General features: G+C 70.5%; 49 protein-coding genes and 2 riboswitches (2 of these 51 running past the window's edge). Of the genes, 14 read left to right on the top strand and 35 right to left on the bottom strand.

The window, feature by feature from the left end:
* Positions 1-711, bottom strand: the 5' portion of a protein-coding gene (locus tag AC068B_RS28995; protein ID WP_478674574.1) for a 2-hydroxyacid dehydrogenase. 243 nt of this gene lie to the left of the window's left edge; only the first 711 of its 954 coding nucleotides appear in the window; it begins with the start codon at positions 709-711; its stop codon lies beyond the left edge, outside the window.
* Between the two features lie 118 nt (positions 712-829).
* Here AC068B_RS28995 and AC068B_RS28990 point away from each other — a divergent pair, with 118 nt between their 5' ends.
* Together AC068B_RS28990 and AC068B_RS28985 are read left to right on the top strand one after the other, a co-directional pair.
* Positions 830-1,855, top strand: a complete 1,026-nt coding sequence (locus AC068B_RS28990) for an aldo/keto reductase (RefSeq protein ID WP_478674748.1) — start codon at positions 830-832, stop codon at positions 1,853-1,855.
* 98 nt (positions 1,856-1,953) lie between these two features.
* The gene (locus AC068B_RS28985) at positions 1,954-3,087 is read left to right on the top strand and encodes a PQQ-dependent sugar dehydrogenase (protein WP_478674573.1); all 1,134 of its coding nucleotides are present in this window, start codon (positions 1,954-1,956) and stop codon (positions 3,085-3,087) included.
* Between the two features lies 1 nt (position 3,088).
* On the opposite strand, the gene AC068B_RS28980 is transcribed toward AC068B_RS28985, so the two are convergent.
* The 7 genes from AC068B_RS28980 to AC068B_RS28950 form a co-directional block, all read right to left on the bottom strand.
* Positions 3,089-3,322 carry a DUF6191 domain-containing protein gene (locus AC068B_RS28980; RefSeq protein ID WP_478674572.1) on the bottom strand — a complete coding sequence of 78 codons (234 nt, stop codon included), beginning with the start codon at positions 3,320-3,322 and terminating at the stop codon, positions 3,089-3,091.
* Positions 3,323-3,415: 93 nt separating this feature from the next.
* Positions 3,416-6,532: a helix-turn-helix transcriptional regulator gene (locus AC068B_RS28975; RefSeq protein ID WP_478674571.1), complete on the bottom strand. Its 3,117-nt coding sequence runs from the start codon at positions 6,530-6,532 to the stop codon at positions 3,416-3,418.
* 67 nt (positions 6,533-6,599) lie between these two features.
* Entirely contained in the window at positions 6,600-6,779 is a 180-nt protein-coding gene (locus AC068B_RS28970) for a hypothetical protein (protein ID WP_478674570.1), read from the bottom strand.
* Between the two features lie 215 nt (positions 6,780-6,994).
* Positions 6,995-7,657, bottom strand: a complete 663-nt coding sequence (locus AC068B_RS28965; RefSeq protein ID WP_478674569.1) for a hypothetical protein — start codon at positions 7,655-7,657, stop codon at positions 6,995-6,997.
* A 35-nt stretch (positions 7,658-7,692) separates the two neighbouring features.
* A complete protein-coding gene (locus tag AC068B_RS28960) occupies positions 7,693-8,250 on the bottom strand; it encodes a GNAT family N-acetyltransferase (protein WP_478674568.1) in 558 nt (185 codons plus the stop codon).
* Positions 8,219-10,480, bottom strand: coding sequence for an MMPL family transporter (locus tag AC068B_RS28955; RefSeq protein ID WP_478674567.1), 2,262 nt, complete (start codon positions 10,478-10,480; stop codon positions 8,219-8,221). Before AC068B_RS28955 ends, AC068B_RS28960 begins: the two co-directional genes overlap by 32 nt.
* Positions 10,481-10,693: 213 nt before the next feature.
* On the bottom strand, positions 10,694-12,814 hold the full coding sequence (locus AC068B_RS28950) for a phosphocholine-specific phospholipase C (protein ID WP_478674566.1): 2,121 nt from the start codon (positions 12,812-12,814) through the stop codon (positions 10,694-10,696).
* Positions 12,815-13,006: 192 nt separating this feature from the next.
* Here AC068B_RS28950 and AC068B_RS28945 point away from each other — a divergent pair, with 192 nt between their 5' ends.
* Complete coding sequence (locus tag AC068B_RS28945; RefSeq protein ID WP_478674565.1) at positions 13,007-14,179, top strand: SMI1/KNR4 family protein; 1,173 nt, start codon at positions 13,007-13,009, stop codon at positions 14,177-14,179.
* Between the two features lie 80 nt (positions 14,180-14,259).
* Here AC068B_RS28945 and gatB read toward each other — a convergent pair whose 3' ends face one another.
* The 9 genes from gatB to AC068B_RS28900 all read right to left on the bottom strand — a co-directional run bounded on the left by gatB (position 14,260) and on the right by AC068B_RS28900 (position 25,261).
* Complete coding sequence (gene gatB / locus AC068B_RS28940) at positions 14,260-15,774, bottom strand: Asp-tRNA(Asn)/Glu-tRNA(Gln) amidotransferase subunit GatB (RefSeq protein ID WP_478674564.1); 1,515 nt, start codon at positions 15,772-15,774, stop codon at positions 14,260-14,262.
* 16 nt (positions 15,775-15,790) lie between these two features.
* Positions 15,791-16,030: a hypothetical protein gene (locus AC068B_RS28935; protein WP_478674563.1), complete on the bottom strand. Its 240-nt coding sequence runs from the start codon at positions 16,028-16,030 to the stop codon at positions 15,791-15,793.
* On the bottom strand, positions 16,027-17,520 hold the full coding sequence (gene gatA, locus AC068B_RS28930) for an Asp-tRNA(Asn)/Glu-tRNA(Gln) amidotransferase subunit GatA (protein WP_478674562.1): 1,494 nt from the start codon (positions 17,518-17,520) through the stop codon (positions 16,027-16,029). Before gatA ends, AC068B_RS28935 begins: the two co-directional genes overlap by 4 nt.
* Before the next feature lie 2 nt (positions 17,521-17,522).
* Positions 17,523-17,819, bottom strand: coding sequence for an Asp-tRNA(Asn)/Glu-tRNA(Gln) amidotransferase subunit GatC (gatC, locus tag AC068B_RS28925; RefSeq protein ID WP_010984178.1), 297 nt, complete (start codon positions 17,817-17,819; stop codon positions 17,523-17,525).
* A gap of 294 nt (positions 17,820-18,113) precedes the next feature.
* Entirely contained in the window at positions 18,114-20,471 is a 2,358-nt protein-coding gene (locus tag AC068B_RS28920) for a putative bifunctional diguanylate cyclase/phosphodiesterase (protein WP_478674561.1), read from the bottom strand.
* A gap of 314 nt (positions 20,472-20,785) precedes the next feature.
* Positions 20,786-22,969 (bottom strand): NAD-dependent DNA ligase LigA, encoded by a 2,184-nt coding sequence (gene ligA / locus AC068B_RS28915; RefSeq protein ID WP_478674560.1) that lies wholly within the window; start codon positions 22,967-22,969, stop codon positions 20,786-20,788.
* Between the two features lie 30 nt (positions 22,970-22,999).
* Complete coding sequence (locus tag AC068B_RS28910) at positions 23,000-24,013, bottom strand: methionine synthase (protein WP_478674559.1); 1,014 nt, start codon at positions 24,011-24,013, stop codon at positions 23,000-23,002.
* Positions 24,010-24,708: an SDR family oxidoreductase gene (locus AC068B_RS28905; RefSeq protein ID WP_478674558.1), complete on the bottom strand. Its 699-nt coding sequence runs from the start codon at positions 24,706-24,708 to the stop codon at positions 24,010-24,012. Before AC068B_RS28905 ends, AC068B_RS28910 begins: the two co-directional genes overlap by 4 nt.
* 7 nt (positions 24,709-24,715) lie before the next feature.
* Positions 24,716-25,261, bottom strand: coding sequence for an LOG family protein (locus tag AC068B_RS28900; RefSeq protein ID WP_478674557.1), 546 nt, complete (start codon positions 25,259-25,261; stop codon positions 24,716-24,718).
* Between the two features lie 62 nt (positions 25,262-25,323).
* On the opposite strand from AC068B_RS28900, the gene AC068B_RS28895 reads away from it, so the two are divergent.
* On the top strand, positions 25,324-25,653 hold the full coding sequence (locus AC068B_RS28895) for a DUF427 domain-containing protein (RefSeq protein ID WP_478674556.1): 330 nt from the start codon (positions 25,324-25,326) through the stop codon (positions 25,651-25,653).
* 6 nt (positions 25,654-25,659) lie between these two features.
* On the opposite strand, the gene AC068B_RS28890 is transcribed toward AC068B_RS28895, so the two are convergent.
* Positions 25,660-26,652 carry a GlxA family transcriptional regulator gene (locus tag AC068B_RS28890; RefSeq protein ID WP_478674555.1) on the bottom strand — a complete coding sequence of 331 codons (993 nt, stop codon included), beginning with the start codon at positions 26,650-26,652 and terminating at the stop codon, positions 25,660-25,662.
* A 109-nt stretch (positions 26,653-26,761) separates the two neighbouring features.
* Between AC068B_RS28890 and AC068B_RS28885 the strand changes: the two genes are divergently transcribed.
* Positions 26,762-27,697 carry an NADP-dependent oxidoreductase gene (locus tag AC068B_RS28885; protein ID WP_478674747.1) on the top strand — a complete coding sequence of 312 codons (936 nt, stop codon included), beginning with the start codon at positions 26,762-26,764 and terminating at the stop codon, positions 27,695-27,697.
* Between the two features lie 23 nt (positions 27,698-27,720).
* Here the strand turns inward: AC068B_RS28885 and mnmA are convergent, their stop codons facing one another.
* Positions 27,721-28,851, bottom strand: coding sequence for a tRNA 2-thiouridine(34) synthase MnmA (mnmA, locus tag AC068B_RS28880; protein ID WP_478674746.1), 1,131 nt, complete (start codon positions 28,849-28,851; stop codon positions 27,721-27,723).
* Between the two features lie 67 nt (positions 28,852-28,918).
* Between mnmA and AC068B_RS28875 the strand changes: the two genes are divergently transcribed.
* On the top strand, positions 28,919-29,656 hold the full coding sequence (locus AC068B_RS28875; protein WP_478674554.1) for an N-acetylmuramoyl-L-alanine amidase: 738 nt from the start codon (positions 28,919-28,921) through the stop codon (positions 29,654-29,656).
* A 32-nt stretch (positions 29,657-29,688) separates the two neighbouring features.
* On the opposite strand, the gene AC068B_RS28870 is transcribed toward AC068B_RS28875, so the two are convergent.
* From AC068B_RS28870 to AC068B_RS28860, 3 genes are all read right to left on the bottom strand, one after another.
* Positions 29,689-30,858: a cysteine desulfurase family protein gene (locus AC068B_RS28870; RefSeq protein WP_356256912.1), complete on the bottom strand. Its 1,170-nt coding sequence runs from the start codon at positions 30,856-30,858 to the stop codon at positions 29,689-29,691.
* A gap of 48 nt (positions 30,859-30,906) precedes the next feature.
* Positions 30,907-31,125 (bottom strand): DUF4190 domain-containing protein, encoded by a 219-nt coding sequence (locus AC068B_RS28865; protein WP_356257643.1) that lies wholly within the window; start codon positions 31,123-31,125, stop codon positions 30,907-30,909.
* Between the two features lie 155 nt (positions 31,126-31,280).
* Positions 31,281-31,433 carry a hypothetical protein gene (locus AC068B_RS28860; protein ID WP_359348620.1) on the bottom strand — a complete coding sequence of 51 codons (153 nt, stop codon included), beginning with the start codon at positions 31,431-31,433 and terminating at the stop codon, positions 31,281-31,283.
* Between the two features lie 110 nt (positions 31,434-31,543).
* Here AC068B_RS28860 and AC068B_RS28855 point away from each other — a divergent pair, with 110 nt between their 5' ends.
* A complete protein-coding gene (locus tag AC068B_RS28855) occupies positions 31,544-32,176 on the top strand; it encodes a TetR family transcriptional regulator (protein WP_478674553.1) in 633 nt (210 codons plus the stop codon).
* A 43-nt stretch (positions 32,177-32,219) separates the two neighbouring features.
* The gene (locus AC068B_RS28850; RefSeq protein ID WP_478674552.1) at positions 32,220-33,059 is read left to right on the top strand and encodes an alpha/beta fold hydrolase; all 840 of its coding nucleotides are present in this window, start codon (positions 32,220-32,222) and stop codon (positions 33,057-33,059) included.
* On the opposite strand, the gene AC068B_RS28845 is transcribed toward AC068B_RS28850, so the two are convergent.
* On the bottom strand, positions 33,060-33,947 hold the full coding sequence (locus AC068B_RS28845; protein WP_478674551.1) for a thioesterase family protein: 888 nt from the start codon (positions 33,945-33,947) through the stop codon (positions 33,060-33,062).
* A gap of 95 nt (positions 33,948-34,042) precedes the next feature.
* Positions 34,043-34,717 carry a trimeric intracellular cation channel family protein gene (locus AC068B_RS28840; protein ID WP_478674550.1) on the bottom strand — a complete coding sequence of 225 codons (675 nt, stop codon included), beginning with the start codon at positions 34,715-34,717 and terminating at the stop codon, positions 34,043-34,045.
* Positions 34,718-34,856: 139 nt separating this feature from the next.
* Here AC068B_RS28840 and AC068B_RS28835 point away from each other — a divergent pair, with 139 nt between their 5' ends.
* Positions 34,857-35,066, top strand: a complete 210-nt coding sequence (locus AC068B_RS28835) for a hypothetical protein (RefSeq protein ID WP_478674549.1) — start codon at positions 34,857-34,859, stop codon at positions 35,064-35,066.
* Here AC068B_RS28835 and AC068B_RS28830 read toward each other — a convergent pair.
* The 9 genes from AC068B_RS28830 to AC068B_RS28790 all read right to left on the bottom strand — a co-directional run bounded on the left by AC068B_RS28830 (position 35,032) and on the right by AC068B_RS28790 (position 45,570).
* Entirely contained in the window at positions 35,032-36,432 is a 1,401-nt protein-coding gene (locus AC068B_RS28830; RefSeq protein ID WP_478674548.1) for a M1 family metallopeptidase, read from the bottom strand. The genes AC068B_RS28835 and AC068B_RS28830 overlap by 35 nt on opposite strands.
* A 121-nt stretch (positions 36,433-36,553) precedes the next feature.
* Positions 36,554-37,774, bottom strand: coding sequence for an ABC transporter ATP-binding protein (locus AC068B_RS28825; protein ID WP_478674745.1), 1,221 nt, complete (start codon positions 37,772-37,774; stop codon positions 36,554-36,556).
* Between the two features lie 23 nt (positions 37,775-37,797).
* Positions 37,798-38,895 carry an ABC transporter ATP-binding protein gene (locus AC068B_RS28820; protein WP_478674547.1) on the bottom strand — a complete coding sequence of 366 codons (1,098 nt, stop codon included), beginning with the start codon at positions 38,893-38,895 and terminating at the stop codon, positions 37,798-37,800.
* Positions 38,892-39,893, bottom strand: a complete 1,002-nt coding sequence (locus AC068B_RS28815; RefSeq protein WP_478674744.1) for an ABC transporter permease — start codon at positions 39,891-39,893, stop codon at positions 38,892-38,894. Before AC068B_RS28815 ends, AC068B_RS28820 begins: the two co-directional genes overlap by 4 nt.
* A gap of 151 nt (positions 39,894-40,044) precedes the next feature.
* Complete coding sequence (locus tag AC068B_RS28810; protein WP_478674546.1) at positions 40,045-41,799, bottom strand: ABC transporter substrate-binding protein; 1,755 nt, start codon at positions 41,797-41,799, stop codon at positions 40,045-40,047.
* Positions 41,800-41,900: 101 nt separating this feature from the next.
* Entirely contained in the window at positions 41,901-42,905 is a 1,005-nt protein-coding gene (locus AC068B_RS28805; RefSeq protein WP_478674545.1) for an ABC transporter permease, read from the bottom strand.
* Between the two features lie 297 nt (positions 42,906-43,202).
* Positions 43,203-43,976, bottom strand: a complete 774-nt coding sequence (locus tag AC068B_RS28800; RefSeq protein ID WP_356256881.1) for an enhanced serine sensitivity protein SseB C-terminal domain-containing protein — start codon at positions 43,974-43,976, stop codon at positions 43,203-43,205.
* Between the two features lie 62 nt (positions 43,977-44,038).
* Positions 44,039-44,821 (bottom strand): enhanced serine sensitivity protein SseB, encoded by a 783-nt coding sequence (locus AC068B_RS28795; protein WP_478674544.1) that lies wholly within the window; start codon positions 44,819-44,821, stop codon positions 44,039-44,041.
* A gap of 59 nt (positions 44,822-44,880) precedes the next feature.
* Entirely contained in the window at positions 44,881-45,570 is a 690-nt protein-coding gene (locus AC068B_RS28790; protein ID WP_478674743.1) for an AAA family ATPase, read from the bottom strand.
* A 149-nt stretch (positions 45,571-45,719) separates the two neighbouring features.
* Positions 45,720-45,828: riboswitch (glycine riboswitch) on the top strand.
* Positions 45,829-45,941: riboswitch (glycine riboswitch) on the top strand. It begins immediately after the preceding riboswitch.
* A gap of 35 nt (positions 45,942-45,976) precedes the next feature.
* On the opposite strand from AC068B_RS28790, the gene gcvT reads away from it, so the two are divergent.
* The 4 genes from gcvT to AC068B_RS28770 all read left to right on the top strand — a co-directional run bounded on the left by gcvT (position 45,977) and on the right by AC068B_RS28770 (position 50,378).
* Positions 45,977-47,110 carry a glycine cleavage system aminomethyltransferase GcvT gene (gene gcvT, locus AC068B_RS28785; protein ID WP_478674543.1) on the top strand — a complete coding sequence of 378 codons (1,134 nt, stop codon included), beginning with the start codon at positions 45,977-45,979 and terminating at the stop codon, positions 47,108-47,110.
* A 58-nt stretch (positions 47,111-47,168) separates the two neighbouring features.
* Positions 47,169-47,546 carry a glycine cleavage system protein GcvH gene (gcvH, locus tag AC068B_RS28780; RefSeq protein WP_478674542.1) on the top strand — a complete coding sequence of 126 codons (378 nt, stop codon included), beginning with the start codon at positions 47,169-47,171 and terminating at the stop codon, positions 47,544-47,546.
* Between the two features lie 23 nt (positions 47,547-47,569).
* The gene (gene glyA, locus AC068B_RS28775) at positions 47,570-48,832 is read left to right on the top strand and encodes a serine hydroxymethyltransferase (protein ID WP_478674541.1); all 1,263 of its coding nucleotides are present in this window, start codon (positions 47,570-47,572) and stop codon (positions 48,830-48,832) included.
* A gap of 175 nt (positions 48,833-49,007) precedes the next feature.
* Complete coding sequence (locus AC068B_RS28770) at positions 49,008-50,378, top strand: L-serine ammonia-lyase (protein WP_478674540.1); 1,371 nt, start codon at positions 49,008-49,010, stop codon at positions 50,376-50,378.
* Here AC068B_RS28770 and AC068B_RS28765 read toward each other — a convergent pair.
* Together AC068B_RS28765 and AC068B_RS28760 are read right to left on the bottom strand one after the other, a co-directional pair.
* A complete protein-coding gene (locus tag AC068B_RS28765; protein ID WP_478674539.1) occupies positions 50,365-51,378 on the bottom strand; it encodes a LacI family DNA-binding transcriptional regulator in 1,014 nt (337 codons plus the stop codon). The genes AC068B_RS28770 and AC068B_RS28765 overlap by 14 nt on opposite strands.
* Positions 51,379-51,481: 103 nt before the next feature.
* Complete coding sequence (locus AC068B_RS28760) at positions 51,482-55,765, bottom strand: discoidin domain-containing protein (protein WP_478674538.1); 4,284 nt, start codon at positions 55,763-55,765, stop codon at positions 51,482-51,484.
* A gap of 336 nt (positions 55,766-56,101) precedes the next feature.
* Between AC068B_RS28760 and AC068B_RS28755 the strand changes: the two genes are divergently transcribed.
* Positions 56,102-56,655, top strand: partial view of an ABC transporter substrate-binding protein gene (locus AC068B_RS28755; RefSeq protein WP_478674537.1) — the 5' portion only. It continues 814 nt past the right edge of the window; the window shows 554 of its 1,368 coding nt (coding positions 1-554); its start codon is at positions 56,102-56,104; its stop codon lies beyond the right edge, outside the window.

The following is a 56,655-nucleotide window of genomic DNA, read 5'->3' as shown; positions in this document are numbered from 1 at the left end:
GTCGACCACGGGCCCGCGGGCCACGTTCACGAGCAGTGCGCCGTCCTTCATGCGGGCCAGGAAGTCGGCGCCCGCCAGTCCGCGGGTGGCCTCGGTGAGCGGTGTCGAGAGGATGACGACGTCCGCCTGGGGCAGCAGGGAGGGCAGGTCGACGAGCGGGTGCACGGGGCCGCGCTCCGTGGCACGGGCAGAGCGCGCGACGCGCGCCACCCGCGCGCATTCGAAGGGGGTGAGCCGGTCCTCGATGGCGGAACCGATCGATCCGTATCCCACGATGAGCACGGACTTGTCGGCCAGCGCCGGATAGAAACCGGACCTCCACTCCTCCTGCCGCTGCCCCTCGACGAAGCGCGGGACACCCCGCAGCGAGGCGAGGACGAGGGTGAGCGCGAGCTCGGCGGTGCTGGCCTCGTGGACACCGCGGGCGTTGCACAACTGCACACCGGGTGCGAGGAACTTGATGCCTGGCTCCACGTGGTCGATGCCCGCGGTCAGTGTCTGTACGACGCGTACGGACGCCATCGCGGACAAGGGACGTACCGCGATCTCCGTGGCTTTCATATAGGGCACCACATAGAAGGCACAGTCGGCCGGGTCGGCGGGGAACTCCGGTCCGCCGTCCCAGAAACGGTAGGTGAGACCGGCCTCGGCGGCATCGGGCAGCCCCGGGATGTCGTGTGCTTCAAACGGAAGCCATACGTCAGTCGTCATGGCCTGGAGGCTAATGCGCACCGGCGTGCGCCGCCCTCGGGAGGGCAACGGTCGAGGCCACTGTGGCAAGCGGTTAGTTTGGATGATCTCCGAACGAGGAGCGGGAGGGCACGACCAGGTGGAGCGCAGGACGATCGGCGCGGGGGCGCTCGAAGTGGGCGCCGTCGGACTCGGCTGCATGCCGATGAGCTGGGCGTACACCGGCTCGCGGCAGCGTGGCGACGCGTCGGTGCGCACCCTGCACGCGGCGCTGGACGCGGTGGGGGGCGGCGACGGCGGGGGGATGCTGCTCGACACGGCGGACATGTACGGGCCCTTCACCAACGAGCTGTTGATCGGCAGGGTCTTGAAGCAGCGGCGCTCCGACGCGTTCGTGTCGACGAAGTGCGGGCTGCTGGTGGGCGAGCAGCACATCGTCGCCAACGGCCGCCCCGGCTATGTGAAGCGGGCCTGCGACGCGTCGCTGCGACGGCTCCAGACGGAGACCATCGATCTCTACCAACTGCACCGCGCCGACCCCGAGATCCCCATCGAGGAGACCTGGGGCGCCATGGCCGAACTCGTGGCCGCGGGAAAGGTGAGGGCCCTGGGGTTGTGCGCGGTGGGGGCGCGCGCTCAGCGGCGTCCTGCGCCGGGGCGCACAGGACCGGGGCGTTATGACGCGACCATCCGGCAGCTGGAACGGGTGCAGCAGGTGTTTCCGGTGAGCGCGGTGCAGGCCGAGCTGTCGGTGTGGTCGCCGGAGGCGCTGGACACGCTGCTGCCGTGGTGCGTGGCGCGCGGTGTCGGACTGCTCGCGGCGATGCCGTTGGGAAATGGTTTCCTCACGGGGACGCTGAAGCCGGGCCAGGGTTTCGAACCCGACGACCTGCGGGCCCGCCATCCGCGCTTCACCGCCGAGATGATGGCCGCCAACCAGCCGCTGGTGGTGGGGTTGCGCAGGGTGGCGGAACGGCACGGGGCGACACCGGCGCAGGCCGCGCTGGCCTGGGTCCTGGCGCAGGGGCGGCATGTGGTGCCGGTTCCCGGGGCCAAGCGGGAGCGGTGGGCGGTAGAGAACGCCGGGGCCTCGGCGATCCGGCTCACCGAGAGGGACCTGGCGGAGATCGCGGCGCTGCCGCCCGCGCTGGGGTCGTGGGACTGAGCGGATCGGGAACCTGCGGGGCGCGAGCGGTGTATGAACAGTGGAAGCGCTGCGTCGAAGGGATCCTGATCGTGCAACGACCTGCTGTTACAGCCGTGATGGCCGCTGCCGCCCTCGTGTTCGCGGCCGGGTGCTCGTCCGGCGGCGGCGATGAGCCGGACCGCGCCGGGAGCCCGCCGACGCGGGACGAGCCGAGCCGGTCCGCCACCGGGAAGGCGGGTGCCGAGGCCCCGCCGGAGAAGGGCTCGGCGAAGGTCACCCGCACCCTCACCACGGGCCTCAAATCCCCCTGGGGCCTCGCGCCGCTGCCCGGGGGCGATCTGCTGGTGTCCTCGCGCGACGAGGGGACGATCATCCGGGTCGACGGGAAGACGGGCAAGAAGACGGAGCTCGGCTCGGTGCCGGGCGTCTCCCCCGGCGGCGAGGGCGGCCTGCTGGGCCTCGCCCTCTCCCCGTCGTACGCCTCGGACCACTTCGTGTACGCGTACTTCACCACGGAGTCCGACAACCGCATCGCCCGGATGCTGTACGACGAGAAGAAGCCCTCGGGCGAGCAGCTGGGCGCACCCGACACGGTCTTCAAGGGCATCCCGAAGGGCATGATCCACAACGGCGGCCGGATCGCCTTCGGCCCGGACAAGATGCTGTACGCGGGCGCGGGGGAAACAGGGGACACGGACCTCGCACAGGACAAGGACTCCCTGGGCGGCAAGATCCTCCGCCTCACCCCGGACGGCGAGCCCGCCCCCGGCAATCCCTTCGGCGACTCCCCCGTCTATTCGTACGGGCACCGGAATGTGCAGGGCCTGGCCTGGGACGAGCAGAAGCGGCTGTGGGCGTCGGAGTTCGGCCAGGACACCTGGGACGAGCTGAACGAAATCAAGCCCGGTGGGAATTACGGCTGGCCGGAGGTCGAGGGCAAGGAAGGCAAGGAGGGCTTCCGGGATCCGGTCGCCCAGTGGAAGACCTCCGAGGCCTCACCGAGCGGTGTCGCCTATGCCGAGGGCTCGGTCTGGATGGCGGGTCTGCGCGGCGAGCGGCTGTGGCGCGTCCCGGTGCGGGGTGTGGAGGGCGATCCGGAGCCGCAGGCATTCCTGGAGGGCGAGCACGGCCGCCTGCGCACGGTGCTCGCGGCGGGCGGCGACAAGCTGTGGCTGGTCACCAATGAGACGGACTCACGGGGCACGCCGGAGAAGGGGGACGACAAGATCCTGGAGGTGCGGGTGAAGTAGGTCAGCTGTCCGGCTCACCGGGGCGGGATGTCTCCTCCGAGGACGAGTTCGGGGACTCGTCGGCGCGCGGCGACGGCACGGGCGGGCGTACGACCACCTTGCCGGAGGTCAGGTCTATCGGCCCGCGCCCCGGGTCGCCGTCGGCGAGGTCGACGCGGGTCAGCTCCAGCCGCTTCTGTTCGTCGTCGGTGTGCTTGCGCCCCGGCGCGAACAGGGCCTCGATCGCGTTGAACACTGCGCCTCCCAGGAGCCGAGATATCGCAGTCCAGCGTAATCGAGGCCGCCAAAGTCCTGCTGGGGCACGGAAGCGCACGCGCAAACGTGCAGGTCAGCGCACCGCCTGCGCGCTGCCCTTCGCCTGTTCGCTGCCCTTCGTCGGGAACAGCCGAAGCCGGTGGGCGAGTGCGGCGGCCTCGCCGCGGCCGGTGACGGACAGCTTGGCGAGGATGTTGGAGACGTGGACGCTCGCCGTCTTCGGGGAGATGAAGAGCTCCTCGGCGATCTGCCGGTTGCTGCGGCCCACGGCGACCAGCCGCAGGACGTCCCGCTCCCGGCTGGTGAGCCCCAGCGCCTCGGCGGGGTCGGCCGGGGCCGCGGGGGCGCGGGTCGCCTCGGCGGGGTTCAGGGTGAGGCGGGCGCGCTGGGCGAGTCCGGTGATCGCGTCGGAGAGCGGCCGGGCGCCGAGCCGGTCGGCGACCTCCGCCGCCTGGCGCAGGAGGTGGGCGGCGCGCTCGCGGTCGGTGGTGTCCGGGCCGAGCAGGGACTCGGCCAGGCGCAGTCGGGCGCGGGCGAGATCGAAGGGGCGGTCGAGCGGTTCGAGGGCGGTGACCACGGTCGACCACTGGGCGGGGGTGTCGCGGCCCTCAGAGCGCAGGAGTTCGGCGCGGGTCCACTCGTCGTAGGCCCGCCAGAGCGGGATGGGGGTGTTGAGGGATCTGGCGGCGGAGCGGATCCGTGCGAGGGCGGCGGGGCGGCCGGGCTCGGCGGCGGGCAGGCCGCGGGCGTCGGCCTCCATCTCGGCGGCGGCGAGCAGCAGGGGCCAGCCGTACTTGTAGGTGCCGAGGGGGAGGCCGGTGTCGAGGCTGCGTTCGAGTTCGGCGCGGCCGTCCAGGATGCGGCCCTCGGCGGCGGCGACGCCCAGGGCGATGCGGAGGAGGACGAGGAGGTACTGGGGCTGGGGGTCGTGGGTGCCGAGGTGGTGGTGGGCGCTCTGCATGTGCCGGGTGGCGGCGGCGTGGTCGCCGCGGAAGAGGGCCATGCGGGCCAGGCGTTCGGCGGCCGAGACGCGGGGCTTTGAACTCTGGACGCAGCGCTGGGTGTGCGCGACGGCTTCGGCCGCCTCGTCCCAGCGGCCCAGGGAGATGAGTGACTCGGCGGCGTTGGCCCAGACCCAGCCCTCGGTGTCGACGAGGCCGTACTTCCGGCAGAACTCGATGCCCTCCATGGCGACCTGCACGGCCTCGGCGGAGCGGCCGACGCCTTCGAGCGAGGAAGGGAGGTTGATGTGGGCCCGGCTCAGGTCGGTGACCAGGGCGTCGCGGACGACGCGGTCCCTGACTTCGTACATCTCGGCGAGACCGGCCTCGGGGTCGCCCGCCTCGACGAGGAGGGCGCCGCGGGTGAGGCGGGCGTTGAGCTCGATGGTGTCGGCCTTGAGCATGCGGGCGTACTCGACGGCGCGTTCGGCGGCGGCCAGGGTCTCCGGGCCCGGGTCGTGGAGCATGCCCCAGGAGGCGCGGTAGACGAGGACGTCGGCGTGCACCTCGGAGGGCGGCAGGCCGCGCATCAGTTCCTGGGCCTTGGATATCTCGGCCCAGCCGTCGCCGCGGCCGAGGGTCGAGATGAGGCGGGAGCGCGCGATCCAGAACCAGGCGGAGCGGTGCGGGTCGTTCTCCTCGTCGAGGATACGCAGGGCGCGTTTGGTGATTTTCAGGGCGCGGTCGCGTTCGCCGCAGAGGCGCCCCGCGACGGTGGCCTCGGCCATCAGGTCCAGGTAGCGCAGGGGGGTGGTGGCGGGGTCGCAGCCGCAGGGGGGGTAGCCCTCTACGTAGTCGGCGGGGCGGAGCTCATCGCGGACGGCGGCCGGGGCGTCGTCCCACAGCTCCATCGCGCGTTCGAGGAGGCGCAGCTGTTCGCTGTAGGCGTGCCGGTGGCGGGCTTCGACGGAGGCGCGGAGGACGGCGGGCAGGGCCTTGGCCGCGTCGTGCGCGTAGTACCAGTAGGTGGCGAGGCGGGCGGCGCGCTGGTCGGCGGCGACGAGCGCGGGGTCGGCCTCCAGGGCTTCGGCGAAGCGGCGGTTGATGCGGGAGCGCTCGCCGGGCAGCAGGTCGTCGCTGACGGCCTCGCGGACCAGGGAGTGCCGGAAGCGGTAGCCGTCGCCGTCCGGGGAGGCGAGCAGGATGTTGGCGCCGACCGCGGCCCGCAGCGCCTCGATCAGGTCGTCCTCGCCGAGCCCCGCGACCTCGGCGAGCAGCTCGTACTCGACGGTGGAGCCGCCCTCGGCGACGATCCGCGCCACCCGCTGGGTGTCCTCGGGCAGCGCCTCCACGCGGACGAGGAGCAGGTCGCGCAGGGAGTCCGTCAGGCCCGCGCAGCTGCCGCCGTGGCAGGAGGCGACGGCGAGCTCCTCGACGAAGAACGCGTTGCCGTCGGAGCGGTCGAAGATGTCGTCCACCAGGGACTGTTCGGGTTCGACCGCGAGGATCCCGGCCATCTGGCGGGCGACCTCGTCCTTGCTGAGGCGGCCCAGTTCGACGCGGCGCACCGTGCGCAGCCGGTCAAGTTCGGCGAGGAGGGGGCGCAGGGGGTGGCGGCGGTGGATGTCGTCGGCGCGGTAGGTGGCGAGGAGGACGAGGCGGCCGCCGCGCAGGGTGCGGAAGAGGTAGGCGAGGAGGTGGCGGGTCGAGGCGTCGGCCCAGTGCAGGTCCTCCAGGGCGACGACGACGGTGCGGTCGCGGGAGAGGCGCTCCAGGAGGCGTGCGGTGAGCTCGAAGAGACGGGCCATGCCCTGTTCGTCGGGTCGGCCGCCGGGGGCGTGTCCGTGCGGGGCGGGTCCTGCCAGTTCGGGCAGGAGCCTGGCGAGCTCCTCCTCCTGGCCCTCGGCCGCGGCGGCCAGCTCCTCGGGGAGCCTGCGGCGCAGCGAGCGCAGCGCGGTGGAGAAGGGGGCGAACGGCAGGCCGTCGGCGCCGATCTCGACGCAGCCGCCGATGGCGACGACGGCGCCCCGCTCCTCGGCGGCCGCGGTGAACTCCTCGACGAGGCGGGTCTTGCCGACGCCTGCCTCGCCGCCGAGCAGCAACGCCTGCGGCTCGCCCGGGCCGGGGCCCCCGGCTCCTGCGAGCGGGGTGCCCGTGGCGCGGGCGAGCGCTTCTTTCAGTACACCCAGTTCATCGGTGCGGCCGACGAACACCGGGCTGACGGACCTGGTCTCCACAGCCGCGAGCATCGCACAGTGCGTGGATGGTGCGGCACCCGTTATCCGCGGAGCGGACACCGGCACAGGCCTCGTCACCTCAGGCGGTCCGCGTGAAGCGGATCTTCCGGAGCGGCGTGATCACCGGCCCCTCGGCTTCGTAGCGGGCCGATCGGCGGGCGGCGGCGCGGACCTTGCGGGCCTCGCCGACCAGGCGGTGGTGGTCGGCCTGCCGGACCAGCTCGGCGGCGCGCATCTGGTGCATCTCGTACTCGAACATCTGGTGCCCCTCGGGTTTTCGGTGGTATCGCCGGTATCGCTCTCTGCGATGTCTCCACTTTCTTCTCCCAGGGGGGTCGCCCACATCGGGCGGGTGCCGCATCTCCTGAGGCCGGGGGGCCTTAGGCACGACGAAGGGCGGGGCGGGGGCCTTAGCCCCCGCCCCGCCCTTGCCTTAGGTGTCCCGTTCCCTGCCTCATGCGCAGGGCAGGCGGCTCAGGAAGGTGCGGACGGCAGTCCGAGCAGCAGGTCGGAGTATTTGGCGATGGCCAGGACGAGGCCGATCACGCCGAGCACGAAGCCCGCCCACGCGACGGACTTGATCCACGGCGCCTGCTCCTTGCCGGGGGCGCCGAACGCGGGCCGGACCAGCACGAGGAAGCCGACGACGAGCGCGGAGACCGCGAAGAGGCCCGCGATCAGCGCGGTGGCCTGCCAGGAGTCGCCGTAGAGGGCCTGGAGCTGGTCGGAGACGCTCGCGGACTGCTTGGTCTCCAGCTGCCCCATGATGTTGGAGCGTGCCCCGGCGATCGTGCCGACCCAGCCGCCGGAGAGGCCGATCACGCCGAGTGCGGTGGAGACGACGGCCGCGGCGCCCTGGCCGACGCCGGTGGACTTGGCGGTCGCGACGGGGGCGGCGTCGGTGTCGGACTCGTCCGAGTCGTCCTCGTCCGTGTCGGCCGCGGCCTCGGCGGCCTTGGTGGCCTCGGCGTCCGCGGTGCCCTCGGGCTCGGCGTCCTTGGGCCCGGTGGCCTCGGCCGCGTCGGACTTGGTGACGTCGACCGCGTCCGGCGTTCCGGCCCCGGTCACTTCGTCGGCCTCGGCCCCGGTCCCGGCCGCGCCCTTGGCGGCGGCCGCGTCATCTGTCTTAGTACCCATGCACCGCACCGTACGGACGGAGTCTGAGAGCTCTCTTAACGCGCGTCCCGCGCCGCCCGCCACTCCGGTGCGAGGACGGACCAGACCTCCATGTCGTGCCGGATCCCCTGCCAGGGGAAGCTCTCCCGCAGCACGCCGTCCTTGACGAATCCGAGCCGCTTGGCGGCCGCCTTGCTGCGGTCGTTGAGCGAGGAGACGAGCCACTCGACGCGGTGCATGCCGCGCTGGTCGACGGCCCAGTCGATGAGGACCCGGGATGCCTTGTTCACGAGGCCGCGCCCGGCTGCGGACGGTTCGAGCCAGACGCCGATCTCGCAGCCGTCCACGCTGGTGTCGAAGATCCGGAAGAGGACTCCGCCGACGAGCGTGCCGTCCAGCCAGATGCCGTAGAAGCGTCCGGTGTCGGCGGCCTGCTTGTCGGCGAACACCTGGAGGTGCCTGCGCGCGCTTTCGAGGTCCTGCACGGTCTCGGTGAAGGGCACCCACGGCCCCGCGTACTCCCGCGCCCGCTCGACGTGCTCGAGAAACTCCTGCGCCTGCCACGGCTCGATCGGCCGCAGCTCAGCGCCCTCGGCCAGCGATATCGCGAACATCCTGCTCCTTCGGCCCACTCACGTCTTCGGCAACGTCCCGCTGCCCGGGGATCTTCGCATGTGCGCCGCGCGCATTCGAACGACATTCGGGCGGCTCGATGCTGATGCGCGGCAGGAGGCGGTCGAGGCGGCGCGGCAGCCACCAGTTGGCGCCGCCGAGCATGTGCATGAGGGCTGGCACCAGCAGCGTACGCAGCACGAAGGCGTCGAGCGCGACGGCGGCCGCGAGCGCGATGCCGAACATCGCGATGACGCGGTCGCCGCTGAGGACGAAGGCGAGGAAGACCGAGATCATGATCACGGCGGCGGAGTTGATGACCCGGCTGGTCTCGGCGAGCCCGACGCGGACGGCCCGCCGGTTGTCGCCGGTCTCCAGCCACTCCTCGTACATCCGGCTGACCAGGAAGACCTGGTAGTCCATGGAGAGCCCGAAGAGGACGGACACCATGATCACCGGCAGGAAGGGCTCGATGGGCCCGGCCCTGCCGAGGCCGAGCAGTTCGCTCCCCCAGCCCCACTGGAAGATCGCGACGACGATGCCGAAGGCGGAGGCGACCGCGGCGACGTTCATCGCGGCGGCCTTGAGCGGGATGCCGATGGACCGGAAGGCCAGCAGGAGCAGGACGCAGCCGAGCCCGATGACCACGCCCACGAAGAGCGGCAGCTTGCCGACGATGACCTCGGCGAAGTCGTCGTAACTGGCCGTGACGCCGCCGACGTGCAGGTCGAGGGAGTTGTCCGCCTCGGCCCTCGGCAGGACGTCGTCGCGCAGCCGGTCGACGAGATCGCTGGTCGCCTCGGACTGCGGTGCCGATTCGGGGACGACGGTGAGGAAGGCGGCGCGACCGCCGTCGTCGTACGTCACCGGGCTGACGGAGGCGATGCCTTCGGTCGACCTGAACGTCGTGGCGAGGGTGTCGAGGGCCAGCCGGTCGCCCGCCCCGTAGACATCGCTGACCAGGGTCAAGGGGCCGTTCACACCGGGCCCGAAGCCGTCGGCGAGCAGGTCGTACGCCTGGCGGGTGGTGGCCTTCGCCGGGTTGTTTCCCTGGTCGGAGGTGCCCAGGTGCAGGCCGAGGGTGGGCAGCGCGAGCACGGCCATGACGAGGACCGCGACGGCGCCGAGCAGTCTGGGGTGGCGCTCCACGAAGACGGCCCAGCGGGCGGCGAGCCCGGTCGGGAGCTCCGGTTCGGGCCCGTGTTCGGCGATCCTGCGGCGTTCGCGGCGGCTGAGGGCGCGGGGGCCGATCCGGCCGAGGAGGGCGGGCAGCAGGGTCACGGACGCGGCGACGGTGAGGACGACGGTCAGCGAGGCGGCGATGGCGACGCCGTTGAGGAAGCCGAGGCGCAGGACGAGCATGCCGAGCAGCGCGATGCAGACGGTGGCGCCCGCGAAGACGACCGCGCGGCCGGTGGTGGCGACCGCGCGCTCCGCTGCGACGGCCACGGGCAGGCCGCGTTTGAGGCCCTTGCGGTGCCTGGTGACGATGAAGAGGGCGTAGTCGATGCCGACGCCGAGCCCGATGAGGGTGCCGAGCATCGGTGCGAAGTCGGCGACGGTCATCAGATGGCCGAGCAGCACGATGCCCGCGTACGCGGTGCCGACGGAGACCAGGGCGGTGGCGATGGGCAGGGCGGCCGCGGCGAGCGAGCCGAAGGCGAGGAAGAGGACGACGGCGGCGACGGCCACTCCGACGACCTCGGCGACCTGGGCGCTCTTGGACTCGGTGAGCCCGATGGCGGTGCCGCCGAGCTCCACCTGCAATCGGTCGGACGCCGCGGCCTTGGCGGTGTCGACGACGGCCTGCGCGTCGGCCTTGTCGATGTCGTCGGCCTGCTCGCGGAAGGTGACGGTGGCGTACGCCGTGCGGCCGTCCGGGCTGACCCGGTCGGTGCCCTTGTCCTTGTAGGGACCGGCCACGGAGGCCACGGCGGGCAGCTCGGCGATCTTGTCGAGGGCGTCGGACATCGTCTGCTCGACGTCGGCGGCGCGGACGGACGTGCCGGGTCCGGTGTGCCAGACGACGGTGTCGCTGTCGCCGCCGAGCCCGTGGAAGTTCTCGTTCAGGAGCTGGTTGGCGCGGCCCGACTCGGTGCCGGGCACCTCGTAGTCGTTCGAGTACGCGGATCCGGCGACGGCGGCGGCCGACGCGGCGCCGCCGAGCGCGAGGAGCCACAGCAGGACGACGACGAGGCGGTGTCTGACGCACCACCGGGCGAGTGCGGCCACGGACGGGCTCCCTGGTCATTTCGTGGATCTTCACCGGGAGCGGCAGTGGACTACTGAACGGCCCGCAAAGAACGCATGAGTGGCGACATGTGTGCCGCAGTCACCTTGACAGCCCTTGGTGATCCTTGGTCCCTTTCGTGGCCTTACTCACAAGGGCACAAGGAGCGCGGGGGCTCACGACGAGCCCCTCGCGCACCCTGCGCACGCCGGGCCTCAGCCGGAGACGCTCGCGCGTCCGTTCTCGATGTGGCCCATCAGCCGCCGCCGGAAGGCGGCGTCACCGTCGGCGGTCACCTCGACGTCGTACCAGCCGTGTTCGTCGGCGGTGTGCCAGGCGACCGTACGGCTGCTGCGCGCCTTGACGCGGACGACCCGCGTCCGCGAACGAATGTCTGATTCATCCACATATCCGAGCGGCTTGACCGTGAAGACGAGGTCGTGGCGGCCGCGGTTGGCCAGCGTGACGTGGATCTCACGACGGCTGATCGCGGAGGCGACCCGCGCCCCGCCGTCCTTGCCCCCGCCGTCCCTGCCCCCGGCGAACTCACGCCGGAAGCCGTTCGGCCCGACGACCGTGAAGGCGTACGCGTCCCCCGGCACCGGCACGGTCCAGGAGCCCTTGCGGACGACGTCCTGATGCTGCGGGATGCCGAACTCGCCCGCGTACGGGTAGAGCGCGAAGTGTGCGCTGGAGCTGCCGCCGTTGCGCAGCCGCACCGTGAGCGCGCCGCCCTCGGCGGGCGTCACGTCGGCGTCGGGCTGGTAGGGCAGCGGGCGGGCGCGGCGGGTGCCCGGTTCCTGGACCGGCATGGACTGCTTCAGGGGCGGCTGCGGGGACCAGCGGCCGCTGAACGCGGGGATGGCACCCGGCTGCTCGATCTCGGGCCGCCGGTGGCCGCGCCGGAAGTCGAAGGCGCCGGTGAGATCGCCGGTGACCTTGCGGCGCCAGGCGCTGATGTTGGGCTCCTTCACCCCCGTCCACTTCTCCAGGAAGCGCACGACGGAGGTGTGGTCGAAGACCTCGGAGCAGACGTAGCCGCCGACCGTCCACGGCGAGACGACGAGCATCGGCACGCGCGCGCCGAGCCCGGTCGGCTTCCCCTCCCAGCACTCCGCCCGCTCCTCTGCGGAGTCGCCGCCGGGCACGGGCGGCGGCACGTGGTCGAAGAAGCCGTCGTTCTCGTCGTAGTTGATGAAGACGGCGGTGCGGCGCCAGACGTCCGGGTGGGAGGCGAGGGCGTCGAGCACCTTGTAGACGATGGTCGCGCTGTGGATCGGCGAGGAGACGCTGGGGTGCTCGGAGTCCTGGGCGGACGGCACCAGATAGCTGACCTTGGCCAGCTTGCCCCGCGCGACGTCCTTGGCGAACTCCTCGGCGAGCTTGCCGGTGGGCACGCGCCGCAGACCGCGCTCGAAGAGCGAACGCTCGCTCCTGGTGAGGGTCGCGACGCCCTTGTCCAGGTCGGCGAGGAGCTTGGTGCGCTCGGCCTCGTCCTTGGCGTCGCGCACCTTGGCGTAGAAGGCCTCCATGTAGGTCAGGCCGGTGCCCGCCGCGGTGAGGGCCTTGCGGGCGATGGCCTTGAAGGTGGTGAAGAACTCGATCTGGTTGTCGGTGAAGTTCTCCCACTCGGTGTACGTCTGCCAGCTCACGCCCGCCTTCTCCAGGCGCTCGGCGTACGTGCCCCAGCCGTATCCCGGGTGCGTGCCCTCGTCGTACGCGTCGTTGCCGACGGCCCGCTTGCCGTTCGGCTCGTACCCGGTCCTGCCGCTCCACAGGTGGTTGCGATTGGGGCTGGTGGAGGTGTGGATGGAGGAGTGGTAGGCGTCGCAGACGGTGAAGGTGTCGGCGAGCTCGTAGTGCAGCGGGATGTCCTCGCGCGTGTAATACGCCATGGTGGCCGCCGTCTTGGCGGTGATCCAGCCGTCCATCCAGCCGTCGTGCCAGGCCTTGGCGCCACCGCTCCAGGAGTGGTCGAGCGCGCCGATGTACTGGAGGTCCTTCTTCTGCGTCTCGGCGGCCTGCCGCACGGGGAACGGCAGTACGGTGCGCAGGACGTCGGGCTGCTCGAACACCGACTTTCCGCCGGGGAGCCGTATCGCGTTGCGGTCGCCGAAGCCGCGCACACCGCGCAGCGAGCCGAAGTAGTGGTCGAACGACCGGTTTTCCTGCATCAGGATGACCACGTGCTCGATCTTGTCGAGACCGCCGCCCTTCGGCGGCTCGTGCGCCAGCGCCTCCTGTAGCGAGGGCGGCAGGAACGAGCCTGCGGCGGCGACGCCGAGCGCGCCGCCGCCGATCGCCATCAGGCGTCTGCGTGAAATCTCCGGAGTCACGTGGGACCTCCCAGTAGTCCTGGCCGACATCCAATGGTTCTCTGCTGATCCATTGACCTGTACGGCGGGGACGCTAGTGACGCCCGGTTTCCTTGTGAAGGCTGCGGGACGAAGTCGCGGTGAACGTCCAAAAGTTCACCACGGCAGTCCATGGCCGCGGCGTTGTCGGTGGCTGGTGTCATCCTCGGGAACATGGAACTCACCGAGCGCATCGCCACCTTCACGGAGCTGGTCGGACCCCCGCCCGACGCCGTGCCCGCCGTCGACTGGGCCGCGGTGGAGGCATGGCTCGAAGTCCCCCTCCCCCAGGAGTACAAGGCGCTGGTTTCGGCGTACGGCCCGGTCGAGATGGGCGAAGGCGCCGCGTCCGTCCGACTGCACACCCCGTGCGTCAGCCCCGACGGGCGGTACGACTACGGCGCCTGGGTGGTCGAGACCCACCGCCACTCCGCGATCCGGCCGACCATGTTCACCCAGGAGCGGCGCCGCTTCCTGCCCGACGAGGGCGGCCTGCTCGCCATCGGCACGACGGCGGGCGGCGACCACCTCTTCTGGGACACCTCGGCGTCGAAGGACCCCGACGAGTGGCCGGTGATGCTCCTGACCACGTCCGTCGCGGTCGGCGGCGCCGAGCCCTGGGTTTCGTACGGGGCCCCGCTCCTCGACGTCCTGTCGGCGCTCGCCCCCGGCGGCGTGCCCGTGCGCACCTGGGCGCCACTGGCCGGAGCCACGCCGTGGTCACCGCCGCCGCGGGGTACGTACGTGGACGCCCGCCAGCACACCGCGCTCACCGAGGGCGAGGGCCTGGCGGCGATCACCGCGCTGATACCGCCGCCGCTCACTCCCCACCTGGGCAAGGGCAGTTGGGAGGCGCTCTTCGAACGGCTCGGCACACGGCTGCCCGCGGACTTCGTGGCGCTTGCGGAGGCGTACGGAGCGGGGAACTGGAGCTGGTGGCTCGACATGCCCGCCCCGCTCGACCTCGACCACCGGCTCGGTCTCGCGGCGAGCGCCGAGGAGATGCTGGACGGGTACCGCAGCCTGCGCAAGAGCTTCCCCGAGGACTTCCCGCTGCCCGCCTGGCCCGAGCCCGGCGGATTCCTGCCCGTCGCCTCGACGATCGACGGCGACCAGATCGGCTGGTGCGCCGAGGGCGACGACCCCGACCGCTGGCGCGTCGCCGTCAATCCACGGCACTCGGAACAAGGCCCGCCCCTGGCGGGGAACTTCACCGGGACGCTGCTCAGGTGGCTGCGCGGCGGACGCCCCGCCGAGGACGGGTTCTTCTGGCTGCGCAAGGACCAGGACCCGCTGGAGTACATGTTCTTCGAGCCGTTCGGGGCGCCACGGGAGGACGAGCCATAGTCACCGTCTCCGGGCGCGCGAAAGGGCGGCGCCCCCGCAGGGTGCGCCGCCCTTCGCTCAGGCGTGGCGAGCCTTGGACCTCAGCCTTCGCTGACGCCCAGCTTCTCCAGGATCAGCTCCTTGACGCGGGCCGCGTCGGCCTGGCCACGGGTGGCCTTCATCACCGCGCCGACCAGGGCGCCCGCGGCCGCGACCTTGCCGCCGCGGATCTTGTCCGCGACACCGGGGTTGCCTGCGATGGCCTCGTCGACGGCGGCCGTCAGCGCGCCCTCGTCCGAGACGACCTTGAGGCCGCGCTTCTCGACGACCTCGTCCGGCGTGCCCTCGCCCTTCAGGACACCCTCGATGACCTGGCGGGCCAGCTTGTCGTTCAGGTCGCCCGAGGAGACGAGCTCGGCCACCCGGGCGACGTGCGCCGGAGTGATCGGGAGCTCCTCGAGTGCCTGGCCCGACTCGTTGGCGTTGCGGGCCAGCTCGCCCATCCACCACTTGCGGGCCGACGCCGCGTCGGCGCCCGCCTCGATGGTGGCGACGATCGGCTCGACCGCACCGGCGTTGAGGATCGACTGCATGTCGTGCTCGCTGATGCCCCACTCCTCGCGGAGGCGGTTGCGGCGCACGCGCGGCATCTCGGGCAGCCCGGCCCGCAGCTCCTCGACCCACTCACGGGACGGGGCGACGGGGACGAGGTCGGGCTCCGGGAAGTACCGGTAGTCCTCGGCGTTGTCCTTGATGCGGCCGGAGGTGGTGGAGCCGTCCTCCTCGTGGAAGTGCCGGGTCTCCTGCACGATCGTGCCGCCGGAGTTCAGCACCGCCGCGTGGCGCTGGATCTCGAAGCGCGCCGCACGCTCCACGGAACGGAGCGAGTTGACGTTCTTCGTCTCCGAGCGCGTGCCGAACTCCTCGCGCCCGTGCGGGCGCAGGGACAGGTTCACGTCGCAGCGCATCTGGCCCTTGTCCATCCGGGCCTCGGAGACGTCGAGCGCCTTGATGAGCTCGCGCAGCTCGGCGACGTACGCCTTCGCGACCTCGGGGGCACGCTCGCCCGCGCCCTCGATCGGCTTGGTGACGATCTCGATGAGCGGGATGCCCGCGCGGTTGTAGTCCAGGAGGGAGTGCGAGGCGCCGTGGATACGGCCGGTCGCGCCACCGACGTGCGTGGACTTGCCGGTGTCCTCCTCCATGTGGGCGCGCTCGACCTCGACGCGGAAGACCTCGCCGTCCTCCAGCTGGACGTCCAGATAGCCGTTGAAGGCGATCGGCTCGTCGTACTGGGAGGTCTGGAAGTTCTTCGGCATGTCCGGATAGAAGTAGTTCTTCCGGGCGAAGCGGCACCACTCGGCGATCTCGCAGTTCAGCGCGAGGCCGATCTTGATCGCGGACTCGACGCCGATCTCGTTGACGACCGGCAGCGCGCCGGGCAGGCCGAGACAGGTCGGGCAGGTCTGGCTGTTCGCGTCCTGCTTGAGCGTGGTCGAGCAGCCGCAGAACATCTTGGTCCTGGTGCCGAGCTCGACATGGACTTCGAGGCCCATGACGGGGTCGTACGTCGCGAGGGCTTCCTCGTACGACACCAGATCAGAAGTGACAGTCACGGTGAAACTTTCCCTCTCAGCCCAGCAGGACGTCGTCGTCGCCGAGGCGCTTGAGCTCGCGGACGAGCAGCGCGACGCCGGTGGCGATGGCGGCAGCGGAGACGACGGCATCCACGAGACGGAGCGTGTCGTGGTCAAAGCGGGCCTTCTTGGCCTGCTTCAGCACGCTGATCGCACCGAACGCGGTGGTGCCGATCGACAGATACGTGCCGGTCTTGGACTTCTTGAAGCCCTTGGCCTTGTTCAGTGCACTCACAGCGACGGTGCCTCCTCAAGCAGCGGGTGTCCCCACTTTTCCACGAAGGCGGCCTCGACGGCAGCGCCCACCTTGTACAGGCGGTCGTCCTTCATGGCGGGGGCGATGATCTGCAGTCCGACGGGCAGGCCGTCCTCCGGCGCGAGGCCGCAGGGCAGCGACATGGCGGCGTTGCCCGCCAGGTTCGACGGGATGGTGCACACGTCCGCGAGGTACATCGCCATCGGGTCGTCGGTGCGCTCGCCGATCGGGAAGGCGGTGGTCGGCGTCGCGGGCGACACGATCACGTCGACCTGCTCGAACGCCGCCTCGAACTCGCGGGTGATGAGGGTGCGGACCTTCTGGGCGCTTCCGTAGTACGCGTCGTAGTAGCCGGAGCTCAGCGCGTACGTGCCCAGGATGACGCGGCGCTTGACCTCGTCACCGAAGCCCGCCTCGCGGGTCAGCGCGGTGACGTCCTCCGCGGACCGCGTGCCGTCGTCGCCGACGCGCAGGCCGTAGCGCATGGCGTCGAAGCGGGCGAGGTTCGAGGAGCACTCGGACGGCGCGATCAGGTAGTACGCCGAAAGGCCCAGGTCGAACGAGGGGCAGTCCAGCTCGACGACCTCGGCGCCGAGCTGCTTGAGCAGCTCCACCGACTCGTTGAAGCGCTGGACGACACCGGCCTGGTAGCCCTCGCCGGAGAACTGCTTGACGACGCCCACGCGCATGCCCTGGACGGAGCCGTTGCGCGCGGCCTCGACGACCGGCGGGACCGGAGCGTCGATGGACGTCGAGTCGAGCTCGTCGTGACCGGCGATGACCTCGTGCAGCAGCGCGGCGTCGAGCACGGTGCGGGCACAGGGGCCGCCCTGGTCGAGGCTGGAGCTGAACGCGACCATGCCGTAGCGGGACACACCGCCGTAGGTCGGCTTGACGCCGACCGTGCCGGTGACGGCCGCGGGCTGGCGGATCGAGCCGCCGGTGTCCGTGCCGAGGGCCAGGGGGCTCTCGTACGAGGCGAGGGCGGCGGACGAGCCGCCGCCGGAGCCGCCGGGGATGCGGGTCAGGTCCCAGGGGTTGCCGGTGGGGCCGTACGCGCTGTTCTCGGTGGAGGACCCCATGGCGAACTCGTCCATGTTGGTCTTGCCGAGGATGACGACGTCGGCGGCCTTCAGGCGCTTGGTGACGGTCGCGTCGTACGGCGGGATCCAGCCCTCGAGGATCTTGGAACCGACCGTGGTCGGGATGCCCTCGGTGGTGAAGATGTCCTTGAGCGCGACCGGGACACCGGCCAGCGGGCCGAGCTTCTCGCCCCGGGCACGCTTCTCGTCGACGGCGCGGGCCTGCGCGAGAGCGCCCTCACGGTCGACGTGCAGGAAGGCGTGCACCTTCTCGTCGACGGCGTCGATGCGGGCCAGGTGGGCCTCGGTGACCTCGACCGCGGTGAGCTCGCCTGCGGCGATCTTCGACGCGATCTCGGCCGCGGTGAGCTTGATGATGTCCGTCATGGCTAGTCCTCCCCCAGGATCTGCGGCACCTTGAAACGCTGCTGCTCCTGGGCCGGAGCACCCGAGAGCGCCTGCTCGGGGGTGAGCGACGGACGGACCTCGTCCGCGCGCATGACGTTCGTCAGCGGCAGCGGGTGCGAGGTCGGCGGTACGTCTTGGTCGGCGACCTCCGAGACGCGGGCTACCGCGCCGATGATGTCGTCGAGCTGTCCGGCGAAGTGGTCGAGCTCCTCGGCCTTCAGCTCCAGACGTGCAAGGCGGGCGAGGTGGGCGACCTCCTCGCGCGTAATGCCAGGCATGCGGCGATCCTCAGGGGTGAGTGTGTTGGTGGTGACCCAATCCTATGGGTCACCGTCCCGTGCCCGCGAAACCCTTATCCGAGCCACGGTCAGCGGCGCCTCTTCGCGGCCAGCACGAGACCGCCGCCGCCAAGCAGCAGCGCGGCGATCGCGCCGAACGCCCAGAGCCGGGCAACTCAACGCCCGCCAACCCATACGCGCTCCGTACGGTCATCCATACGGCGGCTCCCGGGATGCGGGCGTGCGCACGGCGCGCTAGTGGCGCTCCCCCACCGACGGCGGGCCCGCGCGTGCCTACTGCACGGCTTGGCCCGACGGGTGCTCCGCGGGGTCCGGTGCCTCGGCGGTGCCGGAATCGCCCGCTGCCGCCGCCCGCGCCGCGGCGAGGTCGGCGGGACGCTGCCAGCCGCGCGAGCCGCGCGCCCGCAGCCACGCCGTCGTCTCCTCGGCAGGCATCGCCGCCGCGACGAGCCAGCCCTGGACCGCGTCGCACCCCAGATCCCGCAGCCGCTCCCACGTCTCGTCGTCCTCGACGCCCTCCGCGACGACGAGCAGCCCGAGCGAGTGGGCGAGGTCCACGGTGCAGCGGACGATCTCCGCGTCTTCGTTGTCGATGGCGAGGCGGGCCACGAAGGAGCGGTCGATCTTCAGCTCGCTGACCGGGAGTCGGCGCAGGTGGACCAGCGAGGAGTACCCCGTGCCGAAGTCGTCGAGCGACATCTTGACGCCGTGTCCTGTGAGCCCGGCCAGCGTGTCCGCGGCGCGCTGCGGGTCCTCCAGGAGGACGTGCTCGGTTATCTCCAACTGCAGGGCCCCGGCGGGGACTCCGTGGCGGGCGAGGCGCGCCGCGACCGCTCCCGCGAAGCCCGGGGTGTGGACGTCACGCGGTGAGACGTTGACGGCGACGGGCACCTTCAGGCCCTGGGCCTGCCACTTCGCGACCTGGCCGAGGGCGGTCTCCAGGACGTACTCCGTCAGGTGCGGCATGAGGCCGGACGACTCGGCGATGGCGATGAACTCGTCGGGCGGCACCTTGCCGCGCTCGGGGTGCACCCAGCGCACCAGCGCCTCCAGGCCCGCGACCTGGCCGTCGAAGCGGACCTTGGGCTGGTAGTGCAGCTCGACGTCGCCCGCGTCGAGCGCCCGGCGCAGGTCGCCGAGGAGGCCGAGCCGGTCGGGGGTGTTGGAGTCGCGCTTGGATTCGTAGACCTCGACGCCGGTGCGGTCCCGCTTGGCCTGGTACATCGCGACGTCCGCGCGGCGCAGCAGGCCCTCCGCGTCGAGTGCGTGGTCGGGGAAGACGGCGAGGCCCGCGCTGGCCTCCAGGACGAGGGTCAGGCCGTCGAGGTCGAGCGGGGAGCCGAGTGCGGCGACGAGCTGGCGGGCCACTCGGGTGGCCGACGTCGTGGAGTCGGCAATCGGCAGCAGGACGGCGAACTCGTCGCCGCCGAGGCGGGCGGCCTCCGCGCCGCGGGGCAGCGCGAGGCGCAGCCGGTCCGCTATCTGGAGCAGCAGGCGGTCTCCGGCGAGGTGGCCGAGGGTGTCGTTCACCGACCGGAAGCGGTCCATGTCGATCAGCATTAAGGCCGATCGCGCCCCGATCCGCTCGGCGTCGTCGAGGGCGGTCCAGGTCCGTTCGAGGAGCCACTGCCGGTTGGGCAGCCCGGTGAGCGGGTCGCGCAGCTGCTCCTCGGCCCGGGCGCGGGCGATCCAGAGGGTGGAGTCGAGGGCGACGAGCGGGATCGCGAAGAGGGGCAGCAGGATCGGCAGGGAGATCGCCACGACGCAGATCAGCGGGGCGATGCCGAGCAGCGCGATGCCGAGGAGGCCCTGTCTGACGAGGGCGGTGCGGGTGACCGTGGGCAGGGCTCCGGTGCGCGGCGCGTGGACGTACCAGAGCAGGACGCGGGTGACGACGAGGTACGCGACGGCCACCAGGGCCACTTGAGGCGCGGTGTAGAGGTCCCAGGTCTCGGGGAGCCAGGGGGATTCGGCGCTCGGTGCCGTGCCGAAGGCGGCCAGGGCGAGTGCGCCCGCGCCGATGCCGAGGATGTCGACCGCGCCGTGCAGCAGCCCCTGCCGCCAGCGGTGCCTGCGCGCGACGCCGACGAGGACGACGACGGTGAGGCTGACCATGCCCGCGGGCACCCAGCCGTAGAGAAGGAGGACGGCGACGGTGAGCGCACCGCCGGAGCCCGTGCCGCCCCACCACCGGTCGCGGCCGAGGGCGACGAGGTGGCCGACGATGAGCCCGGTGAGGACGGCGAGGGACCAGCCCGCGGCGCCGGTCGGGAACAGGGCGTGGCGGCCGGTGAAGGCCTGGAAGAAACCGGCGCCGAGCAGCACGGCGGCACCGGCGACGACCAGGAGCGGCAGCAGCGGCCAGGGGTCACGGGTGTCCTGGGCGGCCGGGGCGCCCGTGCCGGTGAGGGCGGGGCCGTCGGTGCCGTGCTGCGGAGCGGCGGTCCAGGCCCGTTCGCGTGGTTCCACGGCGGTGCTCAGCGTGCAGGATCCGGAGCCCGGGGCGGGCTGGGGCATGCTGCCCGAGTCGGTGTTCGTCACGGCTCGGCGGCCGCGCAGCCAGGCTCCCGGCGCGCGCCACAGGCGCGCGCGCAGCCGTGAGTCCGGGGCGGCGCTCTCGGTCGGTTCCATTCCCGTCCCTCTCACAGCCGGCGGTGCCCACGCCATGCGGACTCGGCCCTGATGCGGCCGCGCCCTAAGATCCGTCCCCGCACTCCGCACGAGCAAGGAGATGCAGTTCTCCCGCACTCATGCCGAGCAGGGGATGCCCCCTTCCGAGCTCTTGATGAGCAGGTGATACCCCGTTCGCAGCGGGGCACGGCAGGCGCACACCTCAACAGTAGGCCGCAGAAGGCTTCCACGGGCAGCGGTCGGCTACGGTTGCCCGAATGCGACCCGGCCACCCGTATGCCTCTGGTATGCGCCGAACGGGTGGCCTTCAACCGCTACTCCTCGGTCGGAAGCGCAACTTCCCTCGCCGCGTCCGGTCCTTGTTCGAGCAGGACAGCGAAGCCTTCCTCGTTGAGAACCGGAACCTTCACCTGCATGGCCTTGTCGTACTTCGAGCCGGGGTTGTCGCCGACGACGACGAATGACGTCTTCTTGGAAACGGAACCGGTCACCTTGGCTCCGCGACTCTGCAACGCCTCTTTCGCGCCATCCCGGGTGTGGTGCTCCAGCGTGCCGGTGACGACCACCGTGAGGCCCGCGAGCGGGCGCGGTCCCTCGTCCTCGCCGCTCGCCTCCTCCTCCATGCGCACGCCGGCCTCCCGCCACTTGCGGAGGATCTCCCGGTGCCACTCCTCGGCGAACCACTGTTTGAGGGAGGCCGCGATGGTCGAGCCGACGCCCTCCACAGCGGCCAGTTCCTCCTCGGTGGCCTGATCGATGCTGTCGATGGAACGGAACTCGCGGGCCAGCGCCTCGGCCGCCACCGGGCCGACGTGCCGGATCGAGAGACCCGTGAGGATGCGGGCGAGCGGGCGCTCCTTGGCCGCCGCGATGTTCTCCAGCATGGCCAGGGTGTTCTTCTTCGCCTCGCCCTTCTGGTTGGCGAAGAAGGTGACGACCTTCTCCTCGCCGGTCTTGGGGTCGCGCTTGGGCAGGCCGGAGTCCTGGTCCAGCACGTACGACTTGATGGGGAGGAGCTCTTCGACCTTCAGGCCGAAGATGTCGCCCTCGTCGAGGATCGGCGGCTCGGCGGGCTCCAGCGGCCTGGTCAGCGCGGCCGCGGCGACGTATCCGAAGTTCTCGATGTCCAGGGACTTGCGGCCCGCGAGGTAGAAGAGACGTTCACGCAACTGGGCCGGGCACAGCTGGGCGTTGGGGCAGCGGAGGTCGATGTCGCCCTCCTTCATGGGCCGCAGCGCCGTGCCGCACTCGGGGCACTCGGCGGGCATCACGAACTCCCGCTCGGTGCCGTCCCGCAGGTCCACGACGGGGCCGAGGATCTCCGGGATGACGTCGCCCGCCTTGCGGATCACGACGGTGTCCCCGATGAAGACGCCCTTCTTCTTCACCACGTCCTGGTTGTGCAGGGTCGCGAACTCGACCTCGGAACCCGCCACGGTGACGGGCTCCACCTGCGCGTACGGCGTGACGCGGCCGGTGCGGCCGACGCCGACGCGGATGTTGATGAGCTTGGTGTTGACCTCCTCGGGCGCGTACTTCCAGGCGATGGCCCAGCGCGGGGCGCGCGAGGTGGAGCCGAGGCGGCCCTGCAGCGGGATCTCGTCGAGCTTGACGACGACGCCGTCGATCTCGTGCTCCACGGAGTGGCGGTTCTCTCCGAAGTACGCGATGAATTCCCGGACGCCTTCGAGACCCTCGACCACCTTGTTGTGCTTGGCGGTGGGCAGGCCCCACTCGTGCAGCAGCTCATAGGCGTGGCTGAGGCAGTCGATGTCGAGGCCCTCGCGGGCGCCGATGCCGTGCACCACCATGTGCAGCGGCCGGGTCGCGGTGACGCGCGGGTCCTTCTGGCGCAGCGAACCCGCCGCCGCGTTCCGCGGGTTGGCGAAGGGCTTGTCGCCCGCCTCCACCAGGCGGGCGTTGAGCTCCTCGAACTTCTCCATGGGGAAGAAGACCTCGCCGCGGATCTCCACGAGGGCGGGGATCCGGTCGCCCTCCAGGCGCTGGGGGATGTCCGCGATCGTCCGGACGTTCGGCGTGATGTCCTCGCCGGTGCGGCCGTCACCCCTGGTGGCGGCGCGGGTCAGCTTCCCGTCCTCGTACGTCAGGTTGACCGCGAGGCCGTCCACCTTCAGCTCGCACAGGAGGTGGAAGTCCGGGGTGCCTGCCTCCTTGGCGACGCGCTCGGCCCAGGCGGCCAGCTCCTCGTCGTCGAACGCGTTGTCCAGGGAGAGCATGCGCTCGCGGTGCTCTACCGCGGTGAACTCCGTCTCGTACGAACCGGAGACCTTCTGGGTGGGCGAGTCGGGCGTCCGGAGCTCGGAGTGCGCCTCCTCCAGGGCTTCGAGGGAACGCAGGAGCTTGTCGAACTCGGCATCGCTGACGACCGGTTGGTCCTTCACGTAATACCGGAAGCGGTGCTCCTCGATCTGCTCGGCCAGCTGGGCATGCTGATCCCGTGCCTCGGCGGGCACAGAGCCTTGCTGTTCGACAGCCACCGTTTCGTCCTCCCGTTACGTCATACCCAATTACTCAGGGTTGTCTGCGAGCGATCTCGCGGCCCTGACGCAGTGGGCGAGCGCCGCGCGCGCATACGCGGGTGATGCGCCCGCGAGCCCGCACGACGGAGTGACCACGACCGACTCCGCGAGTGATCCCGGATTCAGCCCCAGCCTGCGCCACAACGTCCTGACACCCATGACGCTACCGGCAGGGTCTGACAATCGGCCGTCCACGCCCGGCACGACACCGACGAAGAGCTTCGTGCCCCCCTCGACCGCCTCACCGATCGTCTCGTCGTCACGCTCGGTGAGCAGCGAGAAGTCGAAGGAGATCGCGTCGGCACCGGCGCGGCGCAGCAGCGCGAACGGCACGTCGGGCGCGCACGAATGCACGACCGAAGCGCCGTCGCCGTTGACGGCGAGGACGTCGCGCAGCGTGCTCTCGACGACCTGCCGGTCCACGGCACGGTGGGTGCGGTACTCGCTGGCGGTCTTGATCTGCCCGCGCAGCACGGCGATCAGCGAAGGCTCGTCGAGCTGCAGGACCACCTGGGCGCCGGGCACCCTGCGGCGCACGTCGGCGAGGTGCTCGCGCAGGCCTTCGGCGAGGGATCCCGCCAGGTCGCGGCAGGCGCCGGGGTCGGAGAGCGCGGCTTCGCCGTTCCTGAGCTCCAGGGCGGCGGCGAGCGTCCAGGGGCCGACGGCCTGGACCTTCAGCGGGCCCTGGTACCCCTGGGTGAACTCTTCCAGGGCGTCGAGGTCTTCGCCGAGCCAGGCCTTCGCCCGCCGGGTGTCGCGCCCCGGGCGGTCGCCGACGCGCCAGCCGCTGGGCTCCACGCGCGCGTACAGGTCGACGAGCAGCCCCGCGGTGCGGCCGATCATGTCGGCGCCCGGGCCGCGCGCGGGCAGCTCGGCGAGGTACGGCGTGCCCTGCTCGGGCCCCTCGAAGCTGCCGGTCACGGTCTTCGCGGCCTCGCGGGCGTCCCCGCCGGGCATGGACCCGACGCCGGTGGCAGGGCCCCAGGTGAACGTGTCGCTCATCGTCCCGGCCGCACCGTCAGGTCGTTGACCTCCGCGTCGCGCGGCAGGTCCAGGGCCATCACGATGGTCGTGGCGACCGACTCGGGGTCGATGAAGCGCGACGGGTCGTACTCCTTGCCCTCCTGCTGGTGGACCTTGACCTGCATGGCGCTGGCCGTGCGGCCCGGGTAGACCGTGGTGACGCGGACGCCGTTGGCGTGCTCCTCGTGGCGCAGCGAGTCGGCGAGCGCCTTCAGACCGTGCTTGGACGCGGCGTACGCGGACCACTCGGCGCTGGCGTTGAGGCCGGCGCCGGAGTTGACGAAGAGCACGTGCCCCTGGGCGAGCCGCAGTTGGGGCAGGAAGTGGCGGGTCAGCTCGGCGGGCGCGATGAGGTTGACGTTGAGCTGGTGACGCCAGGTCTTGGGGGTCAGCTCGCCGACCGGGCCGAGGTCGACGACGCCCGCGATGTGCAGCAGGGAGTCGACCTGGGCGGGCAGCGACTGGTGGCCGAAGGCCCAGGACAGCTTGTCGGGGTCGGAGAGGTCTCCGACGAGGGTGCTCGCGCCGGGGAACTGGGCGGCGAGCTCCTTGGCGCGGCCCGCGTCGCGCGCGTGCAGGACGAGGTCGTCGCCCCTTGCGTGGAGGCGGCGGGCGACGGCCGCGCCGATGCCGGAGCCCGCCCCGGTGATCACATGTGTTGCCATACCCGCCATGCTCGCATCACTGGGTGCCCACGGATTCCTCCAGGTAGGCCAGCGCGCCGACGGGCTCCTCGGCGAAAAAGACGAGGTCGGTGAGCGGGACGGGCAGGAAACCCTCGTCCTCCATGCGGCGGAACTGCTCCTTGAGGCCGTCGTAGAACCCGGCGGAGTTCAGCAGGACCACCGGCTTGGTGGTCTTGCCGTGCTTCTTCAGCTCCAGGATCTCGGTGGCCTCGTCGAGGGTCCCGGTGCCGCCCACCATGATCACGACCGCGTCGGCCTTCGCCAGGAGCAGCGCCTTGCGCTCGGCGAGGTCACGGGCGATCACCATCTCGTTGGGCGCGGAGACCTGCCTGGCCTTGGCCGCGAGGAAGTCCACAGAGACGCCCACGAGCCCGCCTCCCGCCTCGTCGACGCCGTCCGCCACGACCTTCATCAGTCCGCTCTCGGAACCGCCCCAGACCAGCGTGTGGCCGCCCTTGCCGAGCAGTTCGGCGAATTCGCGGGCGGGGCGCGTGTAGCGCTCGTCGAGGTCGGCGGCGGAGAGAAAGACGCAGATGTTCATGCGCCCACGGTACGTTCCGTCCCTGAAGGCACTCTCAAAGCACTCGTCGAGGAGGGCACGTCATGGCCGAGGGACACCGCATCACTGTCGAGCAGGGCACCGACCACGTGCGCGTGGTGCACGACGGGCAGGTCGTGGCGGATAGCAGCAGCCCGCTGCTGCTGCGCGAGACGGGGTACCCGGTCCGGTACTACCTCCCCCCGCAGGACGTGCGCACCGATCTTCTGACGCCGTCGGAGACCCACACCTACTGCCCGTTCAAGGGCACGGCCTCCTACTGGTCGCTGCCGGGGGCGGCGGACACCGTGTGGGCGTACCCGGAGCCGAAGGCGGCCGTGGCCGGAATCAAGGACCACTTCTGCTTCTACGAAGCAGAAGTCACAGAAGCGTAGGTCAGGTCACGAAGCAGCCGTGAACGTCCGCCGGTAGGCCGCCGGTGAGACGCCCAGCACGGCACGCATGTGCTGGCGCAGGGAGTTGCCGGTGCCGAACCCGGACCGGTGGGCGACCACGTCCACGGGCAGGTCGCTCGACTCCAGGAGCTGCCGGGCGAGTTCGATGCGCTGGGCGGTCAGCCAGCGGCCCGGCGGCATGCCGACCTCTTCCTGGAAGCGGCGGGTGAAGGTCCGCAGGCTCATGCGCGCGTGGGCGGCCAGTTCGCCGAGGGGCAGCGGTTCCTGGAGCCGTTCGAGCGCCCACACGCGCGTGGCGGCCGTCGTAGCGAGCGTGGGCTCGGGGACGGGCCGCTCGATGTACTGGGCCTGGCCGCCGTCGCGCCAGGGCGGCACGACGCAGATGCGGGCCGCGTGGTGGGCCACCGCACTGCCGTGGTCGCGGCGCAGCAGGTGCAGACAGAGGTCCACGCCCGCACCGACGCCCGCCGCGGTCAGGACGTCGCCGTCGTCCACGAAGAGCACGTTCTCGTCGAGCGCGACCCTGGGGTAGGCGCGCCGGAAGTGGTCGGCCTCCTGCCAGTGCGTGGTCGCGGGGCGCCCGTCGAGCAGCCCGGCGGCGGCGAGGACGTACGACGCGGTGCAGAACGACACCCACCGCGTGCCGGGCCGGACGCGGGCGAGGGCCGCCGCGAGCGGTTCGGGCAGGACACCGTCCGCGGTGCCGCCGCAGAGCCGGTCCGTAGGCGGGATGACCACCGTGTCCGCATCTTCCAGCGCCTCCGGGCCGTGCTCCGGCATCGCCTGGAACCCGGCGTCGGTCCGCACCGGCCCGCCGTCCACGGTGCAGACGACGACGTCGTACAGCGGGCGCCCCTCGGCGTCCTCGGCGGCTCCGAAGATCCGCGGAGGGATGCCCATCTCAAAGGCGTACACGCCGTCCAGGGCGAGGACCACCACCCGGTGCCGTCTGCTCTCCGAAGCCATCTCCGATCCCATGGCCGAATCCTGTCACATGATGGCCAAACTGCCAGCACCGTGCCTGCCCGCACCGCCGCACTCTTGGTCCCACCAGCCCTTTTGGAGAAGGAAGAGCAAGACCATGAAGATGCGTGCCATCACCCCCCGCGCCTGGGGCGCCCCCGAGAACCTCGTCCCGGTCGAGGTGGACCGCCCCGAGCCCGGACTGACCGAGATCCTGGTCCGGGTGCACGCGGCGGGCGTCAATCCCGTCGACTGGAAGACCCGCGCGGAGGGCGCCTTCGGCAGCTGGGGAGAGACCCCGATCCTCGGGTACGACGTGTCGGGCGTCGTCGAGGAGGTCGGCCCCGGTGTGACCCTGTACCAGCCCGGAGACGCCGTGTTCGGCATGCCCCGCTTCCCCGAGCAGGCGGGCGGCTACGCCGAGTTCGTCACGGCGCCCGCCCGGCGCTTCGCGCCCAAGCCCGCGGGCATCGGTCACGTCGAGGCCGCCGCGCTGCCGCTCGCCGCGCTGACCGCCTGGCAGGGGATGATCGAGACGGGCGGGCTCCGTGCCGGGCAGCGCGTGCTGATCCACGCGGCCGCGGGCGGCGTCGGCCACCTCGCCGTGCAGATCGCCAAGGCGCACGGCGCGTACGTCATCGGCACCGCGCGCGAGGAGAAGCACGACTTCCTGCGCTCGCTCGGCGCGGACGAGCTGATCGACTACACGGTGACGGACTTCTCCGAGACCGTACGGGACGTGGACGTGGTCCTGGACGGCGTCGGCGGCGCGTACGGCGACCGCTCGCTGCCCGTGCTGCGTCGCGGCGGCCACCTGGTCACGCTGCCCGACCCGGGCGGCCTGCCGGACCCGGAGCGGGCCGCGGAGCTCGGCGTGCACGCCGGGTGGACCATCGTCGAGCCCGATCGCCTTGCCCTGCTTGAGATCGCGCGCCTGGTCGACGAGGGCAGGCTCCGCGTGGAGGTGGACACGGTGCTGCCCCTGGAGGAGGCGGCCAAGGCGCACGCGTACGGGGAACAGGGCCGCACCCAGGGCAAGATCGTGCTCCAGGTCGCGTAGCGCCCTCGGGGCCGGACCGCGGGCTAGACCGCCGCGGCGGCCCGGTCCGTCGTCGCGATCGTCGCCGAGCCGACCACCCGCGTGCCGTCGTACAGCACGATCGCCTGGCCGGGGGCGACGCCGCGCACGGGCTCGGTGAACGAGACGTTCAGGGTGCCGTCGACGAGCTCGGCGGTCACCTCCGTCTCGCCGCCGTGGGCCCGCAGCTGCGCCGTGTACGTGCCGGGCGCGGAGGGGGCGGCTCCGCACCAGCGGGGCTTGATGGCGGTCAGTCCGGTCACGTCCAGGGCGGCGGCGGGGCCGACCGTGACGGTGTTGTTCACCGGGGAGATGTCCAGGACGTACCGCGGCTTGCCGTCGGGGGCGGGGGTGCCGATCCGCAGGCCCTTGCGCTGGCCGATCGTGTAGCCGAACGCCCCTTCGTGGCTGCCGAGGACCGCCCCCGACTCGTCCACGATGTCGCCCTCCGCCTTGCCCAGGCGGGAGGCGAGGAAGCCCTGGGTGTCGCCGTCGGCGATGAAGCAGATGTCGTGGCTGTCGGGCTTCTTGGCGACGGCGAGGCCGCGGCGCTCGGCCTCGGCGCGGATCTCCTCCTTGGTAGTGACCGTGTCGCCCAGGGGGAACATCGCGTGGGCGAGCTGCCTGTCGTCGAGCACCCCGAGCACATAGCTCTGGTCCTTCGCCATGTCGGAGGCGCGGTGCAGCTCGCGGGTGCCGTGCTCGTCGACGATCACCTGCGCGTAGTGGCCGGTGACGACCGCGTCGAAGCCGAGGGCGAGGGCCTTGTCCAGGAGCGCGGCGAACTTGATCTTCTCGTTGCAGCGCAGGCACGGGTTGGGGGTGCGGCCCGCCTCGTACTCGGCGATGAAGTCCTCGACCACGTCCTCACGGAACCGCTCGGCGAGGTCCCACACGTAGAACGGGATGCCGATGACGTCCGCGGCGCGGCGGGCGTCGCGCGAGTCCTCGATGGTGCAACAGCCCCGCGCTCCCGTGCGGAACGACTGGGGGTTGGCCGAGAGCGCGAGATGCACTCCCGTCACGTCGTGCCCGGCTTCGGCCGCGCGGGCGGCGGCGACGGCGGAGTCCACGCCGCCGGACATGGCGGCGAGGACACGGAGGGGACGCTGGGGGCGCTGCGGGGTCTCGGTCAAAGTCATAGCTCTAACAGAGTACGGGGCGACGGGAACCGCACGCCCGTGAGTAAGCGTTGACGATCACATGGGGGAAGCTGAGCAGAAGCCGCAGGGGCGCCGGGGCATCGACCGGCGCACCCTGCTGATCGGTGGCGCGGCGGCGGCCTTCGGCACCGTCGTGCTCGCCAGGGACGAGCTCGGCCGGTTGTGGTGGCGGATGCCCGGCGTGGTCAAGAAGCGCACGGAGGGCGAGGTCGACGCCCCGGGCGTGCAGTGGATCGCCGCGTCGGACTACAACTGGCGCAAGGCGGACCGCCCCGACGACTACAAGATCGACCGCGTCGTCATACACGTGGTTCAGGGCGGGTACCAGACGGCGCTGCGCGTCTTCAAGGACCCGTCCCACGGCGCCGCCGCGCACTACGTGGTGCGCAAGGACGGCCACATAGCGCAGATGATCCGCGAGCTGGACGTGGCGTTCCACGCGGGCAACAAGAGCTACAACGAACGCAGCATCGGCATCGAGCACGAGGGCTTCGTCGACAAGAAGTCGTCGTTCACCGACGCGATGTACGCGGCGTCGGCGCGGCTCACCGCCGGTATCTGCAGGCGGTACGACATCCCGGTGGACCGCGAGCACATCGTGGGCCACGTGGAGGTGCCGGGCACCGACCACACGGACCCGGGGCCCTACTGGGACTGGGACCGGTACATGCGCCTGGTCCGGACCGAGCGCGACAAGCCCGAGCCGCCCCGGAAGCCGAAGGAGTCCCGGAAGCCGAAGGAGTCCGGGAAGCCCGAGAAGGCCGAGACGAAGGGCTAGCCCCGCCCCCGGCCTGTCCCGGCCGACCCCGGCTAGCTCAGCCCCGCCGTCCGCGCCCGGTCCACCGCCGGGCCGATCGCCGCCGCCACCGCGTCGACGTCCGCCTTCGTCGACGTATGGCCGAGCGAGAAGCGCAGGGTGCCGCGGGCCAGGTCGGGATCGGTGCCGGTGGCGAGCAGGACGTGGCTGGGCTGCGCGATGCCCGCCGTGCACGCGGAGCCGGTGGAGCACTCGATGCCCTGCGCGTCGAGGAGCAGCAGCAGGGAGTCCCCCTCGCAGCCGGGGAACGTGAAGTGCGCGTTGGCGGGCAGTCGGCCCTCCGGGTACGGATCGCCGCCGAGGATCGCCTCGGGGACCGCCGCGCGGACGGCGGTGACCAGGTCGTCGCGGAGTGCGCCGATCTCGGCGGCGAACTGCTCGCGGTGCGCCGCGGCGTGCTCCCCCGCGACGGCGAACGCCGCGATGGCGGGCACGTCCAGCGTCCCCGAGCGCACGTGCCGCTCCTGGCCGCCGCCGTGCAGCACGGGCACGGGGGTGTACTCACGGCCGAGCAGCAGCGCGCCGATGCCGTAGGGCCCGCCGATCTTGTGACTGGAAACGGTCATGGCGGCGAGCCCGGACGCGGCGAAGTCGACGGGGATCTGGCCGTAGGCCTGGACTGCGTCGGCGTGCAGCGGGACGTCGAACTCCTGGGCGACGTCGGCCAGTTCCCTGATCGGCTGGATGGTGCCGATCTCGTTGTTGGCCCACATGACGGTGGCCAGGGCGACGTCGTCGGGGTTGCGCGCGATGGCTTCACGGAGGGCTTCGGGGTGCACGCGGCCGTGCGTGTCCACCGGCAGGTATTCGACGGTGGCGCCCTCGTGCTCGCCGAGCCAGTGCACGGCGTCGAGGACGGCGTGGTGCTCGACGGGGCTTGCGAGCAGCCGGGTGCGGGCCGGTTCCGCATCGCGCCGCGCCCAGTAGAGCCCCTTGACGGCGAGGTTGTCCGCCTCGGTGCCGCCGGAGGTGAAGACGGTTTCGCTGGGTCGGGCGCCGAGCGACTCGGCGAGTGTCTCGCGGGCCTCCTCGACGGTGCGTCGGGCCCGGCGCCCCGCCGCGTGCAGCGAGGAGGCGTTGCCGGTGACGGCGATCTGCGCGGTCATCGCCGCGATCGCCTCCGGGAGCATCGGAGTGGTCGCTGCGTGGTCGAGGTAGGCCATGGTGCGCACGATTCTACGAGCCGTGCGGGCCCCTTCGCCCCGGTGGTATCAGCCTGCGAGACCCCACGACAGGGTGTTGTCCGCCGAGACGAGTGCGGCGAGGACGACGAGGTCGGCCACGCCGAGCCCGAGTCCAAGCAGTGCGCGGCCCTTGCGGGCGGTGCCGCGCCACAGCGCGATGCCCGCGAGGACGATCGCGACGGGCCCGAGGAAGAGGTTCAGGACGAGCAGTCCGAGCAGGCCGAGGACGAAGGAGGCGACGGCCATGCCGTCGGTGTCCCGGCGTCCGGTGGGCCGGGTCTCCTCGACGCGGACGGGGGTCGTGGCCTGGGGAGCGGTGTGGGGACGGGTGCGGGTTGCGGTGCTTTCCATGGTGCGACTCCTGGCAGGTGGAGGTGTGGCCGACGGCGCGGGGCGGTGGCTCAGCGGTGCCGGGCGCGGCGCTCGCGCACCGCGAAGACCGCGAGCCACACGCCGATCACGGCGGCGGCGACGAGGCTGACCGGAAGCGGGGCGTGTGCCACGGAACCCATGGCGACACCCAGCAGCAGTAGGGCGGCGACAAGGAAGAGCATGTGATCCCTCTCGATTCGGTGAACGCTTGTGGTAACAGTTGTTCACTGACTCTGGAGTCTACTCCCTCTCCGGCTTTCAAAAGTCGGAGAACAGTTGTTAACTGCATGGCATGAGTCACACCCTCGGCATCCGGCAGGCCCAGAAGCAGAAGACCCGGCAGGCGCTCCTCGACGCGGCCCTCCAGCTGCTCGAGGAGCAGAGCCTCAGCAGCCTGGGCCTGCGCGAGGTCACCCGTGCCGTAGGCGTCGCCCCCACCGCCTTCTACCGGCACTTCCGCGACACCGCCGACCTGGGCGTGACCCTGGTCGAGGAGACGCTCGGCAGCCTGCACACGACGCTCGCCGCGATGCTGGCGTCGGAGACCGGCGACAGCGAGCAACGCATCGCGGGCACCGTCGAGTTGATAGCCGGATACGTCCACGCCCACCCCGCCCATGTTCGCTTCATCGCCCGCGAGCGGCACGGGGGCGTCCGGGCGGTGCGGGACGCGATCGGCGCCCAACTGGACCTGTTCGCCCGGGAGGTGGCGGAGCAGTTCGCCCGAGAGGCGCCGACGTCGCGGTGGACCGAGGACGACCTCCTGATGCTGGCGGGCATGTACGTCGACCACATGGTGATGACCGCGTCGTCCTTCCTGGACGCGGGCCCCGGGACGGCGGAGGAGGCACGGGTGGCGGACGTCGCCCGCAGACAGCTGCGCCTGGTGGGCCTGGGCCGCATGCACTGGCAGGACGAGCACTGACACCACTCGACGCGGGCCGTAAGGAGCTACTAGCCTTACGGTCATGACAGCCGTACGGGATTCCTGGGTCCTCGACCAGACCTTCGCCAGTTCCTCCGGGGCCGTGCGCTGGGCCGCCCTGGGACCGACCGCCGCCCCGCCCGTCGTCCTCGTCCACGGCACGCCGTTCTCGTCGTACGTCTGGCGCGGCATCGCCCGCTCCCTGTCCCGCGAACACCGCGTGTACGTCTGGGACCTGCCCGGGTACGGCGCCTCGGAGATGCGGGCCGGGCAGGACGTCTCGCTCGCCGCCCAGGGTCGGGTCCTCACCGAGCTCCTCGCCCACTGGGGCCTGGACCACCCCGCCGTCGTGGCCCACGACTTCGGCGGCTGCGTCTCCCTGCGCGCACACCTGCTGCACGGCGCCCGCTACGAACGCCTCGCCCTCGTCGACCCGGTGGCACTCGCCCCCTGGGGCTCCCCCTCGTACCGGCTGCTCGGCGAGAACGCCGACGTCTTCGCCCAGCTGCCGCCCGCGCTGCACCGGGCCATGATCCGCGAGTACATCGCATCGACGAGCCCGCGCGGACTGCACCCGGCCGTCCTCGACCGCCTCGTGGAGCCCTGGTGCACGGCGGAGGGGCAGGCCGCCTTCTACCGGCAGATCGCGCAGAACGACCAGCGGTTCACCGACGAGATCCAGGGCCGGTACGGCGAACTGGAGCTGCCCGTCCTGATCTGCTGGGGCACGGAGGACCCCTGGATCCCCGTGGCCAAGGGCAAGGAGCTGGCGGGCCTCGTCCCCGGCGCCGAGCTGCGCCTGATCGAGGGCGCGGGGCACCTCGTACAGGAGGATGCCCCCGCGGAGCTCACGGGCGAACTCACCCGCTTCCTCCGGACTTAGTCAGCTCAGCCGGGCCCGTGCCAGCTGGCGCGACTGGGCCACCAGGCGGTCCTCGCTGTCCCAGACCTCGGCGTCCTCCTCCAGGAAGCCGCCCGCGAGATTGCGGGTGGTGATCGAGACGCGCAGCGGGCCGGGGGCCGGGCGGTGGCGGACGTGGACCGTCAGCTCCACGGTCGGCACCCAGCCGGTCAGGCCCATCTCAAAGGCGGTCGGCGGCAGCGCGTCGACGGCGAGCAGCAGCGAGAGCGGGTCCGCGTCGCGGCCGTCCGCGAGGCCGAACCAGGCTCGCATCTCGCCCTTGCCCGACGGCTGCCCGAGCGCCCAGCCGAGGGTGGCCGGGTCGAGCTTGAGGAAGAGGCGGTCCGCGATGGCCGAACTGCCGGGCACCGGCCGGTGGTCGGGGGCGTCCTGCGCGCCGAAGCACTGGTCGAGCGGCGGGATGGCGGGCGGCTTGGCCGTGGTGCGCACGTCGTCGGGGAGCGCGTCGAGGTCGCCGTACGAGGCGAGCACGCGGATCCGCTCGACCTCGCGCCCCTCATCGTCGTACTGGAAGAGCGAGGCCTGTCCGGTGGAGAGCGAACGGCCGCCGCGGACCACGTCCGTGCGGATGACGGCGGGGCCGGGGCTCGACGCGGTGAGGTAGTGCGCCGAGACGGTGAAGGGGTCGGCGTGCGGGAGGGCGTCGGCGAGGGCGCGGCCGATGACGGCGAGGAGATAGCCGCCGTTGACGGCGCTGATGATCGTCCAGCCTGCGGACAGTTCGGTGTCGTAGACGCCGGGTTCGCGCCGGGTCACCGCGGTGTCGCGGTCGAACTCGCTGTCGCCGATGCTCGCGGGCGCCGCCGTCGGAGATGGGGCTGCCGATGCCGCCGATGCTGCCGTTGCCATGCCAGCAACGTACAACAGGAAACTACTGAGCGGTAGCTTTTTCTTCCGGCTCCAGGATTCCAGAACCCCGGACCCCAGACCCCAGCCCCAGAGTCCTAGGGCGTCTCCTCCACCTCCGCCTCCACCGCCGTGGACCGGCGGTTCCAGGCCCGTGGCGCCCGCCAGTGGTAGCGCATCGCGAGCAGCCGCAGGGTGAACGCCGTCACGACCGCGATGCTGCTGGTCACTGCCGTCAGCTGCTCGTAGTGGATGCACAGGGCGACCATCGTGGCGCCCACGATGGCGGGGACCGCGTACAGGTCGCGGTCCCAGCGGACCAGCGAGGGCACCTCGTTGGCGACGATGTCGCGGAGGACACCGCCGCCCACCGCGGTCATCAGGCCCAGGGTGGCCGACGCGGTGAGGCCGAGCCCGTAGTCGTACGCCTTGGTCGTGCCCGTCACACAGAACAGGCCGAGGCCCGCCGCGTCGAAGACGTTCACCGCGAGCTGGGTGCGCTCCACCTCCGGGTGCAGGAAGAAGACCAGGAGGGCCGCGAAGAGCGGGGTGATGAAGTAGCCGAGGTCGGTGAAGGCGGCCGGTGGGACCGCCCCGATGACCAGGTCACGGAAGACCCCTCCGCCCAGCGCGGTGACCTCGGCGAGGACGGCGATGCCGAAGACGTCGAAGTTCTTGCGCACGGCGAGCAGCGCGCCGGAGATCGCGAAGACGAAGATCCCCACGATGTCGAGCGAGTGCTGGACGGAGGGCGTGAACAGATCCAGGAGCACGCGCCATTCTTACCCGTGGCCGCGGCGGCCTCTCTCCGGCCTTCACCGCGATTTGAGGTTAGAAAGGTCGAGTGCCCGTCCAGCAGGGCCTCATGGCTCCAAAAGCTTCACAAAGGAGTTCAATGACACGCTTGAAGCCATGAGATTCCTGTTGGAGATCGACATGGGTGAGACGGCGTTCGAGGGGCAGGCCGCCGACGAGCTGGGCCGGATCCTGCGGTACTGGGGCGGCAACCTGCGGCACTACGCGCTGGAGCCCGGTGCGGGCGAGGCGGTGTACGACTCCGGATACCGCGAGGTCGGCGCCTGGCGGATCACCGCGAAGGAAGCGCCGGCTTCCCCTTCGTGAAGAGCCAGGTGTCGAAGAGCTCGTCGAGCTGCTCGCCGGAGATCTTCTCGGCAAGCCGCACGAAGTCGGCGGTGGTCACGTTCCCGTTCCTGTGCTGCTTCGTCCAGGCCTTGAGGAGCTTGAAGAAGTCCTCGTCGCCGATGCGCTCCCTGAGCACCTGGAGCGTCATCGCGCCGCGCTGGTAGACGGCGGAGGCGAACATGGTGTCGCGCTGCGGGTCGCCGACGACGATCTGCCAGAAGGCCGAGTCGGCGGGGCGCGCGTTGTAGCCCGCGAGGAAGGCGTCATGGGCGGTCTGGGTGCCCTTGTGCTCGCTCCACAGCCACTGGGAGTAGGTCGCGAAGCCCTCGTTGAGCCAGATGTGGTTCCACTTCTCGACCGACACCGAGTCGCCGAACCACTGGTGGGCGAGCTCGTGGGCGATGGTCGACTCGCTGCGGATCGCGGAGTACACCGGCTTGGTCTGGGTCTCCAGGGAGAAGCCCGCCTGCGGCATGTCGTCGACGATCGCGCCGGTCTCCTCGAAGGGGTAGGGGCCGAAGACCTTCGACCAGTAGTCGGTGACCTCGGCCGTGACGCCGTACACGTCGACGTTGTTGCTGTTCTCCAGGACGGGGTCGATGGCGACGTAGATCGGGGTCCCGCCCGGGGTCGTGCCCTTCTTCACGTCGAACTTGCCGATGGTGGCGGTCGCGAGGTAGGTCGCCATGGGCGTGGACTCGCGCCAGTGGGCGACGGTCTGGCCGCCCTTGTCGTACGTGCCGACGAGGCGGCCGTTGGAGACCCCGGTCAGGCCCTTGGGCGCCTTGATGCGGATGTCGAAGGCGGCCTTGTCCGAGGGGTGGTCGCTGGACGGGAACCAGGTGGACGCGGCGTTCGGCTCGCAGGCCACGAAGACGCCGTCGGCGGTCTTCATCCAGCCGTAGTCGGAGCCGAAGACGATGGGGCCGGTGAGCGGTTCGGGCACACCGCCGTAGGTGACCGTCACCGTGAAGTTCTTGTTCTTGCGCAGGGCGTCGCGGGGCGTGATGCGGATCTCGTCGCCGTTGCGCGTGAACTGGGCGCGTCTGCCGTTCACTTCGATCCGGGTGACCGTCAGTTTCTGCAGGTCGAGGTCGAAGGACGACAGGTCCTGGGTGGCGCGCGCGGTGATGGTGGTGCGGCCGTCGAGGCGGTCGGTGTCGGGGTTGTAGGCGACGTCGAGACCGTAATGGCGTACGTCGAAGCCGCCGTTGCCGAGCTGGGGGAAGTACGGGTCGCCGACGCCGTCGGAGCCGGGGTGGGGCGCGGGGGCCGCGGCGATCAGGCAGAAGGAGAGCGCCGCGGTCGCGAGCGCTCCCAGACGTGCCGAACGGGAGAGTGCCATGAGTCTTCCCTTCGAACGCGTTCCGATGGGGTGTCCGAGGAGACGGACACGCAGACTCTGCACTCTCCCGCTAGGGCATGTACATGACCCAGGACGCGTACTTTGTCCGGGTCAACTTGCCTTATCCCTCAGTCGACTTCTGACCCTTGTCCTTCGAAACCTCACCCTTTGAAGCAACGGCTTCCGGCTTCACGGCGGTCTCCGGTTCCGCATCGGCTTCCGCTTCCGCGGTCGTCTCCGCGGCGGTCTCCTCCGCCTTGGACACCACCGACACCACCTCGATCGCCTCCTTGGCCACCGAGAGCAGCTTGGTGTCCTCGGGCGCCTGGTCCTCGGCGTTCTCCGGGTGGTGGCACGCCACCTGGTGCCCGGAGGCCAGCGAGAGCAGCGGCGGCTCCTTCGTCTTGCAGATCTCCGTCGCCTTCCAGCACCGCGTGTGGAAGCGGCAGCCGGTGGGCGGGTCGATCGGCGAGGGGACGTCACCGCGGAGCAGGATGCGCTCGCTCTTGACGCCGCGCCGCTTGGGGTCGGGCACCGGTACCGCGGAGAGCAGCGCCTTGGTGTACGGGTGCATCGGCGTGGAGTAGAGGTCCTTGCGGTCCGCCAGCTCCACGATCTTGCCGAGGTACATCACCGCGATGCGGTCCGAGACGTGCCGGATGACCGACAGGTCGTGCGCGATGATCACGTACGTGAGGCCGAGCTCGTCCTGCAGGTCGTCCAGGAGGTTGACCACCTGGGCCTGGATGGAGACGTCGAGGGCCGACACCGGCTCGTCCGCCACGACCAGCTTCGGACGGAGCGCGAGGGCCCGCGCGATGCCGATGCGCTGGCGCTGGCCGCCGGAGAACTCGTGCGGGTAGCGGTTGTAGTGCTCGGGGTTGAGCCCGACGCGCTCCAGCATCTCCTGCACGGTCTTCTTCACGCCGCCCTCGGGCTTGACGCCCTGGAGCTTGAAGGGCGCGCCGACGATCGTGCCGATGGTGTGCCGGGGGTTCAGCGACGAGTACGGGTCCTGGAAGATCATCTGCACATCGCGGCGGAACGGACGCATGCCGCCCGTGCCCAGGTGCGTGATGTCCTTGCCCTGGAACTCGACGCGTCCGCCGGTCGGCTCCAGCAGGCGCGTGATCAGGCGGCCCATCGTCGACTTGCCGCAGCCGGACTCGCCGACGACGCCGAGGGTCTCCCCGGGGCGCACGTCGAAGCTGAGCCCGTCCACCGCCTGGACCGCCGCCACCTGGCGCTGGAGCAGCCCCTTCTTGATGGGGAAGTGCTTCACCAGGCCGTCGACCTTGAGCAGCGGCTCGGGCGAGCCCTGCGTCTGCGCCGGGATCGTCATCTCCTGGCCCTTCACGTCATCGTTCACAGCTTCGGCGCAATCTCTTCGGTCCAGATCCGGGTGCGCTCTTCCTGCGACATGTGGCAGGCGGAGTAGTGCCCGTCGGCCACCAGACGCAGTTCGGGGCGCTCGCTGCGGGTGATCTGGTCCTTGGGGATGTCCGCGTAGGGGCAGCGCGGGTTGAAGGCGCAGCCGCTCGGCAGGTTGATCAGGCTGGGCGGGGAGCCCTTGACCGGGATCAGCCGCTCGGTCTCCTCGCGGTCGATGCGGGGCATCGAGCCCAGCAGGCCCCAGGTGTAGGGGTGCTGGGGTTCGTAGAAGACCTTCTCGGCCGTGCCGCGCTCGACGCACCGGCCGCCGTACATGACCAGGAGCTCGTCCGCCATCTCGGCGACCACGCCCAGGTCGTGCGTGATCATGATGACCGCGGAGCCGAACTCCTTCTGCAGGTCCCGGATGAGGTCGAGGATCTGCGCCTGGACGGTCACGTCAAGGGCGGTCGTCGGCTCGTCCGCGATGAGCAGCTCGGGGTTGTTGACGAGCGCCATCGCGATCATCGCGCGCTGGCGCATGCCGCCCGAGAACTCGTGCGGGTAGGAGTCGACGCGCTTGTCGGGCTGCGGGATCCCGACCCGGTCGAGCATGTCGATCGCACGCTTGCGCGCGGTCTTCTTGTCGACGTCGTTGTGGACCCGGTACGCCTCGGTGATCTGCTTGCCGATGGAGTAGTACGGGTGCAGCGCGGAGAGCGGGTCCTGGAAGATCATCGCCATCTCGCGGCCGCGCAGCTTGCGCACCTCGTCGGCCGGGGCGCTCAGCAGCTCCGTGCCGTCCAGCCAGATCTCGCCGGAGATCTGGGCCTTGCGGGCGCCGTACTGGCCCGCGGTGTGCAGGCCGAGGATGCCGAGCGAGGTGACCGACTTGCCGGATCCTGACTCGCCCACGATGCCGAGGGTCTTGCCCTTCTCCAGCTGGAAGCTGAGCCCGTCGACGGACTTGACCAGGCCGTCGTCGGTCGGGAAGTGCACCTTGAGGTCGCGCACCTCGAGGAAGGCGGAGGGAGCGGGCGAACCGGCGACGGGTTCACCCACCGCGGCTCCGCTCTTGGACAGTTCGGTCATCCCAGCCTCACTCGCGGGTCGATGACGGCGTACAGAAGGTCGACGACGAGGTTGGCGATGGCGATCGCGAGCGCCGCGAACAGCGTGACACCAAGAATGACGGGCAGGTCCTTGCTGCTGATGGCCCTGACCGCTTCGAGGCCGAGCCCCGGCAGGTTGAACGTGGACTCGGTGAGCACGGCGCCGCCCATCAGCACGCCGAGGTCGAGTCCGAAGACGGTGAGGATCGGGGTCATCGCGGAGCGCAGCGCGTGTTTGCGGATGACGGTGGCCTCGCCGAGGCCCTTGGCGCGGGCGGTACGGATGTAGTCCTCGCCGAGCACTTCGAGCATGGTCGCTCTGGTGAGGCGGGCGTACATCGCCGCGTTGAGGAAGGCGAGGACGATCCACGGCAGGATCAGTGTCTGTAGCCAGACGTCGATCGAGTCGTCGGTACTGAGGCTGTCCGCGATCTTCACCCAGCCGAGTTGGTGGACGAAGAGGCCCATCGCGATCATGCCGGTGAAGAAGACGGGGAGCGAGACACCGGCGAGGGCGATGGTCATCGCGGAGCGGTCCCAGATCGTGCCCCGCTTGAGGGCTGAGATCACACCGGTGGCGACACCCGCGGCGAGCCACAGGACACAGGCACCGGCGGCGAGCGCGGCGGTGACGGGCAGGGCGTCCTTGAGGGTCTCCCAGACGGGCGCCTCGGTACGGAAGGAGTAGCCGAAGCAGGGCGCCGGGCAGTGCGTGACGTCAGTGCCGTTGACGTAGTCGCGCCCCATCGGGATGCCCTTGATGAAGTCCCAGAACTGGACGAGCAGAGGGTCGTCGAGTCCCAGTTTGGTCCGGATGCCTTCGATCTGCTCGGCTCCGGTGGCCTTGCCGGCGAAGAGGACGGCGATGTCCTGTCCCGCCCACTTGGGCAGCATGAAGAAGACGGTGAAGGTCGCGAGCAGTACGACCAGCACCATGATGATTACGGCGAACAGGCGCCGGATGAGATAAGCAAGCACTGTGCGCGGCCCGGCGGTGGCCGGGGCCCCCTTGTGAGGGGTCCCGGCCACCGCCCGGGGCCATCACCTGCCCTTCGGACTGGCGGGATTCGGCGGCGGTGGAACTACAACTACTGCTTCCCTGACGGGAAGTGTGTGACAGCTACGGGTGTTACTTGACGACGCCGAGCGAGGCGTAGTCGTAACGGCCGTTGTAGCCGTCGGACATGTACGCGTTGGTCAGCCGCGACCCGCGCCAGGTGATGTTCTTCTCGTAGAGGAAGGGCATCCAGTCGGCCTGGTCGAGGATCCTCTTGTCGAGCTGCTTGTAGATCTCGCCGGCCGCGGCCGGGTCGGTCTCCGCGATCGCCTTGTCGAAGAGCGCGTCGACCTTCTTGTCCTTGATCTGCGACTCGTTGTAGTTACCGGTCGGGTTCAGGAAGCGGCTGTCGAACAGCGGCTGCGCGTAACCCTGGCCGGACGGGAAGTCCGGGCCCCAGCCGCTCATCGTCATGCCGTAGCCGCGCTTCTTCACGACGGACGGCGAGCCGGTGATGCTGGCGGTGTCGGCGCCGTCGAGGGAGTCGACCTGGACCTTGATGCCGACCTTGTCGAGCGCCTGCTGCAGCGACTCGGCGGCGTCGACCTCACCCGGCTGGTTGGTGCGGGCGGTCAGCTTGGTGGTGAAGCCGGTCGGCTTGCCGCACTGCTTCAGCTCGTCCTTGGCCTTGGCGACGTCCGGCTTGCCCTTGCGCTTCAGCACGCCGTACGGGTCGTACTTGCTGTAGCCGGGGATCGCCACGGGGAAGGTGCTGCTGGCGATGTCGCCGGCCGCCACCTTGCCGCCACGGGTCTGCTGGATGCTCGCGAAGTCGGTCGCGTAGAACACGGCCTTGCGGCAGTGCTCGTCGTCGAACGGCTTGGCGTTGTGGATGAGCGCGACGTAGCGCACGAAGGACGTGTGCATGTTGTCGACGTTGTCACGGTGGTCCGTGACGGCGCTGACGCGGCCGGACTGGGTCATGCCCGTGCCGTTGATGTCGAGGTCGAAGTCCCCCTCCATCAGCTTCTTGTCGTTCTCCTCCTGGTTGGCGGAGAACGTCACGTCGATCTTGTCGGGCAGCGCGGCGCGGATCGGGTCCGAGGACTTCTTCCACTTGTCGTTGCGGACCAGAACGAGCTTCTTGTTGGACTTGTACTCCTGGAACTTGTAAGGCCCCGCGGAGAACGGCCGCTGCGTGTACTTGGCCTTCGTGTCCTTGGCCTCCTTCACCGGCGAACCGGTGGGCATGGCCAGGAACTGCTCGAAGTCACCGTTGCGCTTGGGCAGCTTGAAGATGATCGTCTGGTCGTCGGGGGTCTCGATCGCGTCGAGGCCGCCCTTGTCCTTGTACGGGCCCTTGTACTTGCCCTTGGGGTCGAGCGTCTGGCGGATGTAGCCGGGACCACCGGTGATGGTGTCCGTCGCCCAGGCGCGCTCGATGCCGTACTTGATGTCCTTGGCGGTCAGCGCCGAGCCGTCCTCCCACGTAAGGCCGTCACGCAGCTTGTACGTGTAGGTCTTGCCGTCGTCGGAGATCTTCGCCGTGGAGGTCGCGAGGTCCGGGACCAGCTTCGTGCCCGCCTTGCCCGGCTTGGTGTCGTAGGTCACCAGCTGCCGGGTGTAGAAGCGCATGAAGTCCCACGTCATGCCGTAGTAGGCGCGCTGCGGGTCGGCGGAGTCCAGGTCCTGCTTGCCGACCATCTTCAGCGTGCCTCCCTTCTTCTTGGAAGGGTTGGCGACCTTGTTCAGCGCCGCGTTGTAGCCGGCACCCTTCGAGTCGCTGTCGCCACCGTCACCGCCGCCGCACGCCGTGGTGGTCACCAGCGCCGCGACGACGAGGGCCGCACCGCTGGTGAGCCGTCGTTTCGTGGAACCTGTGGGCATTTTCTCGTAACCTCCGAGATCGCGGTCCCTGGCCTTGTGCTGCCGGAGAACCATGGTTAAAGCCACCTGACATGCGGCAGGGGCAAGCCAGTTGGGACCTTCTAGCGCGTCCCCTTCGGGTCGAGCGCATCACGCAGCCCGTCGCCGAAGAGGTTGAAGGCCAGGACGGTGATGAAGATCGTGACGCCCGGGAAAACCATGAACATCGGGTCGTGCTCGTACGTCTTGAGCGCGTCGCGCAGCATGCCGCCCCACGAGGCCGTCGGCGGCTTCACACCGGCGCCGAGGAAGCTCAGGGCCGCCTCCGTGAGGATGTTGGTCGGGATCATCAGCGTCGCGTAGACGGTGATGGGGGCGACCAGGTTGGGCAGCAGTTCGCGGAACAGGATGTGGCGCTTGCCGCCGCCGAGGCTGCGGGCCGCCTCCACGTACTCGCGCTCACGGAGCGAGAGCGTCTGGCCGCGGACGATGCGGCCGACGTACGGCCAGCCGAAGAAGCCGATGACCAGCACGAGGATGGCCACGCGCACGCTGGTGCCCTGGAGGCCCAGCAGGTCGTCGGGGAGCACGGAGACCAGCGAGATGATGAAGAGCAGCTGCGGGAACGAGAGCAGCACGTCCATCACGCGGCTGATCACGGCGTCGATCCAGCCGCCGAAGTAGCCCGCGATGATCCCGAAGAGGGTGCCGAGCGCCACGGCCACGATGGCCGCGAGGAACGCCACCAGGAGCGAGATGCGCGCGCCGAAGACGATCCGGCTGAAGATGTCGCGGCCCTTGTTGGGCTCGACCCCGAAGAGGAAGTCGCTGCTCACACCGCCGAGCGCGCCCTTGGGCAGGCCGGTCAGCTCGTCGACCTTGTCCTGGTGGAAGCCGTTGGGGTCGTGGCCGAGGAGGTCCACGAGCAGGGGCGCGAAGATGGCGACCAGCACCAGGAGCAGCACGGTGATGCCGCCGGCCAGGGCGACCTTGTCCCGCTTCAGGCGGGTCCAGGCGATCTGCTTGAGGGACCGACCCTCGACCTTTTTCACCCCTGCATCAACTGCGGGGGCGACGTCCTGGGTCGGGTCCGCGTCCGCAGGTGTGTCATGCAATGGTGCCGTCATCGTGGCAGGGACCCCTCTCAACCGGTGGTGACCGGCCCGCACTTGCCGCTGTAGCGACGTGATCAGTCCGTCGTACGAAGGGGCGGAGGCCCCTGGAGCGGGAGTCTTCATCCACGTCGCGATCTGTTACCAGACTTGACGGGGAAAGGATGCGCAACCGTGATGCTGATCGAGGTGTTCCGTTATCCGGACGCGAGTGAACGAGGGTCGAACACGGGGCAGTTGGGTCGCAAGGCGTCACAGGAGCCCATAGGACCCCACCTGCACCAGAACGGACATCACGTCCGTCGGCGCTGTTCAGTACTGCGCGGGGTATCCGTAGCCGCCCGCGGGCGCCGGGGCCGCCTGGGCCTCACGGTCGTAGAACGGCCTGGCATTGGCTCGTAGCCACATCGCGACCGGGTCGTAATCGTCCGACATCGCGACCGTCGAGACGGGCAGGCCCTCCGGAACGGCGGGGATGGACTGCCGCATCATCGTGCGCACCGCGTCGACCGACGGCGGCGACGTGTCGTAGACGTCGAGGCCGATGGCCAGATAGGGCGCACCGAGCGCGGGCTGCACCCAGGCGCGGCGCAGCGAGCGGACCACGGGGGTGCGGTGCGCGTTCTGCGTCAGCAGGGCGTAGAACTGGGGGATCTCGATGCTCGGCTCGGTGAGCCTGAGCGGTCCCGCGGGGAGCGCGTCGAGGCCCGTGGCGATGCGGCGCAGATCCAGCCAGGGGATGCCGACGCCGCCGCCCGGGGCGTGCGGGTTGAGCCAGAGGCCGTAGTGGTCGGGGTAAAGGGTGCGGGCGATGGCGGTGCCGCGCACCACTTCGTAGCTCCGGTTCCAGCCACTGGCGGACAGCTCCTGGGCGGAGGTCACACAGGGTGCGTAGCCGAGGCCCTCGACCTCCATGTTGCCGTACTGGGCGTCGGGGGATCCAGCCTGGCCGTGCCAGAGCAGCATCCACACCTGGTCGGTGGCGAGCGCGCGCAGCAGTGCCTCGTACGCGTCGTAACGCCCCGGCGTCACCTGGCGCAGCAACTGCTCGATGTGCCCGGCCGCGGCCGTGCCCGACGCACTCACCCGTAACCGCCCCTTCGTGACGAACTCGGCGACCCTATGGAAGACAGAGGAATGGAACCAGCTTAAGCGGCGATCCGGTGGTAGAAAGGCCGCACCTTCGCACGCAGCCAGTCGCCCACGGGGTCCTGCGCCACGTCGAGCAGCACCAGGTTCACCGGCCACGGGACCGGGGCCTGCCCCAGGGCACGGCCCAGCGCCTCCATGGGGAGGTCGCGCGCGTTGCCGTCCCAGGTGGACAGCTCGACGCCGACGAAGAGCGTCGGATCGTCCGTCTCCACGTGGGCCAGACAGCGGCGCGCCGTGAGCACGACTCCGGCGGCCTCGAACTCCCGTGCCGCGGCGCTCAGGAAGTCCACCGGGTCCTCCTGCCAGTCCGGCTCGAACAGCCGTACCCGGCCACCGGTGCTCGGGCCGTCCAGCTCGGTGCGGCCCGTCCGGCAGAGCTCGGCGACGGCGGGCGGCGGCAGCGGGACGCCGACGGTGCCGTCCGGGTTCAGCGCGATGCCCAGCTGCGGGGGGAGGCCGCGGGCGAACTCGACGGCGGGCGCCACGGTGCAGCCCATCCGGTCGGCCGCGTCGCCGAGGGCCTGGCGGAACTGCTGCTCGGAGGTGAAGACGGGGACGTACGCCTGGCCCTCGATCTCCAGAGTCGGCAGGTCCAGGGTGCCGCTCTCGGGGCTGCCGCCGTTCGGCAGCGGTACCCAGAGGTGGCTGCGGCCGAGCACCTCGACGATGCGGCCGCCCGCGGACGCGGGGGCGCCGAGTGAGGCCGCAAGGACCTCCTCCAGTTCGTTGCCCGGCCATCCGCCGTACGGATGGGCATGTGCCTGCGCCGGAAAGTCCATCTGTCCAACCCCTGCTCGCGACCGCTCTGCCTGCGGCTCGAACCCTAACGCCGGTCGGCTCAGCGGTCGAAGGCGATCACCCGCAGCACCCGCGCCGCCGCCCGGTCGAGCAGCACGGCCGAGCGGCAGCCGAACGGCAGGTCGCCGCGCTCGGTGGCGGCGACCAGCCGGCCGACCGTCCTGCGGTGGCGTGCGAACGCGTACCGCGAGACGCCACGGCCGCGCTCGTGCTGGCCCCGCAGCGCCGTGTCCACCGGGACGTCGAGCATCAGCAGGTGCAGGGCCGTGCCGCGCCGTGCGGCCTCGCGGGCGAGCCAGCGGCGCACCCAGGCCTGGGTGCCGCAGTCGTGCACGACGACGCTCTCACCGGAGCGCAGCGTGCGACGCAGCGTGGCGTAGTGCGCGAGGCGGACCAGGGGGCGGTAGGCCGCGTACGGCAGCAGGCGGGGCATCCGGTCGGCCCAGCGGTCGCGGGTGTCCTGGGAGTCGATGCGCGGGCCCGTGACGGCCTGCCGCATCAGGGTCGATTTCCCGCCGCCGGGCAGCCCGGAGACGACGACCAGGTCGCCCGCGCCGAACGTGAGGCGGTGCGGGCTGTGACCGGCCCGCTGCCGCAGATCGCGGACGACGGCGGCGGGCAGCCGACCGCAGCTCTCCGCGGCCGGGGCAGGAGCCTGCTTGGGCAGTGCCACCCCCGTGGAAGTGGCATAGAGACTCGTCCTGCTGCGCACCGTGATCGGCCTCCCCATAGCGGTCACGTACTGCTTCCCCCGCAAGTGTAAAGAGAAGGTAATGCGGCACAAGAGCACTCCGGGGTGACGGAACCCGCTGCCGGACACGGGTCCCCCTGAACAGAGTCGCGTGCAATGATGTGCCCGCCAACTCCATACAGGCCGTTTGAATCCGCGCGGGAGAGTCTCCGGAACCCAGCTTGTGCTGTGTGCCCGGGGCGCCGAAGGAGCAAGTCCCTCCCTTGAATCTCTCAGGCCCCGTACCGCGCGGGCGAGGCACATCTGAAAAGCGGACCGCCCGGCGGTCCCACCCAAGGTGCAAGCCGGACGTCCCGCACGACGGGACACTCCCGGCGAACCTCTCAGGTTCCGATGACAGATGGGGAGGATCGACCTCGCCCGTCATGCCCTGGGAGTTCCCTTCATGAGCACTGCCCCCCGTCTGACCGCCCTCGATGCCGTGCATCGCGCGCTCGGCGCGACCATGACCGACTTCGCGGGCTGGGACATGCCGCTGCGGTACGCCAGCGAGCGCGACGAGCACAACGCCGTGCGCACCAAGGCAGGGCTCTTCGACCTGTCGCACATGGGCGAGATCACCGTCAGCGGCCCCGAGGCCGTGGACTTCCTGAACTTCGCGCTGGTCGGCAACATCGGCTCCATCGGCGTCGGCCGCGCCCGCTACACCATGATCGTCGCCGAGGACGGCGGCATCCTGGACGACCTGATCGTCTACCGGCTCGGCGAGCCCGAGGCCCCCGAGTACATGGTCGTCGCCAATGCCTCCAACGCCCAGAACGTCCTGAACGAGCTGAGCAACCGCGCCGAGGAGTTCGACGTCGAGGTCCGCGACGACCGCGAGGCGTACGCGCTGCTCGCCGTCCAGGGCCCCGAGTCCCCCGGCATCCTGAAGTCGCTCACCGACGCGGACCTGGACGGCCTGAAGTACTACGCGGGCCTGCCCGGCACCGTCGCGGGCGTCTCCGCCCTCATCGCCCGCACGGGCTACACCGGCGAGGACGGTTTCGAGCTCTTCGTCGCCCCCTCCGACGCGGAGAAGCTGTGGGGCGCGCTGATGGAGGCAGGCACGCCCGTCGGCATGGTCCCGGCCGGTCTCTCCTGCCGCGACACGCTGCGCCTTGAGGCGGGCATGCCGCTGTACGGGCACGAGCTGACCGCCGAGCTGACGCCGTTCGACGCGGGCCTCGGCCGGGTCGTGAAGTTCGAGAAGACCAGCCAGTCGGACACCTTCCTCGGGCGCGCCGCGCTCGCCGCCGCCGCGGAGCGCGCCGAGACCGCGCCGCCGCGCAAACTGGTCGGCCTGATCGCCGAGGGCCGCCGCGTCCCGCGCGCCGGTTTCCCGGTGGTCGCGGACGGCAAGGTGATCGGCGAGGTCACCTCCGGCGCCCCGTCCCCGACGCTGGGCAAGCCGATCGCGATCGCGTACGTCGACGCGGAGCACGCCGCTCCCGGTACGGAGGGCGTGGGCGTGGACATCCGCGGCACCCACGAGCCCTACGAGGTCGTGGCGCTGCCGTTCTACAAGCGCCAGAAGTGACCCCCCGCACATCTTTCCCGTTCCGCAGCACACACCCGCGTACAGGAGAATTCAGGTCATGAGCAACCCCCAGCAGCTGCGTTACAGCAAGGAGCACGAGTGGCTGTCGGCCACCGAGGACGGCGTGGCGGTCGTCGGCATCACCGAGCACGCGGCCAACGCGCTCGGTGACGTCGTCTTCGCCCAGCTCCCCGAGGTCGGCGACACCGTGACCGCGGGCGAGTCCTGCGGCGAGCTGGAGTCGACCAAGTCGGTCAGCGACCTCTACGCCCCGGTGACCGGCGAGATCGTCGCGGCCAACCAGGACGTCGTCGACGACCCCTCGCTGGTCAACTCCGCTCCGTTCGAGGGCGGTTGGCTGTTCAAGGTGCGCATCTCGGGTGAGCCGGACGACCTGCTCTCCGCCGATGAGTACACCGCCTTCACCGCCGGCTGACCCATACCGATAGGGATCGTGTGATGTCGCTTCTCAACACCCCCCTCCACGAGCTGGACCCGGACGTCGCCGCCGCCGTCGACGCCGAGCTCCACCGCCAGCAGTCCACCCTCGAAATGATCGCCTCGGAGAACTTCGCTCCGGTCGCGGTCATGGAGGCCCAGGGCACCGTCCTCACCAACAAGTACGCCGAGGGCTACCCCGGCCGCCGCTACTACGGCGGCTGCGAGCACGTGGACGTGACCGAGCAGATCGCCATCGACCGGGTCAAGGACCTGTTCGGCGCCGAGTACGCCAACGTCCAGCCGCACTCGGGCGCCTCCGCCAACCAGGCCGCCCTCTTCGCGATCGCCAAGCCCGGCGACACGATCCTCGGCCTGGACCTGGCGCACGGCGGCCACCTCACCCACGGCATGCGCCTGAACTTCTCCGGCAAGCAGTTCAACGTGGTCGCCTACCACGTGGACGAGGCCGGTCTGGTGGACATGGCCGAGGTCGAGCGCCTGGCCAAGGAGAACAACCCCAAGGTGATCATCGCGGGCTGGTCCGCCTACCCGCGCCACCTGGACTTCGCCGAGTTCCGCCGGATCGCCGACGAGGTCGGCGCGAAGCTGTGGGTCGACATGGCGCACTTCGCCGGTCTGGTCGCCGCGGGTCTGCACCCCAACCCGGTGCCGTACGCGGACGTGGTCACCTCGACCACGCACAAGACGCTCGGCGGCCCGCGCGGCGGCATCATCCTGGCCCGCGACAAGGAATTCGCGAAGAAGCTGAACTCGGCGGTCTTCCCCGGCTTCCAGGGCGGCCCGCTGGAGCACGTGATCGCGGCCAAGGCCGTCTCCTTCAAGGTCGCCGCCACGGACGACTTCAAGGAGCGCCAGCAGCGCACCCTGGACGGCGCCCGCATCCTGGCCGAGCGCCTGGTGCAGGACGACGCGAAGGCCGTCGGCGTCGACGTCCTGTCCGGCGGCACGGAGGTGCACCTCGTCCTGGTGGACCTGCGCAACTCCGAGCTGGACGGCCAGCAGGCCGAGGACCGCCTCCACGAGGTCGGCATCACGGTCAACCGGAACGCGGTCCCGAACGACCCGCGCCCCCCGATGGTCACCTCCGGCCTGCGCATCGGCACGCCCGCGCTCGCCACCCGTGGCTTCCAGGAGGACGACTTCCGCGAGGTCGCCGACATCATCGCCGAGGCCCTCAAGCCGGGCTTCGACGCGGCGTCCCTCAAGACCCGCGTGACCGCTCTGGCCGACAAGCACCCCCTGTACCCCGGCCTGAAGTAGTTCCGTACCCTCTGTTTGTACGCTTTTGTTCGTACGTACGAAACATCGGGGCACCCCGCACACTGGAGAGTGAGCAGGGTGCCCCGCACCACGTCCCGCCCAGACCCCGCACCGCCTTGTACTTCTGCATCACCCCGGCAGACAACGGCGTCTACCAACCACCATTGGAGTTCCCGTGGCCATCTCGGTCTTCGACCTGTTCTCGATCGGCATCGGCCCGTCCAGCTCCCACACGGTCGGTCCGATGCGCGCTGCCCGCATGTTCGCGAGCCGCCTTAAGAACGAGGGCCTGATGGCCCACACCTCGGCGATACGGGCCGAGCTCTACGGCTCGCTCGGTGCGACCGGCCACGGCCACGGCACCCCGAAGGCCGTGCTGCTGGGCCTTGAGGGCGAGTCGCCCCGCACGGTGAACGTGGAGGGCGCCGACGACCGCGTCGAGGAGATCAAGAGCGGCGGCCGCATCAACCTGCTCGGCATGCACGAGATCGACTTCGATTTCGACGAGGACCTGATCCTGCACCGCCGCAAGGCCCTGCCGTACCACGCCAACGGCATGACGATCTTCGCGTACGACCGTGAGGGCGCCCTCGTCCTGGAGAAGACGTACTACTCCGTGGGCGGCGGCTTCGTCGTGGACGAGGACGCCGTGGCGGGCGACAACCCGATCGTGCCGGACGACACCGTCCTCAGGCACCCCTTCCGCACCGGCGACGAGCTGCTCCGCCTCACCGAGGAGACCGGCCTCTCCATCTCCGCGCTGATGCTGGAGAACGAGAAGGCGTGGCGCACCGAGGACGAGATCCGCGCCGGGCTCCTCGACATCTGGGGCGTCATGCAGGCGTGCGTCTCCCGCGGCATGTCCCGCGAGGGCATCCTGCCGGGCGGCCTGAAGGTCCGCCGCCGCGCCGCGAACTCGGCACGGCAGCTGCGCGCCGAGGGCGACCCGCAGGCCCGCGCCATGGAGTGGATCACGCTCTACGCGATGGCGGTGAACGAGGAGAACGCCGCGGGCGGCCGGGTCGTGACCGCCCCGACGAACGGCGCGGCGGGCATCATCCCCGCGGTCCTGCACTACTACATGAACTTCGTGCCCGGCGCCGACGAGGAGGGCGTGGTCCGCTTCCTGCTGGCGGCGGGCGCCATCGGCATGCTCTTCAAGGAGAACGCCTCGATCTCCGGCGCCGAGGTCGGCTGCCAGGGCGAGGTGGGCTCCGCCTGCTCGATGGCGGCGGGCGCGCTCGCCGAGGTCCTGGGCGGCTCCCCCGAGCAGGTCGAGAACGCCGCCGAGATCGGCATGGAGCACAACCTGGGCCTGACCTGTGACCCGGTCGGCGGACTCGTTCAGATCCCGTGCATCGAGCGCAACGGCATGGCGGCGGTCAAGGCCGTCACCGCCGCGAAGATGGCGATGCGGGGCGACGGCTCCCACAAGGTGTCCCTCGACAAGGTCATCAAGACCATGAAGGAGACCGGCGCCGACATGAGCGTCAAGTACAAGGAGACCGCCCGGGGCGGTCTCGCGGTCAACATCATCGAGTGCTGAGCGGCTGAGCGGTCGAGCCGCGGACGACGAGTTCCGGCTCGAAGAGGAGCTCGCCGGGGTGCGTCTGGGTGCCCCGGATCTGGGCGCACAGCAGGTCGACCGCCGCGCGGCCCATCGCCTCGATGGGCTGTCGCACCGTCGACAGGGGCGGCTCGGTGCAGGTCATGAAGGCCGAGTCGTCGAAGCCCACGACGGAGACGTCGGCGGGGACGGAGAGCCCCCGCCTGCGGGCCGCCCTGATGGCCCCGAGGGCGAGCGGGTCGCTGCCGCACACGATGCCGGTGACCCCGCGCTCCATGAGGCGCGCGGCGGCCGCCTGGCCGCCCTCCAGCGAGAAGATCGACCGCTCGACGAACTCCTCGGGCAGCTCCGTGCCCGCGGCCTGCGCCATGTCCCGGGCGGCCGCCAGCTTGCGGCGCGAGGGCATGTGGTCGGCCGGGCCGAGCACCAGGCCGATCCGCTCGTGGCCGAGCGAGGCGAGGTGGCGCCAGGCCTGCTCGACGGCGACGGTGTCGTCGCACGCCACGCAGGGGAAGTCGAGGCCGTCGATCGACGCGTTGATCAGGACGACCGGGATGTTCCGCTCCGCGAGGCGCCGGTAGTGGTCGTGCGGCGCGTCGGCCTCCGCGAAGAGGCCGCCCGCGAAGACCACGCCGGAGACGTGCTGCTGGAGCAGCAGGTCCACGTAGTCGGCCTCGGAGACCCCGCCCCTGGTCTGGGTGCAGAGCACGGGCGTGAGCCCCTGCTGGGCGAGGGCGCCCCCGATGACTTCGGCGAACGCGGGGAAGATCGGGTTCTGCAGCTCCGGCAGGACGAGGCCGACGAGCCGGGCCCGCTCGCCGCGCAGCTGCGTCGGCCGTTCGTAGCCGAGCACGTCCAGGGCGGTCAGCACGGACTGTCGGGTCGCGGCGGAGACGCCGGGCTTGTCGTTGAGGACACGGCTGACCGTCGCCTCGCTGACCCCCACCTTCTTCGCAACTTGAGCAAGTCGTCGCGTCATGGCCGCAAGAATAGCGCAAGGCCTGCAAGCCAGTTACGTAAACGGCCGCCCGGAATCCGGACGGCCGTGCACGCGTGCGCCTCCTTTGCGGGTCAGGTGCGGGTCAGGGCTGCATGGTGAGCTTGAACGTGGACGTGTCGTTCTTGATGTCCTGCCCGTTGTTGCTCAACTTGGGCCGTACGAAGGTCGCTTCACCGACCGCGGGACCCTGGCCCGCCTCCGGCAGCTCGTTGACGTAGATGCCGATGGGCGCGCCGGTGATGGAGACGTCCGTGAAGACGGTGTCCTTCACCGGGAACTCGGGGGTGCTGCCCGTGTACTTGGTCTGGAACATCACCCCGTGGAACGTCGGATCGACGATGTCGACGTTGTTCACCCGGATTCCCTGGAAGACCTTCGACGCGGAGAACGCCCAGATGGCCGGGAAGTCCTGGCCCTTCCAGAAGGTGCCGCCCGCCCGTTCGATCGTGATGTTCTCGAAGGTGGTCGGATCCTTCCCGAAGCCGTTCATCGGGTAGCCGAAGTCCAGGGAGCTGATGGTGATCCCGGAGTAGACGAGGGTGTCGGCGATCCGGCTGTTGCGGAAGGTGTTGTGGTAGCCGCCGTAGACGGCGAAGCCCGCCGCGCGCCAGGTCAGGAGCGAGGTCAGGTTCTCGTAGACGTTGTCCTTCATGTCCGCGCCGCCCGCGTCGATGGCCGAGAAGAGGGCGAAGCTGTCGTCCCCCGTGGCCCGTGCCTCGTTGTTGGCGACCCGGTTGTCCGTACTGCCGTTGGTCATGTTGATGCCGTCGGCGAACATGTTGCGGATCCGCGAGTTCTTGATGGTCATACGGTCCGTGTTGGCGCCCCAGTAGAGGCACACCATGTGTTCGTTCCAGATGTCGTCGATGGTGATGTCGGAGACGTTCTGGAAGTCGAAGACCTTGCCGGGGCCGTCGATGCGGGACGTGTAGTTGCCGAAGTAGGCGAAGCCCGAGAAGGACGAGCCCTTGGCACTCGCCTCGGCGCGGAATCCGACGTCCGTGTTGTCCTGGGACTTCGGCGCGTGGAACCGGGTGAACCAGGGCCCGGCGCCGGCCACCTGGACGGCCTTCCCGTAGACCTGGAACTTGCTGCTCGTCTCGTAGTCGCCGGGCGGCAGATAGACGCCCGTCAGCTTGCCGCTGGTGTCCATGCGGACCTTGTCCAGGGCGTTCTGCACGTCCTGGTGGGTGAACCCGGCGGGCACGGTGTAGGCGGCCGGGTCGGGGTTGGCCTTCGCCGCCACCTGCTCCAGGTCGACGAAGTCGATCGCGTAGCGGGAGGTGTTGGCGCTGTCCTTCTGCAGCTTGATCCTGCTGCCCGCCTTGACCGTCCCGTCGAGCATGACGTGCGCCTCGTCGTAGATGTGCCGGGCCGGACCCGCTCCCGGCGAGTTGCCGGGCGAGGCCTCGTCCCCGTACAGCCAGGCGTACTTGGAGGTGAGGTCGATGGCCTTGCGGAAGACGCCGTCGACGTAGACGTTCAGGGTCGCCTGGGTGCCTCCGCCGCCCGCGGCGTCCGGGATGGAGAAGCGGGTGACCAGGGTGTTGGTGTCCTGCTTGGCGGTGAACTCCACGGACTCGCCCGTCGAGTTCAGGGTGACGGCCTTGCGGCCCGAGGCCTCGCCCGCCAGGTCGCCGACGGTGCGGTTGGGGCCGACGGTCTTCGCGCCGCCCGCGAGGACGCCGTCCTCCGCCTCATAGGTGTCGTAGGGCATGTCGGCGCCGCGGCCGACGAACAGCGAGTGGGTGCTGGTGTTGTTCACGCGCTTGACCGGCAGTTCGTTGGCGTCGTCGGCGATGGCCGTTCTGATCGAGAAGCGGCCGTCGCCCGCGGTCCAGGTGCCGAGCTTGACCGGTGCCGTGGTGTCCCCCGCGCCGATCACCCCGTTGTGCTCGCCGGTCAGGGTCTTCACTGTGGCGCCCTTGTCATCCTGAAGGACGAGCTTGATGCCGTGTGCTCCGGCCGCGGACGCCTGGGTGCCCTGGTTCTTGATCGCGACACTGAAGGTGACCTCCTTGCCCTTGGAGGGCGCGGACGGCGTCCAGCTCACCGGCGAGGCCAGCAGGTCGGAGGAGTCGACCGGCTTGACGACCAGCGGGCTCGGGCTGGTGGAGGTGTTGTTGCCCTCGTCCTGCTCGATCACCTCGTTCTTGGTGTCCACCTCCGCGCTGAAGGGGTACGACCCCGCGTCGCGCGCGCCGGTCTTGGCATTCACCGTCGTCGACTCGCCCGCACCGAGCGCGCCCACGGAGGCGGTGCCCGCCTTGTCGCCGCCGAGGCGGAAGGTGGCGTCGGTGGCCGTCGAGGCCTCGGTGCCGCGGTTGCGCACGGTCGCGGTCAGGGTGAGCTCGTCGGTCTCGGTCGGCTTCTCCGGCGCGTACGACAGCTTGGTGATCTCCAGGTCGGGGTTGGCCGCCGGGGCGCCCATGACCTGGAACTCGGCGACCTGCCCGGCCGTGGCGCCACTGTTCGCGGTGAACCGCAGGCGCACGTCGGCGGCCTTGGCCGACACCGGGACGGTGACGGTGTTCTGGTTGCCTGACGGGCTGAAGGAGTACTCCTTCTCCGCCACCAGCGAGGTGAAGTCGGCGGCCCTCTGCTCCCGGCCGAGGACCTCCACCTTCTGGGTGCGCGCGCCCCACCCGGCGTCCGGGTTGAGCTTGACGACGACCGCGTCGACGTCGGCGTTGGCACCGAGCTTGACGGTCAGGGTGTTGGGGTAACTGCCCGCGGCGCCCTCCCAATAGGTGGACGTCTGGCCGTCGTTGGCGTTCTCGGCGACGAAGGTGTGGATCACCGAGGAGGCCGTGATCGGCTTGCCCTCGGCCAGGTTCCTGTCGCCGCCGCCGGGCCGGGTCACGGTGTTGCTGTGCGCCGAGACGTTCCCGGCCGCGTCGCGGGCCCGCACCGTGTAGGAGACCGTGACGTTGGCGGGACGGGTGTCGGTGTACGTCGTCACGTCACCGGCCACGGACTTCAGGAGCTTGCCGTCCGCGTACACGTCGTACGCCGTGACCTTCACGTTGTCGTCCGACGCCCCCCACGTCAGCTTGATCTCACCGCTGGAGGGCTGGCCGAGGGTGAGGTTCGCGGGCGCGGTCGGCGCCTGCGTGTCACCCGATTCCCCCTTGCGGATGACGGAGTTGCTGTTGGCCGAGGCGTTGCCCGCAGCGTCCCTGGCCCGCACGTAGTAGGTGACGGTGGCGCTCGTGGGCCGCGTGTCGGTGTACGTCCGCACGTCTCCGGCGACGCTGGTCAGCAGTTCCCCGTTGGCGTAGACGTCGTACGCGGTCACGCCCTTGTCGTCGTCGGAGGCGTCCCAGGCGAGCTTGATCCGGCCCGGCTCCGGCTCGGTGAGGGCGAGGCCCTTCGGCGCGGTGGGCGCCTGCGTGTCGCCGCCCGCCGGGCCGTAGATCTCCAGCTCGGACAGCTGGCCCGCGGGCTGCGCGGTGTTGGCGGTGATCAGGACGCGGACGTACCGCGTGGTGACCGTGGAGAGGGCGAGGGTCGCGGAGTGTTCGGAGGCCGCGGTGAAGGCGTACTCCTTCGACGCGGTCAGGTCGGTGAACCCGGAGCCGTCCGTGCTGCCCTGGACCTTGAGGGTCTGGCTGCGGTCGCCCCAGCCGTCGGGCAGGCGGAGGACCACCTCGTCGATCCGCACCGAGGAGCCGAGGTCGGCCTGGATCCACTGCGGCAGCTTGCCGTTCTCGCTCTCCCAGTAGCTGGCGCTGTTGCCGTCGTTGGCGTTCGCCGCGGTGTACGTCTGGGTGTGGCCGGACGCCTTGAGGGTCTTGCCGAGCGCCAGGTTCACGGAGGCGTCGGCGGCGCCGTGCACCTGCAGTTCGGCGAGCTGGGCGGCGGGCCAGCCGGTGTTGGCGGTGATGTGCACCCGGACGAAACGGGTCTGGGCGGACGGGAAGCGGATCGTCACCGTGTTGGCGGAGCCGGGTTCGAAGGAGCGGGCCTCGGACGCGGCGAGGGTGCTGAAGCCGCTGCCGTCGGGGCTGCCCTGCACGGACAGGGTCTGCTTGCGGGTCTCCCAGGCGGGCGGCAGCTTGAGGACCACCTCGTCGATGCGGGTGGCGCGGCCGAGGTCGACCTGTACCCACTGCGGCAGGTCGGACGACGAACTCTCCCAGTACGTCCCCGCGTTGCCGTCGGTGATCTTGGTGGCGCCGTACTCCGCCTTGGCGCTGCTCGCCTTGGCGGGCTTGCCCGCGGCCAGGTCGGGGCCGCCCGCCGCCGACGCGGGCAGGGCCGGCAGGCCCAGGAGGAGCAGCGTCGCGGTGAGGGCGGCGGCGAAGGGCCGCCACCGCCTGCGGGGTCTTCGGGCTCCGCCCTGTGCGGCTCTGATGGGTCTCATGGCTCGTGCGACTCCCTCGCTCTCGTGGGCACGCAGTTTCTCGCGTGAAGAAGTGGGAGAATTGCAGAGAACTGTCTAGTTGACTACAGCGGGCGCGAATGTTGTGACCGCCCGTCTGACCGCAGTGCGCGCCCATCTGGCCACCGCAAGCGGCCCATTCGACGACGTCTTAGATGTTCAGGCCCCTGCGCGTCGCCCCGCCTCGGTGATGCGATCCAGTTTTTGCAATCTTCGTACAAGTTATTGCGCGCCTGGTTGCGACGGTGGTTATGTATGCGCCGCACCACGCGGCACCCACAGCACGGACGTACAGCACGACCCGGAGGGGGTCTCCCGATGTCATCCACGAGCAGCCGAACACTCCCGTTCGCCACCGCGACCGTTCTTGCGCTGGTGGCGCTGACCGCATGCGGCACCAGCAGCGACGGTGCCGCATCGGATTCCGGCGGCAAGGTGAAGCTCGACGTCAACGGGCAGCCGCCCAAGACCCAGGCCTTCGAACGCAAGCTCTACGACAAGCACGTGCAGCAGTTCGAGGCGGCCAACCCGGACATCGACATCGTGCCCCACGAGGGCTTCATGGACCCGAAGACGTTCAACGCGAAGCTCGCGGGCGGCAAGCTCGAAGACGTCTTCTACGTGTACTTCACCGACACCCGGTCCCTGATCGAGAAGAAGCAGGCAGCGGACATCACGGACGCCGTCAAGGACATGCCGCACCGCGGCGACCTCCAGGACCCCCTGATGAAGATCTTCCAGGACGAGGAGGGGCGGCAGTACGGACTGCCGACGTCGAACTACTCGATGGGCCTGGTCTACAACCGCGCGCTGTTCAAGAAGGCCGGTCTCGACCCCGACCGGCCGCCGAAGACCTGGGCGGAGGTCCGCGG

It is taken from the genome of Streptomyces sp. NPDC042371 (assembly GCF_056437465.1).
Note: the sequence above shows the minus strand (reverse complement) of the source record. Positions and strands in the feature narration are given on the sequence as shown.

Excerpts from the sequence above, each read along its gene's own strand:
- AC068B_RS28985 (WP_478674573.1), top strand. The coding sequence starts at position 1,954 with ATGGCCGCTGCCGCCCTCGTGTTCGCGGCCGGGTGCTCGTCCGGCGGC.
- AC068B_RS28975 (WP_478674571.1), bottom strand. The coding sequence starts at position 6,532 with ATGCTCGCGGCTGTGGAGACCAGGTCCGTCAGCCCGGTGTTCGTCGGC.
- AC068B_RS28970 (WP_478674570.1), bottom strand. The coding sequence starts at position 6,779 with ATGTTCGAGTACGAGATGCACCAGATGCGCGCCGCCGAGCTGGTCCGG.
- AC068B_RS28965 (WP_478674569.1), bottom strand. The coding sequence starts at position 7,657 with ATGGGTACTAAGACAGATGACGCGGCCGCCGCCAAGGGCGCGGCCGGG.
- AC068B_RS28960 (WP_478674568.1), bottom strand. The coding sequence starts at position 8,250 with ATGTTCGCGATATCGCTGGCCGAGGGCGCTGAGCTGCGGCCGATCGAG.
- AC068B_RS28945 (WP_478674565.1), top strand. The coding sequence starts at position 13,007 with ATGGAACTCACCGAGCGCATCGCCACCTTCACGGAGCTGGTCGGACCC.
- gatA (WP_478674562.1), bottom strand. The coding sequence starts at position 17,520 with ATGACGGACATCATCAAGCTCACCGCGGCCGAGATCGCGTCGAAGATC.
- gatC (WP_010984178.1), bottom strand. The coding sequence starts at position 17,819 with ATGCCTGGCATTACGCGCGAGGAGGTCGCCCACCTCGCCCGCCTTGCA.
- AC068B_RS28920 (WP_478674561.1), bottom strand. The coding sequence starts at position 20,471 with ATGGAACCGACCGAGAGCGCCGCCCCGGACTCACGGCTGCGCGCGCGC.
- AC068B_RS28910 (WP_478674559.1), bottom strand. The coding sequence starts at position 24,013 with ATGAGCGACACGTTCACCTGGGGCCCTGCCACCGGCGTCGGGTCCATG.
- AC068B_RS28905 (WP_478674558.1), bottom strand. The coding sequence starts at position 24,708 with ATGGCGGGTATGGCAACACATGTGATCACCGGGGCGGGCTCCGGCATC.
- AC068B_RS28900 (WP_478674557.1), bottom strand. The coding sequence starts at position 25,261 with ATGAACATCTGCGTCTTTCTCTCCGCCGCCGACCTCGACGAGCGCTAC.
- AC068B_RS28895 (WP_478674556.1), top strand. The coding sequence starts at position 25,324 with ATGGCCGAGGGACACCGCATCACTGTCGAGCAGGGCACCGACCACGTG.
- AC068B_RS28890 (WP_478674555.1), bottom strand. The coding sequence starts at position 26,652 with ATGGGATCGGAGATGGCTTCGGAGAGCAGACGGCACCGGGTGGTGGTC.
- AC068B_RS28885 (WP_478674747.1), top strand. The coding sequence starts at position 26,762 with ATGCGTGCCATCACCCCCCGCGCCTGGGGCGCCCCCGAGAACCTCGTC.
- AC068B_RS28875 (WP_478674554.1), top strand. The coding sequence starts at position 28,919 with ATGGGGGAAGCTGAGCAGAAGCCGCAGGGGCGCCGGGGCATCGACCGG.
- AC068B_RS28870 (WP_356256912.1), bottom strand. The coding sequence starts at position 30,858 with ATGGCCTACCTCGACCACGCAGCGACCACTCCGATGCTCCCGGAGGCG.
- AC068B_RS28865 (WP_356257643.1), bottom strand. The coding sequence starts at position 31,125 with ATGGCCGTCGCCTCCTTCGTCCTCGGCCTGCTCGGACTGCTCGTCCTG.
- AC068B_RS28860 (WP_359348620.1), bottom strand. The coding sequence starts at position 31,433 with ATGCTCTTCCTTGTCGCCGCCCTACTGCTGCTGGGTGTCGCCATGGGT.
- AC068B_RS28855 (WP_478674553.1), top strand. The coding sequence starts at position 31,544 with ATGAGTCACACCCTCGGCATCCGGCAGGCCCAGAAGCAGAAGACCCGG.
- AC068B_RS28850 (WP_478674552.1), top strand. The coding sequence starts at position 32,220 with ATGACAGCCGTACGGGATTCCTGGGTCCTCGACCAGACCTTCGCCAGT.
- AC068B_RS28845 (WP_478674551.1), bottom strand. The coding sequence starts at position 33,947 with ATGGCAACGGCAGCATCGGCGGCATCGGCAGCCCCATCTCCGACGGCG.
- AC068B_RS28835 (WP_478674549.1), top strand. The coding sequence starts at position 34,857 with ATGAGATTCCTGTTGGAGATCGACATGGGTGAGACGGCGTTCGAGGGG.
- AC068B_RS28830 (WP_478674548.1), bottom strand. The coding sequence starts at position 36,432 with ATGGCACTCTCCCGTTCGGCACGTCTGGGAGCGCTCGCGACCGCGGCG.
- AC068B_RS28825 (WP_478674745.1), bottom strand. The coding sequence starts at position 37,774 with ATGACGATCCCGGCGCAGACGCAGGGCTCGCCCGAGCCGCTGCTCAAG.
- AC068B_RS28820 (WP_478674547.1), bottom strand. The coding sequence starts at position 38,895 with ATGACCGAACTGTCCAAGAGCGGAGCCGCGGTGGGTGAACCCGTCGCC.
- AC068B_RS28810 (WP_478674546.1), bottom strand. The coding sequence starts at position 41,799 with ATGCCCACAGGTTCCACGAAACGACGGCTCACCAGCGGTGCGGCCCTC.
- AC068B_RS28805 (WP_478674545.1), bottom strand. The coding sequence starts at position 42,905 with ATGACGGCACCATTGCATGACACACCTGCGGACGCGGACCCGACCCAG.
- AC068B_RS28795 (WP_478674544.1), bottom strand. The coding sequence starts at position 44,821 with ATGGACTTTCCGGCGCAGGCACATGCCCATCCGTACGGCGGATGGCCG.
- AC068B_RS28790 (WP_478674743.1), bottom strand. The coding sequence starts at position 45,570 with ATGGGGAGGCCGATCACGGTGCGCAGCAGGACGAGTCTCTATGCCACT.
- gcvT (WP_478674543.1), top strand. The coding sequence starts at position 45,977 with ATGAGCACTGCCCCCCGTCTGACCGCCCTCGATGCCGTGCATCGCGCG.
- gcvH (WP_478674542.1), top strand. The coding sequence starts at position 47,169 with ATGAGCAACCCCCAGCAGCTGCGTTACAGCAAGGAGCACGAGTGGCTG.
- glyA (WP_478674541.1), top strand. The coding sequence starts at position 47,570 with ATGTCGCTTCTCAACACCCCCCTCCACGAGCTGGACCCGGACGTCGCC.
- AC068B_RS28765 (WP_478674539.1), bottom strand. The coding sequence starts at position 51,378 with ATGACGCGACGACTTGCTCAAGTTGCGAAGAAGGTGGGGGTCAGCGAG.
- AC068B_RS28760 (WP_478674538.1), bottom strand. The coding sequence starts at position 55,765 with ATGAGACCCATCAGAGCCGCACAGGGCGGAGCCCGAAGACCCCGCAGG.